54 protein-coding genes, 3 pseudogenes and 1 riboswitch (2 of these 58 cut by a window edge) are annotated in these 55,163 nt (G+C 73.1%); of the genes and pseudogenes, 23 read left to right on the forward strand and 34 right to left on the reverse strand.

Annotated elements, in window-relative coordinates:
• Positions 1 to 381, reverse strand: partial view of a M20 family metallopeptidase gene (locus Q5694_RS11500; RefSeq protein ID WP_333932934.1) — the 5' end (the start) only. Its footprint begins 852 nt before the window's first position; only the first 381 of its 1,233 coding nucleotides appear in the window; the start codon lies at positions 379 to 381; its stop codon lies beyond the left edge, outside the window.
• A 297-nt stretch (positions 382 to 678) separates the two neighbouring features.
• On the opposite strand from Q5694_RS11500, the gene Q5694_RS11505 reads away from it, so the two are divergent.
• Complete coding sequence (locus tag Q5694_RS11505; protein WP_333932553.1) at positions 679 to 1,344, forward strand: class I SAM-dependent DNA methyltransferase; 666 nt, start codon at positions 679 to 681, stop codon at positions 1,342 to 1,344.
• A gap of 277 nt (positions 1,345 to 1,621) precedes the next feature.
• Here Q5694_RS11505 and Q5694_RS11510 read toward each other — a convergent pair.
• The 4 genes and pseudogenes from Q5694_RS11510 to Q5694_RS11525 all read right to left on the reverse strand — a co-directional run.
• Positions 1,622 to 2,668, reverse strand: a pseudogene (locus Q5694_RS11510) (hypothetical protein); the annotation flags it as partial.
• A 44-nt stretch (positions 2,669 to 2,712) separates the two neighbouring features.
• Positions 2,713 to 3,651 carry an N-acetylneuraminate synthase family protein gene (locus Q5694_RS11515; RefSeq protein ID WP_333932554.1) on the reverse strand — a complete coding sequence of 313 codons (939 nt, stop codon included), beginning with the start codon at positions 3,649 to 3,651 and terminating at the stop codon, positions 2,713 to 2,715.
• Positions 3,652 to 3,665: 14 nt separating this feature from the next.
• A complete protein-coding gene (locus tag Q5694_RS11520) occupies positions 3,666 to 4,934 on the reverse strand; it encodes an N-acylneuraminate cytidylyltransferase (protein WP_333932555.1) in 1,269 nt (422 codons plus the stop codon).
• A 35-nt stretch (positions 4,935 to 4,969) separates the two neighbouring features.
• Positions 4,970 to 6,316 carry a DUF6716 putative glycosyltransferase gene (locus Q5694_RS11525; protein WP_333932556.1) on the reverse strand — a complete coding sequence of 449 codons (1,347 nt, stop codon included), beginning with the start codon at positions 6,314 to 6,316 and terminating at the stop codon, positions 4,970 to 4,972.
• Positions 6,317 to 6,514: 198 nt separating this feature from the next.
• Here Q5694_RS11525 and Q5694_RS11530 point away from each other — a divergent pair, with 198 nt between their 5' ends.
• The 4 genes from Q5694_RS11530 to Q5694_RS11545 all read left to right on the forward strand — a co-directional run bounded on the left by Q5694_RS11530 (position 6,515) and on the right by Q5694_RS11545 (position 11,173).
• Positions 6,515 to 7,501, forward strand: coding sequence for a glycosyltransferase family 2 protein (locus tag Q5694_RS11530; RefSeq protein ID WP_333932557.1), 987 nt, complete (start codon positions 6,515 to 6,517; stop codon positions 7,499 to 7,501).
• Entirely contained in the window at positions 7,501 to 8,832 is a 1,332-nt protein-coding gene (locus Q5694_RS11535; protein WP_333932558.1) for an alpha-2,8-polysialyltransferase family protein, read from the forward strand. The genes Q5694_RS11530 and Q5694_RS11535 overlap by 1 nt, the downstream gene beginning before the upstream one ends.
• 178 nt (positions 8,833 to 9,010) lie before the next feature.
• Complete coding sequence (locus tag Q5694_RS11540; RefSeq protein WP_333932559.1) at positions 9,011 to 10,165, forward strand: acyltransferase family protein; 1,155 nt, start codon at positions 9,011 to 9,013, stop codon at positions 10,163 to 10,165.
• A gap of 63 nt (positions 10,166 to 10,228) precedes the next feature.
• Positions 10,229 to 11,173, forward strand: a complete 945-nt coding sequence (locus Q5694_RS11545) for a class I SAM-dependent methyltransferase (RefSeq protein ID WP_333932560.1) — start codon at positions 10,229 to 10,231, stop codon at positions 11,171 to 11,173.
• A gap of 19 nt (positions 11,174 to 11,192) precedes the next feature.
• Here the strand turns inward: Q5694_RS11545 and leuE are convergent, their stop codons facing one another.
• The gene (gene leuE, locus Q5694_RS11550; protein WP_333932561.1) at positions 11,193 to 11,843 is read right to left on the reverse strand and encodes a leucine efflux protein LeuE; all 651 of its coding nucleotides are present in this window, start codon (positions 11,841 to 11,843) and stop codon (positions 11,193 to 11,195) included.
• Positions 11,844 to 11,906: 63 nt separating this feature from the next.
• Positions 11,907 to 13,487: an acyl-CoA mutase large subunit family protein gene (locus Q5694_RS11555; RefSeq protein WP_333932562.1), complete on the reverse strand. Its 1,581-nt coding sequence runs from the start codon at positions 13,485 to 13,487 to the stop codon at positions 11,907 to 11,909.
• Between the two features lie 123 nt (positions 13,488 to 13,610).
• Between Q5694_RS11555 and Q5694_RS11560 the strand changes: the two genes are divergently transcribed.
• On the forward strand, positions 13,611 to 14,453 hold the full coding sequence (locus tag Q5694_RS11560; protein WP_333932563.1) for a L,D-transpeptidase family protein: 843 nt from the start codon (positions 13,611 to 13,613) through the stop codon (positions 14,451 to 14,453).
• Between the two features lie 149 nt (positions 14,454 to 14,602).
• On the opposite strand, the gene Q5694_RS11565 is transcribed toward Q5694_RS11560, so the two are convergent.
• The 4 genes from Q5694_RS11565 to Q5694_RS11580 form a co-directional block, all read right to left on the reverse strand.
• The gene (locus tag Q5694_RS11565) at positions 14,603 to 15,748 is read right to left on the reverse strand and encodes a hypothetical protein (protein ID WP_333932564.1); all 1,146 of its coding nucleotides are present in this window, start codon (positions 15,746 to 15,748) and stop codon (positions 14,603 to 14,605) included.
• Positions 15,748 to 16,422 carry an RNA polymerase sigma factor gene (locus tag Q5694_RS11570; protein ID WP_333932565.1) on the reverse strand — a complete coding sequence of 225 codons (675 nt, stop codon included), beginning with the start codon at positions 16,420 to 16,422 and terminating at the stop codon, positions 15,748 to 15,750. Before Q5694_RS11570 ends, Q5694_RS11565 begins: the two co-directional genes overlap by 1 nt.
• Before the next feature lie 348 nt (positions 16,423 to 16,770).
• Entirely contained in the window at positions 16,771 to 17,607 is an 837-nt protein-coding gene (locus Q5694_RS11575) for a hypothetical protein (protein WP_333932566.1), read from the reverse strand.
• Positions 17,608 to 17,751: 144 nt separating this feature from the next.
• On the reverse strand, positions 17,752 to 18,369 hold the full coding sequence (locus Q5694_RS11580; protein WP_333932567.1) for an RNA polymerase sigma factor: 618 nt from the start codon (positions 18,367 to 18,369) through the stop codon (positions 17,752 to 17,754).
• Between the two features lie 217 nt (positions 18,370 to 18,586).
• Between Q5694_RS11580 and Q5694_RS11585 the strand changes: the two genes are divergently transcribed.
• On the forward strand, positions 18,587 to 19,747 hold the full coding sequence (locus Q5694_RS11585; protein WP_333932568.1) for an N-acetylmuramoyl-L-alanine amidase: 1,161 nt from the start codon (positions 18,587 to 18,589) through the stop codon (positions 19,745 to 19,747).
• A 14-nt stretch (positions 19,748 to 19,761) separates the two neighbouring features.
• On the opposite strand, the gene Q5694_RS11590 is transcribed toward Q5694_RS11585, so the two are convergent.
• From Q5694_RS11590 to Q5694_RS11605, 5 genes are all read right to left on the reverse strand, one after another.
• Entirely contained in the window at positions 19,762 to 20,157 is a 396-nt protein-coding gene (locus Q5694_RS11590; RefSeq protein WP_333932569.1) for a hypothetical protein, read from the reverse strand.
• Between the two features lie 161 nt (positions 20,158 to 20,318).
• A complete protein-coding gene (locus Q5694_RS11595; RefSeq protein ID WP_333932570.1) occupies positions 20,319 to 20,873 on the reverse strand; it encodes a hypothetical protein in 555 nt (184 codons plus the stop codon).
• 107 nt (positions 20,874 to 20,980) lie between these two features.
• On the reverse strand, positions 20,981 to 21,271 hold the full coding sequence (locus Q5694_RS11600; protein WP_443040849.1) for a hypothetical protein: 291 nt from the start codon (positions 21,269 to 21,271) through the stop codon (positions 20,981 to 20,983).
• Positions 21,271 to 21,612: a hypothetical protein gene (locus tag Q5694_RS34815; RefSeq protein ID WP_443040850.1), complete on the reverse strand. Its 342-nt coding sequence runs from the start codon at positions 21,610 to 21,612 to the stop codon at positions 21,271 to 21,273. Before Q5694_RS34815 ends, Q5694_RS11600 begins: the two co-directional genes overlap by 1 nt.
• 95 nt (positions 21,613 to 21,707) lie before the next feature.
• Positions 21,708 to 23,306, reverse strand: coding sequence for a beta-N-acetylhexosaminidase (locus tag Q5694_RS11605; RefSeq protein ID WP_333932936.1), 1,599 nt, complete (start codon positions 23,304 to 23,306; stop codon positions 21,708 to 21,710).
• A gap of 290 nt (positions 23,307 to 23,596) precedes the next feature.
• Between Q5694_RS11605 and Q5694_RS11610 the strand changes: the two genes are divergently transcribed.
• From Q5694_RS11610 to Q5694_RS11635, 6 genes and pseudogenes are all read left to right on the forward strand, one after another.
• Entirely contained in the window at positions 23,597 to 24,091 is a 495-nt protein-coding gene (locus tag Q5694_RS11610) for a 2-oxo-4-hydroxy-4-carboxy-5-ureidoimidazoline decarboxylase (protein ID WP_333932571.1), read from the forward strand.
• Positions 24,092 to 24,289: 198 nt separating this feature from the next.
• The gene (sdhC, locus tag Q5694_RS11615; protein ID WP_037670267.1) at positions 24,290 to 24,670 is read left to right on the forward strand and encodes a succinate dehydrogenase, cytochrome b556 subunit; all 381 of its coding nucleotides are present in this window, start codon (positions 24,290 to 24,292) and stop codon (positions 24,668 to 24,670) included.
• A 5-nt stretch (positions 24,671 to 24,675) separates the two neighbouring features.
• Positions 24,676 to 25,158: a succinate dehydrogenase hydrophobic membrane anchor subunit gene (locus Q5694_RS11620; protein WP_333932572.1), complete on the forward strand. Its 483-nt coding sequence runs from the start codon at positions 24,676 to 24,678 to the stop codon at positions 25,156 to 25,158.
• Between the two features lie 19 nt (positions 25,159 to 25,177).
• Complete coding sequence (sdhA, locus tag Q5694_RS11625) at positions 25,178 to 26,932, forward strand: succinate dehydrogenase flavoprotein subunit (RefSeq protein ID WP_333932573.1); 1,755 nt, start codon at positions 25,178 to 25,180, stop codon at positions 26,930 to 26,932.
• The gene (locus tag Q5694_RS11630) at positions 26,932 to 27,711 is read left to right on the forward strand and encodes a succinate dehydrogenase iron-sulfur subunit (protein ID WP_333932574.1); all 780 of its coding nucleotides are present in this window, start codon (positions 26,932 to 26,934) and stop codon (positions 27,709 to 27,711) included. The genes sdhA and Q5694_RS11630 overlap by 1 nt, the downstream gene beginning before the upstream one ends.
• A gap of 107 nt (positions 27,712 to 27,818) precedes the next feature.
• Positions 27,819 to 28,085: pseudogene (locus Q5694_RS11635) on the forward strand (Uma2 family endonuclease); the annotation flags it as partial.
• A gap of 3 nt (positions 28,086 to 28,088) precedes the next feature.
• On the opposite strand, the pseudogene Q5694_RS11640 reads toward Q5694_RS11635, so the two are convergent.
• A pseudogene (locus Q5694_RS11640) lies at positions 28,089 to 28,495 on the reverse strand (DUF7737 domain-containing protein); the annotation flags it as partial.
• A 117-nt stretch (positions 28,496 to 28,612) separates the two neighbouring features.
• Here Q5694_RS11640 and Q5694_RS11645 point away from each other — a divergent pair.
• The 3 genes from Q5694_RS11645 to Q5694_RS11655 are packed head-to-tail and all read left to right on the forward strand — an operon-like array spanning position 28,613 to position 30,329.
• The gene (locus Q5694_RS11645; RefSeq protein ID WP_333932575.1) at positions 28,613 to 29,020 is read left to right on the forward strand and encodes a hypothetical protein; all 408 of its coding nucleotides are present in this window, start codon (positions 28,613 to 28,615) and stop codon (positions 29,018 to 29,020) included.
• Positions 29,021 to 29,034: 14 nt separating this feature from the next.
• Positions 29,035 to 29,550: a thiol-disulfide oxidoreductase DCC family protein gene (locus Q5694_RS11650; RefSeq protein ID WP_333932576.1), complete on the forward strand. Its 516-nt coding sequence runs from the start codon at positions 29,035 to 29,037 to the stop codon at positions 29,548 to 29,550.
• Between the two features lie 17 nt (positions 29,551 to 29,567).
• Complete coding sequence (locus tag Q5694_RS11655; RefSeq protein WP_333932577.1) at positions 29,568 to 30,329, forward strand: TetR/AcrR family transcriptional regulator; 762 nt, start codon at positions 29,568 to 29,570, stop codon at positions 30,327 to 30,329.
• Between the two features lie 85 nt (positions 30,330 to 30,414).
• Here Q5694_RS11655 and Q5694_RS11660 read toward each other — a convergent pair whose 3' ends face one another.
• Positions 30,415 to 31,746 carry a metallophosphoesterase gene (locus tag Q5694_RS11660; RefSeq protein ID WP_333932578.1) on the reverse strand — a complete coding sequence of 444 codons (1,332 nt, stop codon included), beginning with the start codon at positions 31,744 to 31,746 and terminating at the stop codon, positions 30,415 to 30,417.
• 23 nt (positions 31,747 to 31,769) lie between these two features.
• Positions 31,770 to 32,009: an SCO4848 family membrane protein gene (locus tag Q5694_RS11665; RefSeq protein ID WP_333932579.1), complete on the reverse strand. Its 240-nt coding sequence runs from the start codon at positions 32,007 to 32,009 to the stop codon at positions 31,770 to 31,772.
• Positions 32,010 to 32,100: 91 nt separating this feature from the next.
• Here Q5694_RS11665 and Q5694_RS11670 point away from each other — a divergent pair, with 91 nt between their 5' ends.
• The gene (locus Q5694_RS11670; protein ID WP_333932580.1) at positions 32,101 to 33,408 is read left to right on the forward strand and encodes a D-alanyl-D-alanine carboxypeptidase family protein; all 1,308 of its coding nucleotides are present in this window, start codon (positions 32,101 to 32,103) and stop codon (positions 33,406 to 33,408) included.
• Here Q5694_RS11670 and Q5694_RS11675 read toward each other — a convergent pair.
• The 4 genes from Q5694_RS11675 to Q5694_RS11690 are packed head-to-tail and all read right to left on the reverse strand — an operon-like array spanning position 33,356 to position 36,168.
• Positions 33,356 to 34,273: a YihY/virulence factor BrkB family protein gene (locus Q5694_RS11675; protein ID WP_333932581.1), complete on the reverse strand. Its 918-nt coding sequence runs from the start codon at positions 34,271 to 34,273 to the stop codon at positions 33,356 to 33,358. The two genes, Q5694_RS11670 and Q5694_RS11675, sit on opposite strands and share 53 nt — an antisense overlap.
• A complete protein-coding gene (locus tag Q5694_RS11680; protein WP_333932582.1) occupies positions 34,261 to 34,713 on the reverse strand; it encodes a GtrA family protein in 453 nt (150 codons plus the stop codon). Before Q5694_RS11680 ends, Q5694_RS11675 begins: the two co-directional genes overlap by 13 nt.
• Positions 34,710 to 35,654 (reverse strand): decaprenyl-phosphate phosphoribosyltransferase, encoded by a 945-nt coding sequence (locus tag Q5694_RS11685; RefSeq protein ID WP_333932583.1) that lies wholly within the window; start codon positions 35,652 to 35,654, stop codon positions 34,710 to 34,712. Before Q5694_RS11685 ends, Q5694_RS11680 begins: the two co-directional genes overlap by 4 nt.
• Positions 35,647 to 36,168: a phosphatase PAP2 family protein gene (locus tag Q5694_RS11690; RefSeq protein WP_333932584.1), complete on the reverse strand. Its 522-nt coding sequence runs from the start codon at positions 36,166 to 36,168 to the stop codon at positions 35,647 to 35,649. Before Q5694_RS11690 ends, Q5694_RS11685 begins: the two co-directional genes overlap by 8 nt.
• Positions 36,169 to 36,301: 133 nt before the next feature.
• Between Q5694_RS11690 and Q5694_RS11695 the strand changes: the two genes are divergently transcribed.
• Together Q5694_RS11695 and Q5694_RS11700 are read left to right on the forward strand one after the other, a co-directional pair.
• Positions 36,302 to 37,684 carry an FAD-binding oxidoreductase gene (locus Q5694_RS11695; protein ID WP_333932585.1) on the forward strand — a complete coding sequence of 461 codons (1,383 nt, stop codon included), beginning with the start codon at positions 36,302 to 36,304 and terminating at the stop codon, positions 37,682 to 37,684.
• 19 nt (positions 37,685 to 37,703) lie between these two features.
• Entirely contained in the window at positions 37,704 to 38,459 is a 756-nt protein-coding gene (locus Q5694_RS11700) for a decaprenylphospho-beta-D-erythro-pentofuranosid-2-ulose 2-reductase (RefSeq protein ID WP_333932586.1), read from the forward strand.
• A gap of 22 nt (positions 38,460 to 38,481) precedes the next feature.
• Here Q5694_RS11700 and Q5694_RS11705 read toward each other — a convergent pair whose 3' ends face one another.
• The 5 genes from Q5694_RS11705 to Q5694_RS11725 all read right to left on the reverse strand — a co-directional run bounded on the left by Q5694_RS11705 (position 38,482) and on the right by Q5694_RS11725 (position 43,668).
• Positions 38,482 to 39,060, reverse strand: a complete 579-nt coding sequence (locus Q5694_RS11705; protein WP_333932587.1) for a 2'-5' RNA ligase family protein — start codon at positions 39,058 to 39,060, stop codon at positions 38,482 to 38,484.
• A gap of 139 nt (positions 39,061 to 39,199) precedes the next feature.
• Positions 39,200 to 40,213 (reverse strand): tryptophan--tRNA ligase, encoded by a 1,014-nt coding sequence (trpS, locus tag Q5694_RS11710; protein WP_333932588.1) that lies wholly within the window; start codon positions 40,211 to 40,213, stop codon positions 39,200 to 39,202.
• A 219-nt stretch (positions 40,214 to 40,432) separates the two neighbouring features.
• Entirely contained in the window at positions 40,433 to 41,881 is a 1,449-nt protein-coding gene (locus Q5694_RS11715; RefSeq protein ID WP_333932591.1) for a glycine hydroxymethyltransferase, read from the reverse strand.
• A gap of 34 nt (positions 41,882 to 41,915) precedes the next feature.
• A riboswitch (ZMP/ZTP riboswitch) is annotated at positions 41,916 to 42,002 on the reverse strand.
• A gap of 125 nt (positions 42,003 to 42,127) precedes the next feature.
• Entirely contained in the window at positions 42,128 to 43,309 is a 1,182-nt protein-coding gene (locus Q5694_RS11720; protein WP_333932593.1) for a glutathionylspermidine synthase family protein, read from the reverse strand.
• A gap of 14 nt (positions 43,310 to 43,323) precedes the next feature.
• Positions 43,324 to 43,668, reverse strand: a complete 345-nt coding sequence (locus tag Q5694_RS11725) for a hypothetical protein (RefSeq protein WP_333932595.1) — start codon at positions 43,666 to 43,668, stop codon at positions 43,324 to 43,326.
• Positions 43,669 to 43,794: 126 nt separating this feature from the next.
• On the opposite strand from Q5694_RS11725, the gene Q5694_RS11730 reads away from it, so the two are divergent.
• The gene (locus tag Q5694_RS11730; protein WP_333932937.1) at positions 43,795 to 44,688 is read left to right on the forward strand and encodes a hypothetical protein; all 894 of its coding nucleotides are present in this window, start codon (positions 43,795 to 43,797) and stop codon (positions 44,686 to 44,688) included.
• A gap of 579 nt (positions 44,689 to 45,267) precedes the next feature.
• Here the strand turns inward: Q5694_RS11730 and pdxR are convergent.
• Positions 45,268 to 46,695 carry a MocR-like pyridoxine biosynthesis transcription factor PdxR gene (gene pdxR / locus Q5694_RS11735; RefSeq protein ID WP_333932596.1) on the reverse strand — a complete coding sequence of 476 codons (1,428 nt, stop codon included), beginning with the start codon at positions 46,693 to 46,695 and terminating at the stop codon, positions 45,268 to 45,270.
• A gap of 47 nt (positions 46,696 to 46,742) precedes the next feature.
• On the opposite strand from pdxR, the gene Q5694_RS11740 reads away from it, so the two are divergent.
• Genes Q5694_RS11740 through Q5694_RS11750 form a run of 3 tightly spaced genes read left to right on the forward strand, consistent with a single transcriptional unit; the run spans position 46,743 to position 48,411 of the window.
• Positions 46,743 to 47,252, forward strand: a complete 510-nt coding sequence (locus Q5694_RS11740; RefSeq protein WP_333932598.1) for a carboxymuconolactone decarboxylase family protein — start codon at positions 46,743 to 46,745, stop codon at positions 47,250 to 47,252.
• Positions 47,249 to 47,695, forward strand: coding sequence for a carboxymuconolactone decarboxylase family protein (locus Q5694_RS11745; RefSeq protein ID WP_333932599.1), 447 nt, complete (start codon positions 47,249 to 47,251; stop codon positions 47,693 to 47,695). Before Q5694_RS11740 ends, Q5694_RS11745 begins: the two co-directional genes overlap by 4 nt.
• Positions 47,692 to 48,411 (forward strand): isocitrate lyase/PEP mutase family protein, encoded by a 720-nt coding sequence (locus tag Q5694_RS11750; RefSeq protein WP_333932600.1) that lies wholly within the window; start codon positions 47,692 to 47,694, stop codon positions 48,409 to 48,411. The genes Q5694_RS11745 and Q5694_RS11750 overlap by 4 nt, the downstream gene beginning before the upstream one ends.
• 6 nt (positions 48,412 to 48,417) lie before the next feature.
• Here Q5694_RS11750 and Q5694_RS11755 read toward each other — a convergent pair whose 3' ends face one another.
• The 5 genes from Q5694_RS11755 to Q5694_RS11775 form a co-directional block, all read right to left on the reverse strand.
• Entirely contained in the window at positions 48,418 to 49,374 is a 957-nt protein-coding gene (locus Q5694_RS11755; protein WP_333932601.1) for an ABC transporter substrate-binding protein, read from the reverse strand.
• Position 49,375: 1 nt separating this feature from the next.
• Positions 49,376 to 51,325, reverse strand: a complete 1,950-nt coding sequence (locus Q5694_RS11760; protein ID WP_333932602.1) for an ABC transporter permease — start codon at positions 51,323 to 51,325, stop codon at positions 49,376 to 49,378.
• The gene (locus tag Q5694_RS11765; RefSeq protein WP_443040851.1) at positions 51,325 to 52,434 is read right to left on the reverse strand and encodes a quaternary amine ABC transporter ATP-binding protein; all 1,110 of its coding nucleotides are present in this window, start codon (positions 52,432 to 52,434) and stop codon (positions 51,325 to 51,327) included. Before Q5694_RS11765 ends, Q5694_RS11760 begins: the two co-directional genes overlap by 1 nt.
• Positions 52,431 to 53,963 carry a GMC family oxidoreductase gene (locus tag Q5694_RS11770; RefSeq protein WP_333932603.1) on the reverse strand — a complete coding sequence of 511 codons (1,533 nt, stop codon included), beginning with the start codon at positions 53,961 to 53,963 and terminating at the stop codon, positions 52,431 to 52,433. The genes Q5694_RS11765 and Q5694_RS11770 overlap by 4 nt, the downstream gene beginning before the upstream one ends.
• A 206-nt stretch (positions 53,964 to 54,169) precedes the next feature.
• A protein-coding gene (locus Q5694_RS11775; RefSeq protein WP_333932604.1) for an aldehyde dehydrogenase family protein crosses the window boundary here: on the reverse strand, positions 54,170 to 55,163 show its 3' portion. The gene runs 527 nt beyond the window's last position; 994 of the gene's 1,521 nt are visible here — the last part of the coding sequence; the start codon falls outside the window, past its right edge; it ends in the stop codon at positions 54,170 to 54,172.

Here is a 55,163-nt window from a genome sequence, read left to right on the forward strand (position 1 = left end):
GGTGGTGTGCACGTCGTGGCCGCAGGCGTGGGCGCGGTCGGGCACGGTGGAGCGGTACGGGCAGTCCGCCTTCATGTCCGGGATGGGCAGGCCGTCGATGTCGGCGCGCAGGGCGAGCATGCTGGGCCCGCCCTCCCACTGCTCGCCCTCCAGGCCGATGTCACAGACGAGTCCCGTCCCCACGGGGAGGACGCGTGGCTTGAGGCCGGCCCGCTCCAGCCGCTCCTTGATCGCGGCGGTGGTGCGGAACTCCTGGTTGCCCAGCTCGGGGTGCATGTGCAGGTCGCGCCGGAACGCGATGAGCTCGGCGCGCAGAGCGTCGGGCAACGCGCCGGGGAGCTCGGCTCCCCCGGGAAGATCGACCTCGGACTCCAGTGACATCAATTGCTTCACCCTTTGAAGGGTAGGGCGCCAGGGCGGTCGACTGACCCTCGATCACGAAAACTTCAACCCGTTAGGGGAGGAAGATATGACCGCCGGACGCATAGGTATCAAGTGAGATGGGTAACCTGCCTGCCTTTTGGGCCCCGCGGGTGCACCGCATCCCTCGGAGTGTGACATCCCGCACTCGTGCACCACTCCGGTATCCCTCCATCCTCTTCCACGGATACCACGCCCCGCGCGGCGAACACCGTCGTGTTCGCCGGCCGGACGCGCTCCGCCGCCAGGGTTCCGCCCGTGCCCACCCCCGACTTCCTCCGGACCACCCGGGTCTCCTACGACGCCATCGCCGACGCCTATGCCGCCGAGCAGCCCGACAGCCTGGCCGGCAGACCGCTGGAGAGCGCGCTGCTCGCGGTCTTCGGGGAGCTGGCCCGGGCGCGGGCGCACGGCGCCGCACAGCCGCCGGTCGCGGACATCGGCAGCGGGCCGGGCCATGTGACGGCCCGGCTGCACGGCATGGGCCTGCCGGTCTTCGGGGTGGACGTCTCGCCCCGCATGGTGGCCCTGGCCCGCCGGTCACACCCGGGGCTGCGCTTCCACGTGGGGTCGATGACGGAGCTGGACCTGCCGGACGCGTGCCTGGGCGGGATCGTCGCGCTCTACTCGGTCATCCATGTGCCGGACGATCATCTGCCGTCGGTGTTCGCCGGCTTCCACCGCGTCCTGCTGCCGGGCGCGCCGGTCCTGCTGGGCTTCCAGTCCGGCACCGACAACGGCCGTCTGCACCTGACCGAGCGCTACGAGCGCGAGATCGCGCTGGACTTCCACTGGCGGACCCCGGACACGGTGGCGGACCTGCTCGGGGAGGCGGGGCTGGAGATGTACGCACGGGTCCTGCGTCAGCCGCAGGACGAGGAGAAGATGCCCCGCGCGTTCCTGCTGGCGCGCCGGCCCGGGTAGCGGATCAGGGTGCCGCCAGGCCGACCGGGCCCTGGCCCGCGGTGACGGTGCCGGCGGAGCCCGCGGCTCCGGCCGGGCCTGGACGGCGCTGGGCTGGCGGTGCCGCGGTGGGCGGTGCCGCGGTGGGCGGTGCCGCGGTGGGCGGTGTGGCGGTGGGCGGTGCCGCGGTGGGACGTGGCGCGGCTGCGGGGTCCGGGTCCGGGGAGCCCGCCGCATCTCCGGCGGCCGGACCCCCGGCGGCCGGATCCGAGGGGCCCGCCGGGTCCTGGCCCGCCGGGGACAGGCGGTGGACGTCGCGGGCCGTGCCGGTGACCCCGGAGAGGAAGCCCTGGGCCCGCGGGGACGCCGTGTCGGTGAGCCACGCCGGGTCGATGTCGCAGACCGCGACGCGCACGCCCGTGCCGGACAGGGCCAGGGGCAGGGTGTGGACGACCGTGGAGGGGAAGCTCACGACGGTGCGGCCGATGGGGCCGCGCCGGGCGATGAGTTCGAGCGGGAGTTCCGGGCGGACGATCTCCAGACCCGTCTCCACGGCGAGGCGGTGGAGCTTGTCGGTGCTCTCGCGGCGGTGGGCGAAGTAGCGCGTGGCGCCGTGGGCGGCGGCCAGGGCGCGGACGGCCTCCAGGTAGCGGCCGTCGTCGACCACCCCCGTCTCCACCAGGGACGTGCCCACCATGTCCGCGCCCTTGGTGATGCGGGGCGGGCCGAAGCGGGCGCGGGTCCAGGCGAAGGTGTGGGCGCTGACGGTGACGCCCGCCGGGGTCTGGGATATCGGCATGGAAGAGAAGATCTCCACCCGGCGTTCGCCGCCCGGGGTCAGGCGGCGCCGGGCCGAGGCCGAGACCGGGGCGAAGATCACGTCCCGGGGGCCGGGGCGGCCGCCCTTGCGGTGCCACCGCACCAGCCGCTCGCCCCGGGCCAGCTGGCCGACGAACTCCATGGTGGCCGTGCCGTCGTCCACGACGACCAGGTCGCGGGCGCGGGTGATCGTCAGCAGCAGCTGGACGTAGCGGGAGAAGGGGTCCCCCAGCACGATCCGGCGGGCCCTGCGCAGCAGGGCGGCCAGGCCTCCGATGGTCCGGAAGGGCGCCAGCGGGCCGCCGCGCGCCTCCTCCCAGCGGATCTCGTGCCCCTCGTCGCGGGCCAGTTCGGACATCCGCCGCAGCTGGCCGCGCGTCATCGGGTCGACGGGCGACAGCACCACGAGGGTGAGCCCCACGCCGGGCGCGTGCGCGTGCGCCCACTCCAGCACGTTCAGCAGCTGTACCGGACTCTCGACGAAGGCGAGGGTGTGGGGGCCGGCGTTCCCGGCGCGGGGGCTCATCGACGTACGACCGTCCCGTCGTAAGGGGGTGGTGGGGTGGGTGTTCAGACGCCGACCGGCTCGCCCGCCGCCGTGGCGATCTCCGCCTCGGCGACCACACCGGCGACACGGCGCAGCTTCTTCATCGGGGCCAGCTCGGAGTCGTAGACCTTCTTCACGCCGTCGCCGAGGGAGGCCTCGATGGTGCGGATGTCGCGGACCAGGCGGGTCAGGCCCTGCGGCTCGACGGAGGCGGCCTGGTCCGAGCCCCACATGGCGCGGTCGAGGGTGATGTGGCGCTCGACGAAGGTGGCGCCCAGGGCGACCGCGGCGAGGGTGGTCTGCAGGCCGGTCTCGTGGCCGGAGTAGCCGATCGGGACGTTCGGGTACTCCTGCTGCAGGGTGTTGATCACGCGCAGGTTGAGCTCCTCGGCCTTGGCCGGGTAGGTCGACGTGGCGTGGCACATCAGGATGTTGTCCGAGCCGAGGACCTCGACGGCGTGGCGGATCTGCTTCGGGGTCGACATGCCGGTGGAGAGGATCACGGCGCGGCCGGTGGCGCGCAGGGCGCGCAGCAGCTCGTCGTCGGTGAGGGAGGCGGAGGCGACCTTGTGGGCGGGGACGTCGAACTTCTCCAGGAAGGCGACGGCCTCGGTGTCCCACGGGGAGGCGAACCAGTCGATGTTCTTGGACTTGCAGTAGTCGTCGATGGCGCGGTACTCGTCCTCGCCGAACTCCACGCGGTGGCGGTAGTCGATGTAGGTCATCCGGCCCCAGGGGGTGTCGCGCTCGATGTCCCACTGGTCGCGCGGGGTGCAGATCTCCGGGGTGCGCTTCTGGAACTTCACCGCGTCGCAGCCGGCCTCGGCGGCGGCGTCGATGAGCTTGAAGGCGTTCTCGAGCTCGCCGTTGTGGTTGATGCCGATCTCGCCGCAGACGTAGACGGGGCGGCCCGGGCCGACCTCGCGCGAACCGAAGGTGCGGATGCGGGAGTTGGTGCTCATGGCGTGGGGTGTCCTTACTTGGTGAGGGAATCGAGAGAGGGGCCGAGGATCCAGCTGGCGATCTCTCGGATCGCGCCGTCGCCACCGGGGACGGTGGTGACCGCGCGTGCGGCGCCGCGCACGACGTCGTGGGCGCTCGCGACCGCCACGGGCCAGCCGACGAGGGCGAAGCACGGGAGGTCATTGACGTCGTTGCCGACGTAGAGCACGCGCTCCGGCGCGATGCCCTGCTCCTCGCACCACTGCTTCAGCGCGAGGTCCTTGCGGTCGATGCCGTGCAGCACCGGGAGCTTCAGCTTCCGGGCCCGGGCGGCGACCACGGGGTTCTGTTCCGTGGACAGGATGAGCATCTTCAGGCCGCTCCTGCGGAGCGCCGCGATGCCGAGTCCGTCCCCGCGGTGCACGGAGACGAACTCCCGTCCGTCGGAGTCGACGAGCACCCGGTCGTCGGTCTGGGTGCCGTCGAAGTCGAGGACGACCGCGTCGATGTCGTCGGCGGTCGGGAGCGCGCCGGGCCGGTCCGCGTCGAACAGCGGGGCGAGGGCCCGGGCGCGTGCGAGGTCGTGCGGGTCGTCGATCTCCAGCACGCGGGCGGGGTCGGTGCGGACCAGCTCGGTGCGGCCGAAGAAGCGGTGGCCGTGCTCGCGGAAGCCGGCGGCGTCCATGGCGTAGGCGGCGCCGGTCTCCAGCAGGTCCTGGGGGCGGTCCTGGCGGCGGGGCCGGAAGGACTTGTCGTGGTTGACGCCGTAACCGCCGCCCACGGCCGCGTCGTTCTCCGCGACGGTGCCGGCCGCGAGTTCGTCGGCGGCGTCACGCCAGACGAACCCGTGGAAGGGAGCGACGGTGACGGCGGTGTCGGCGCCGTTCCCGGCGACCGCCCCGGCGACCCCGTCGATGTCCTCGCGGACCAGGAACGGGCTGGTGCACTGCACGAGCAGCACCACGTCCACCGGGGTCCCGTGCAGGGCCTCGTGGGCGTCCATGGCGTGCAGGACGGCCGCCTCGGAGGTGGCCGTGTCCCCGGCGATGGCCGCGGGGCGCAGCACGACCTCGGCGCCGGCCTCGCGGGCGGCGGCGGCGATGGCCTGGTCGTCGGTGGATACCACGACGTCCGTCACGAGCCGTGCGGCGCGGCACTCGCGCACCGCCCGGGCCACCAGCGGGACGCCGCCGACCGGGAGGAGGTTCTTCGCGGGCACCCCCTTGGAACCGCCGCGCGCGGGGATCACCGCGAGCACCCGGCGTACTGCCGGGGCGCCCGGGCCCGCTTCCGAGTGGGACATGGATTCAGCTCCTTGACGTGGGATCGGGCGACGGCTCACAGCTCGCCCATCCGCCGGATGACGGGCGCCACGCGCTGCACGCCGTGCCGGTAGGCGCCGCGCGCCGCCCGGCGCACGATCTGCCGCACCGGACCGGGCTCCCGGTCGGCGGCGGGTGCGCCGGGCAGGGGTGCGCCGTCGGGGCCGAGGTGGTGGCGGGCGAGGATGCCGGGCAGGTAGCCGGGCGCGGTGACGGGGGTGTAGTACGGGGCCAGCGGGGGCAGCCCGCCGGGCCGGTCGAGCAGCTCGGCGATGCGTTCCCGGGCGGTGTCGAAGGCGGAGGCGTACGAACCGTCCGCTCCCACGCCCTGGCGGGCCACCCACTCCTCGTCGGGGACGGGCCGGTGCCCGGCGTCGAGCTGGTCCCAGGAGGCGAGGCAGCCGGAGCCGACGAAGTGGTGGTTGCCGAGCGACTCGCGCACGCCGAGGTCGGTGAGGACGACGGTGGGGATCCGGCGGTGCAGCGACTCCAGGGCGGCCGTGGAGCTGACCGTCACCAGCAGGTCGGTGCGGTCCAGGACCTCGCCCATGTTGCCGTACACCAGGCGGAAGTTGGCCGGTGCGTCGAGCCGCTGCACCAGCTTCTGGTACGGCAGCTCCTCGATGTGGGTGGTGTGTTCGCCCGGCTTGGAGCGCAGCTTCAGCAGCACCTCGCGGTCGGGGTGCAGGCGGGCGTGCTCCACCAGCCGGCGCAGCAGGTACGTACGGTCCCGGCGGCTGTCGGGCACGGAGGGCTGGGCGGCGAAGACGACCCGGTAGGGCTCGTGTTCACCCGCGTAGCGAGCTCCGCCGAGGAAGGGCAGGGCCACTTCGGTGACCGACGAGGCGTCGGCGCCCACCCCCTCGTAGACGGCGCGGAAACGCTCGGCGTCCTGGCGGGAGTTGGCGAGGACCAGGTCCGCTCCGTGACGCAGCAGCAGCCCGTCGGCGAGTTTCTCGTAGACGACGCCGACGTACCCGGTGACGACGACGGGGCGCGCGGTCCGGCCCGACCAGGTGTGCGCGAGGCCGTGCAGCATCGCCTGCACACCACCGCCGACCAGCGCGAGGACCAGGACGTCGTAGGTGTCCTCGCCCATGGCGCGCAGGAACTCGGCCGCGGTGACCTCCCGCAGCGAGTCGGCGCTGACGCCCACTTCACGCAGCTGGCGCGGGGTGGGGGTGGCCCGGCCGCGCAGCAGATATCCGTCGAGGACGGGGCCGGGTTGCGCGGCCTCGCTCCCTGCGGTTTCCATGGACGGTCCCGGGACGATGCGGTGCGCGGTGAGGGCACCCCATTTCCATCGGGTGTCGGAGTCCGCGAGAACCGCGATACGCGGGCGCTTCGGTGTACTTGCTGGCACGTCGACGACGCTAGGAAGCGAATCCGAGGTACGGCGGAACCGGGACTCAACGAGAAGTTAACAACACCCCACCGCGAGCCGAACTGGCCTGCCGGAAGGCGGGACGTACACGGGGTGCACCGTTCTGACACATTGAGTTCACCCGGTGTACGCGCATCGGAAAGTTGCCCTGCCGGGCGGGCTCCTAACGTTTTGCGGGTGCCTAAGCTTTCCGTGATCGTGCCGTTCTACAACGTGCAGCAATATGCCCCGGACACCCTCAGAAGCCTTCGGCTGAACGCCGATCGGGATTTCGAGTTCATCCTGGTCGACGACCATTCGAAGGACGAAACCCCGGTCATTCTCGAACGGGCGGCCGAGGAGCTCTCGGATGTCGCGCAGGTGCGTTACATCCGACACGAGCGCAACGGGGGTCTGGCCACCGCCCGCAACACCGGCCTGGACGCGGCTCAGGGCGAGTACCTGACGTTCCTGGACGGCGACGACTGGCTGGCTCCCGGTTATCTCACCGAACTGGTGTCCGCCATGGACCGGTTGGGTTGCGACTTCGTGCGCACCGACCACGTCCAGGCCACCGCGCGCGCCCGGTCCGTGCACCGGGTGCCGGTCGGGCGCCGCTGGGAGGCGTTCGACCCGCGCGAGGCGATCCTGCCCGCGCACCGCTCCACCTCCGTGGACTACGCCTACGCCTGGGCCGGCGCCTACCACCGGCGCCTGGTGGAGCGGGGACTGCTCCACTTCACCGACGGGCTGCGCACGGCCGAGGACCGGCCGTGGATCTGGAAGCTGCACCGGGAGGCGGAGTCGTTCGCCGTGGTGAGCCTGCTGGGCGTGTTCTACCGGCGCGGGGTCGCCTCGTCCCTCACCCAGATCGGCGACGTCCGCCAGCTCGACTTCATCCGCGCCTTCGACCAGGTGGTCGAGGAGACGGCCCGGGACCGCGAGGCGGACCGGCTGCTGCCCAAGGCGGTGCGGACCTATTGCGCGATCATCGCCCACCACCTGTCCAACGAGGACCGGTTCGAGCCGTCCGTGGCCCGCCGGCTGCGCTCGATGAGCGCCGCGGCCATCAAGCGGATGCCGCAGGACGCGCTCGCCGACGCACTGGAGGCCATGGACATGGACCGCTCGGCCAGACTGCGGCGGCTGCGCCGCCGGGTCACCACGACGGGAGCGGCAGCCTGATGCCCGGGACCACCCAGATCTTCTGCGCCTCGACGCTGTACGGCGTCGCCACCCTGGCCGCCGCGATCGACTCCGACCTCTTCGAGGAGCCGGACCGCCGGGTGCTGCTGGTGTTCAACAACTCCGCGACCCCGGAGATCACCCCGGCCCTCGACGAGATGCCGGGCTTCGAGCCGCTGCGCTCGCACTTCGACGACGTCCTGTCGTGGAACGAGGCCATCCGCCCCTTCCACCCCGGGGCCTGGGCGCCGCGCGCCGACGACATCCCCCTGTTCGAGCGCCATCTGCGGATGCTGTGGGGCCTCGGCGACGACCGGATCAGCCTGGTCCTGGAGTCCATCCAGGTCGCACCGGCGCTGACGGTGGCCCAGCTGTTCACCGACGCCCCCGTCGACGTCTACGCCGACGGCCTGATGAGTTACGGCCCCACGCGCAACAAGCTCGACCCGCTGGTCGGCACCCGCGTGCGGCGGCTGCTGCACCTCGACCTGGTGCCGGGCCTGACGCCGATGCTGCTCACCGAGTTCGGCGTGCCCGCCCGCCTGGTGCCGACGCCCGCCTTCCTCAAGGTGCTCGGCGAGGTCACCGAGACCGTGCCCGGACTGCCGGACCTGCCCGGTGACGCGGCGCTGCTGCTGGGCCAGTACCTGTCGGCGCTGAACATCCTCTCCCCCGAGGAGGAGGAGGACCTGCACGTGCGGATGGTGCGGGGCGCCGTCGCCCGCGGACACCGCACGGTCGTCTTCAAGCCGCACCCGACCGCGCCGGCCCGCTACAGCCGCGCCCTGGAGACCGAGGCCGAGAAGCTCGGCGTCGACCTGACCGTGCTGGACACGCCCGTCCTCGCCGAGGTCCTCTTCGACCGCGCCCGCCCGGCCCTGGTCGTCGGCTGCTTCTCGACGGCCCTGTTCACCGCCTCCTCCTTCTACGACCTGCCGGTCGCCCGCGTCGGCACCGAACTGCTGCTGGAGCGGTTGACGCCCTACCAGAACAGCAACCGCGTCCCCACCACGTTGGCGGACGCACTGCTGCCGGACCTGGACGACGCGGGGGGCGGCGACGTGCTGCCGGCAGAGCGGCTGCCCGACCTGGTCACGGCCGTCGGTTTCACCATGCAGCCGCAGATCTACCCCGACCTGCGACCGAGGGCGGAACAGTTCCTGGCCCGCCATCTCGGGCCGCGCACCCGGCGCTATTTCAAGAAGCGCCGGCTCACCGCGCTCGGTCTGCCCGGCGGGATCCCGCAGCGGCTGGCCTTCCTCCCGCGCAACGCCACGGCACGCCGGGTGGTCAGGAGGGCACGGGCCCTTCGGAAGGCGGTCCGCGGCTGAACGCGCCGGGCCCGGCGACCCGGCCCGGCGACGCCCGGATGAACCCGGGGAAAAGGACAGGCGAAGCCTGTCCTTTTCGAACGTGATGACGTCAATTCACGCCCTAGGGTGACAGGCGCCCTGCCCGCCCCCTGGCGGCCCAGGTAAAGGACGGACGAGCCACACAGAGGTTTCCAGCGTGACCGAGACGGTCGTCAGCACCCGCCAGCCCCGGCCCGCGACCGCAGCGCCGGCCGAACCACCGGGCGTCACGATCGTCCCGCGGCGCCGCGGGAAGCCCGGGGGGCGGCTGCGCGCCCTGGACGGACTGCGGCTGCTGGCCGCCCTGATGGTGGCGGCCTACCACTACGGCGGACGCGACGGGGAGGTCGCGCAGGCCTGGGGCACCTCGCCGAAGGCACAGTTCCCCACCCTGCACGAGTACTTCGCCTACGGCTGCCTCGGCGTCCAGGTGTTCTTCGTGATCAGCGGGTTCGTGATCTGCATGAGCGGCTGGGGCCGGCCGCTGAAGTCGTTCTTCGCCTCCCGCGCCTCCCGCCTGCTGCCCGCCTACTGGGTGGCGGTGCTGATCGTCACGGCGGTGTTCGCCCTGCCGGTGGTGGCCTACCGGGCGGTGTCCCCGAGCGACGCGCTGGTGAACCTGACGATGCTGCAGATGCCGCTGGGCGCGGACCGGGTGCTCGGGGTGTGCTGGACGCTGTGGGCGGAGGTCCGCTTCTACGCCCTGTTCGCCCTGTGCGTCGTGCTGCCCGGGGCCACCCGCCGCCGCGTGATCATGTTCTGCGCGGGCTGGACGCTGGCGGCGGTGATCGCCGACAACGCGCACCTGCCGCTGCTCGACATCGTCGCGATGCCGGAGTACGCCCCGTACTTCATCGGCGGTGTCGGCCTCTACCTGGTCCATCTCGACCGGCGGGACGTGTACGGCTGGGGCATCGTGGCCGTCAGCTGGGCGATCGGGCAGCACTACGCGGTGCAGGAGCTGTGGCACGCGCCGGACGCGGGCGGCTTCTCCCACCGCACCTCGCTCGGGATCGTGCTGGTCGTCACCTTCGGGTTCCTCGCGGTCGCGGCGATAGCCCTGGGGCTGCTGAGCCGGGTGAACTGGCGCTGGCTGACCGTGGCGGGGGCGCTGACGTACCCGTTCTACCTGGTGCACGAGCACCTCGGGTGGGTCGTCATCCACGCCCTGCACCGGGGCCTGCATCTGCCATCAGGGGTGACCTTCGGGCTGACGGTGGCCTCAATGCTGCTGCTGGCGTGGCTGCTGAACAAGTATGTGGAGGAACCGCTGACACCACGGCTGCGGGCCGCTCTGGCCAAGGGCCGCTGAGCTGTTCACAGGACGTTCACCCATCCGTCGGTTCGGGCACCGCCCGGGGAGAAGGCTCGCCTCATGACCAACGCACCAGCGACCACCGACACGTACCCCGGCGAACTGGCCGACGTCCCGGGCTGGTTCCCGCCGCTGGACCAGATGCTGTTCACCTGGTTCCTGGAGCGGCAGCGCGAGCGGGACGTCCGGGGCGATCTGCTGGAACTGGGCGTCTACATGGGCAAGAGCGCGATCCTGCTCGGCCGGCACCTCGGGGACGGGGAGACCTTCACCGTCTGCGACCTTTTCGAGGGCGAGGCCCCGGACGGTGCCAACCAGGCGGAGACGGCCCAGTCCTACTCCGCGCTCACCCGGCAGGCGTTCGAGCGGAACTACCTGTCCTTCCACGACAGCCTGCCGACCGTCATCGCCGGCCCCAGTTCGGTCGTGTCCGAGCGGGTCGCCCCGGGCTCGTGCCGCTTCGTCCACATCGACGCCTCGCACCTGTACGAACACGTGCACGGTGACATCGGGGCGGCGCGCGAGATCCTCCAGCCGGGCGGCATCGTCGTCCTGGACGACTTCCGCTCCGAGCACACCCCGGGCGTCTCCGCCGCCGCCTGGGAGGCCGTCCTCAACCGGGGCCTGAACCCCGTCTGCCTGAGCACCCAGAAGATGTACGGCACCTGGGGCGACCCCGAGCCGCTCCAGGAGGAGCTGCTCGCCATGCTGCGGGAGCGCACCGACTGCTCGGTGAGCGTGCAGCAGGCGGCCGGGCACCGGCTCGTACGGGCCCGGGCGCGGGGCATGAAGCCGCCGGCGTTCCCCACCTCCCGGCACTACGTGGCGCCGGTGCCGGCGCAGGTCCCGGCCCCGGCGGCGTCCGAGCCCCCGGCCGGCCCGCGCCCGGCCCGGCCCGTGCCCTCCCGGGCCCGCCGGCTCGCCAAGGACCTGCTGCCGCCGCTGGTCACCCGGGCCGTGCGGCGGGCCCGCAAGCGCAACGCCCGGGGTGCCGCGCTGTCATGAGTCCCTGGCGGGCTGCGTCTCAGCTGCTCGCCAGCGACAGTTTCACCGCGAAACCCAGGAACAGGGCGCCCGCCGCCGAAGTGGCCCCCGCCGACAGGCGCCTGCGGCGGCGGAAGGCGGCGGCCAGCCGGGTGCCGCCGAAGATCAGCGCGCTCAGGTACAGCACGCTGGCGAGCTGGGCCAGGACCCCCAGGACGACGAACGACAGCGCGGGATAGGCGTATCCCGGGTCCACGAACTGCACGAAGAAGGCGACGAAGAACAGGATCGCCTTGGGATTGATCAGGCTCACGACGAGGGCGCGGCGGAACGGGCGCTCCTCGGCGGGCACGGGCGCCCCGTCCGTGGCGGCGGAGCGCTCGGCACGCGTGCGCCACATGCCCCGGGCGGCCCGCAGCATGCCGACGGCGAGCCAGGTCAGGTACCCGGCGCCCGCGTACTTGACGACGGCGAACAGCACGGCGTTCGCCTGCAGCAGCGAGGCGACGCCGGCCGCGGACAGCGTCATCAGCACCGCGTCGCCGCACCAGACGCCCGAGGCGGCGGTGTACCCGGCCCGCACACCGCGGCGGGCGGCCACGGACAGCACGTACAGCGAGTTGGGGCCGGGGAGCAGGATGATCAGGACGAGGCCCGCCAGGTAGGTGGGCAGATCGACGACACCGAACATGCGAAGGAGTGTCGCACGCGGGACGGGCACCACGACATGCCGTTTCCCCCACCTCCCCGGCGATCAGAAGGCGTCCGACGGGACGTGCGTGCCCCACACCTCGCGCAGGGCGTCGCAGACCTCGCCGACGGTGGCCCGGGCCCGCAGGGCGTCCTTCATCGGGTGCAGGAGGTTGTCCTCGCCCTCGGCGGTCTTCTTCAGGGCGGACAGGGCGGCGTGGACGGCCCGCCGGTCGCGCCCGGCGCGCAGCGCGGCGAGGCGTTCGGCCTGCCGGGCCTCGATGGCGGGGTCGACGCGCAGCGGTTCGTAGGGTTCCTCCTCGTCGAGCCGGAAGCGGTTGACGCCGACCACGACGCGCTCGCCGGAGTCGGTCTCCTGGGCGATGCGGTAGGCGTTGCGCTCGATCTCGTCCTTCTGGAAGCCGTGTTCGATGGCCTCGACGGCACCGCCGAGGTCCTCGACCCGGCGCATCAGGGCGAGGGCGGCCTCCTCGACGTCGTCGGTCATCCGCTCCACGGCGTAGGACCCGGCGAAGGGGTCGACGGTGGCGGTGACGTCGGTCTCGTGGGCGAGGACCTGCTGGGTGCGCAGGGCGAGGCGGGCGCTCCGGTCGGTGGGCAGGGCGATGGCCTCGTCGAAGGAGTTGGTGTGCAGCGACTGCGTGCCGCCCAGCACCGCGGCCAGGCCCTGGACGGAGACGCGGACGAGGTTGACCTCGGGCTGCTGGGCCGTCAGCTGCACCCCGGCCGTCTGGGTGTGGAAGCGCAGCATCAGCGACTTGGGGTTCCTCGCGCCGAACTCCTCGCGCATGACCCGGGCCCAGATCCGGCGCGCGGCACGGAACTTGGCGACCTCCTCCAGGAGGGTGGTGCGGGCCACGAAGAAGAACGACAGGCGGGGGGCGAAGTCGTCGACGTCCATGCCGGCGGCGATCGCGGTGCGCACGTACTCGATGCCGTCGGCGAGGGTGAAGGCGATCTCCTGCGCGGGTGAGGCGCCGGCTTCGGCCATGTGGTAGCCGGAGATGGAGATGGTGTTCCAGCGCGGGAGTTCGCTCCGGCAGTACCGGAAGATGTCGGCGGTCAGCCGCAGGGAGGGCCTGGGCGGGAAGATGTAGGTGCCGCGGGCGATGTACTCCTTGAGGACGTCGTTCTGGACCGTGCCGGTCAGCTGCCCGCCGCTCACCCCCTGCTCCTCGGCGACCAGCTGGTACAGCAGCAGGAGCAGCGCCGCCGGGGCGTTGATCGTCATGGACGTGGAGACCTGGTCCAGGGGGATGCCGCCGAACAGCACCCGCATGTCCTCGATCGAGTCGATCGCCACGCCCACCTTGCCGACCTCGCCGTGCGCGAGCGGGGCGTCGGAGTCGTGGCCCATCTGGGTGGGCAGGTCGAAGGCGACCGACAGGCCCGTCGTGCCGTGTGCGATCAGCTGCCGGTACCGGGCGTTGGACTCGGCCGCCGTCCCGAAACCGGCGTACTGGCGCATGGTCCAGGGCCGGCCCGTGTACATCGTCGGGTAGACCCCCCGTGTGTACGGGTACGCCCCGGGCTCCCCCAGCTTCTGCGCCGGATCCCGGCCCTCCAGGGCCGACGGCCCGTAGACCGGCTCGATCGGCAGACCCGACTCCGACTCGCGCGCCATGGTGCGTCGCCTCCCGCTCGGCTGTGACCTCGCTCACCACCATGCCCCCTGGTTCGCGGCGGGTCACGCCCGGGGAACATCTCAGGTGACATCCGGGCCGGACGGTGGGAGACAGGGGGGCGCGTGCGCACCAAGGGCTTGGGACGAGCCGTCGCGACGGCACTGGCCGTACTGGCCGCACTCACCGGCTGCACCGTGCAGACGCCCGAGGGCGGGGGCGGCAGCCGCCCGCCGGTGCACGTCGAACTGCCCGGCGGCATCCGGCCCCCCACGCGCGCGCCCGGCGGTGGGGACGGGACCCCGTCCGGCGACGACGGCAGGCCGCACACCGCGTCGCGCGTGCTGTGGTCCTACGGCGACACCGGCCGGGACGTCCGGGAACTGCAGGCGCGGCTGCGGCAGGTGGCCTGGCTCTTCGAGGGGCCGACCGGGACGTACGACGAGCGCACGCGTGAGGCGGTGAGCGGCTTCCAGGGCAAGCGCGGGCTGCCGCGCACGGGCCGGACCGACACCGTCACCTGGCAGCGGCTGCTGCGGATGACCCGCGAGCCGGGCCGGTGGGACCTGTACCTGATGGGCGGCCAGCCCGCGGACCGGCCGGACCCGCGCTGCAGGACGGGCCGTGTGCTCTGCATCGACAAGACCAGCCGGACCCTGCGCTGGATGATCGACGGCCGGACGGTGTCGACGATGGCCGTCCGCTTCGGCTCGGAGTACACCCCGACCCGGGAGGGCGTCTTCTCCGTCTACTGGAAGTCCCGCCACCACGTGTCGACGCTCTACGACTCGCCCATGCCCTACGCGATGTTCTTCAGCGGCGGCCAGGCGGTGCACTACTCGGCGGACTTCGCCGCCCGGGGCTACGCGGGCGCCTCGCACGGCTGCGTCAACGTCCGGGACGAGGCGGCGATCGCCGCGCTGTACGCGCAGGTCCGCGACGGCGACAAGGTCGTCGTGTCCTGGTGAGGCGGGAGATGGGGCGCGGGCGGGACCGGGGGAACGTGTCCCGCCCGCGCTCAGGTGCACGAGCCGTAGGTACGGGGGGAACCCCGGCTCCGTGCGACAGCCGATGACCAGTCGGCTCACTCATTACTGCGTCGCACGCCCCGAAAACGTCACACCCTCGGCGAGGAAACGTTCACCTCGTACGAAACCGCAGGTCGCAGGGGGGCCAGCGCGTGCTGGGTCCAGCCGCCGCCCCCGCCGTCGGCCTTGTCGAGGCGGGCTGCCCCTCCGTCGGCCTTCCTGCCGGGCTCGTCCTGCTCGCGGCCCCGGTCGCGGTCCTGCTTCCGGTCTGCCTTGCTCCGGTCCCAGCCCTTGTGGCCGCCGTTGCCCTGGCCCGCGCCCTTGTCACTGCCCGCGCCGCCGCCGCGGGCCGCGCCCCGGCCGTCGTCCGCTCCCCCGCCGTGGCTCCCGCCCGCGCCCCGGCCGTCCCGCCCGGCGGAGCCGCGGTCGGCTCCGGCCAGGAGGCCCTTGCAGTACTTCCGGACCCGGGTGCCGTCCGCCGCGTCCCGCAGGGCGCGGCGGCGGTGCTCGTCCAGAGCCTTGCCCTGGCGCAGGTCGCGGCAGGCCTGGACGAGGGCTTCGCGGTCGTCTCCGGACGGGCCCGGGCGGTCGCCGGGTTCCGGCTTCGCGGACGTGGCACCGCCCGTCTCGTGGCGTCCCGTGCCGCCGGTCGCGCCGGTCGGGCTGCCGCCGGGGGCGAGGCCGCCGGAGCCCGCGCCGCCCTGGACGGCGTCGCTCGGCGAGGGCGACGCCGCCGGGCGGCCGGGCGAGGGAGCCCCGGCCGAGACCGAGGAACCGGGGGCGGGTCCGTCGCCGCCGAACGGCGTCAGCACTCCCGTTCCGGCCGCCGCCGCAACCCCGCCGACCATGCCGACGGCGAGAGCGGCGGCCAGCGCGAGACGGGCCGGCCGCAGGCGACGGGACCGTCGGACGGCCGCGGGGGCGCCTGTGCGCGCCTGCCCGATGTGCACCAGCCCCGCGTCGGCGGTCCCGGGCAGGTCCTGGCCGGCGGCTGCCGCGCCGGCCGCGGGCGCGTCGGCGCGCTCGGCGCGGGCCTTGCGGAACGCGGCCACCGCCGCGGCCTCACCGGGCATCTCCTCACCGGCCGGCGGGGGTGCGGCGGACAGCGCCGCGAGGATCCCGGCGAGTCGTGCGGCCCGCTCCCGGCCAGGGCCGTCGACAGCCTCCGGTGGCTCTCCGCTCAGCAAACGTTCCGCCGTTTCGCGGTCCAGCCACCCGTACTGCTCGTCGGCCATCACACATCCTTCTGCGTCCGCGCGACGCTGTGCGTCACACCTGCGGACGTCACCGCACCGTCGCGCGGTTCTCTCTGGGGCGGCAGGGCGTCGAGGACCCCCGCCGATTCCGGATCGGCCCGCGGGGCGTCACCGAGCAGCTCGGCGAGCCGCTTCAGGCCCCGGTGCGCCGCCGTGCGGACGGCGCCGGGGCGCTTGCCGAGCGTCTCCGCGGCGCTCTTGGCGTCGAGTCCCACCACCACGCGCAGCACCACCGCCTCGGCCTGGTCCTGCGGCAACCGGGATATCAGGGAGAACGTTCCGTCGGTGGCGAGTGCCTCGATGGCCTCGCCGGCCGTGTCGGACTCGGCGGCCCGGCCGGTCAGTTCGGTCTCGTCGCCGCCGATGGCGGGACGCCGTCCGCGCATCCGTATGTGGTCCAGCGCCCGGTTGCGGGCGATCCGGGCGGCCCAGCCGCGGAAGCGGTCCGCGTCGCCGGTGAACCGCTCCAGGTCGCGGGCGATCTGCAGCCACGCCTCGGAGGTGACGTCCTCGGCGTCGGGGTCGCCGACCAGCGTCCGTACGTATCCGAGCAGCCGCGGGTGCACGGTGCGGTACACGGTCCGGAACGCGGTCTCGTCCCCGTCCTGTGCCGCGCGCACCGCGGCGGTCAGCTCCGCGTCGTCCCCCAGCACCGCGCGCCCTTCTGCGCCTGATCCGGCGCCGCTCTCGCGGCCCGGGTTCTCGCCGTCGTGGTCGTCCGATTGATGGTTGCGGGCGCAAGCCCGCAGGTGATTGCGGTGGTCCTGCCGCCTCCGCCCTGGCGCGAATGGCACGTTACGACCTGAAACCACTCCCCGTCCACGTCCGCCGGAGATGCAACTAAGCCGTGACACGGCGGGTGTGACAGAAACCGCACTCAGCGCGCTGTAGGGAGTACGGGCCGCCGCGCGGCCCGTGCCGCGCGACGGCCGGGGCCTCTCCTGTGGGGGGTGGCGGCCCCGGCCGTTGCCATGGCGGCACCGGACGGGTAGCGAAGTCCCTCAGGGGCGACGGCCGTTGGACGGAGAGCGCTTGCCGTCGGACCGGCCCTGGTCCGCTCTCTCGGCCGCCTTCTCGCCCGGCTTCTCGCCCGCGTTGCCGTCCGAGTCCTTGCCCGCGGACGGGGAGCGCTGCGGGGCCGGACGGTCCGTGGCGGGGGTGCCGTTCCCTCCGGGCCCAGGTCCGGCCGGGTGCGCGGCGCAGTACGCCGTGACGTTCCTCTCACCGCCCGCGGCGTCGACCAGACGCTCCCAGGCGGTGGCGTCCATCGCCCGGCTGCGGCCGCCGGCCCGCTCGTAGGCGCGGCAGTGCGCCCCGGTGTCCTGGGCGTTCCGTGCACCGCGGGCGTTCCCCTCCTCGCCGCCGCCCGCTGCGTCCTCCCCCGGGGTCCGGCCGGGGGAGGCCGGGCCACCGCCCGGGTGCGGGGTGCGGGTGGCCCGCGGCCGGTCCGGGGACGGGTCGCGCGGGGCGACGCTGGAGGCGGTCGGCCGTTCGGGGGTGCCGTCCGGGCCGTCCGGCGACCCGCCCGCCACGCCGATCGCCGCCACGGCCACACCGCCCAGGGTGAGGCTGGCGAGCAGCACGGACAGCGTCGTCCTCAGGGGCCGTCCGGGCAGGGGCCGTCGCCGGAGTGCCCAGTCGTCGCGCCGGCGGACGGGCGGGTGCGCCGCGCCGGCGTCCCGGGCGGCCCGGAAGGCGGCCACGGCCCGCTGCTCGGCCTCGCTGTCGACCCCGTCCCGGACGAGGCAGGCGACGATCAGTGCCTCGACGTCGGCCTCGAGGAGGGTGTGACGGGAACCACGGCCGGCAAGCCCGCCGTCGTTTCGCCGCTCACCCATGTCCGCCCTGCCTCTGCTCGATCCACCCGACCCGGCCCACCGGGTCTCCTCCGTACGTCCCGCCGATCGGCCCTGCTCAGGGCCCCACGGGGTGCGCGCGCCCGGGGACGCGGGCCCGCCGGGTGGCGGAGCCCGCGGCTCCGCTCATGTCGACTCACCCAGCGTCCGCCGCCCCTCATCCGTCACACTCTCCGCGCCGAGCTGCCCCGCGAGCCGCTTCAGGCCCCGGTGGGCGGCCGTGCGGACGGCGCCCGGCCGCTTGCCCAGGACGCGGGCGGCGGCCGGCCCGTCGAGCCCGACCACCACGCGCAGCAGCACCGCCTCGGCCTGGTCGCGCGGCAGCCCCCGCACCAGTTCCAGGGCCCGCTCGGTGGACAGGGCCTCCAGCGCCTGATCGTGGGTGCTCTGCGGTCCGGGCAGGTCCAGCACGTCCTGCTCCAGCGCCGACGGCCGGGGCCGCACCCGCAGCCGGCGCAGGTGGTCCAGTGCCCGGTGCCGGGCGATGGTCGCCGTCCAGCCGCGGAAGCCCGCCCCGTCGCCCCGGAACCGCCCGAGGTCCCGGGCGATCTCCAGCCAGGCGTCGGACGCCACGTCCTCGGCGTCGTCCCCGACGAGCCCGCGCAGGTAGCCGAGCAGCCCGGGCTGCACCAGCCGGTAGGCCGCCGCGAAGGCCGCCTCGTCACCCTGCTGGGCCCGCGCGACGGCCGCGCCCAGTTCCCCGTCGTGCGCGTGCACGCGCCGGGGTTCCGCTCCCTGACCCAAGTGACGTCCTCGTCCGTGCCGCGTGCGCGATCCTCACGGTGATCAGCGCCGGTGCGCGCCGAAGTGTCACAGCGCGTCAGCCGCCCGGCCGCCGCCGACCGTTCGGGTCAACCCGACCCGCCGTCCTCGGGAGCGCGCGGCCGGACAGGTTTGGTCCAAGTGACGTACCGGGGAGTGCTGCTCGCGATGCCACCGCCCGACGAAAGGCGAGCGCCGTATGACCTCCCGCCTGCTGCGCACCTCGGTCGCCACCGCCCTGGCCCTCGGCGCCCTCGGTCTGACCCAGCCCGCCCGGGCCGACTCCTCCGACGGGGTGCACACCGTCCGGGTGCCGGACGGGGACCCGCACGACCGGTCCCTCGCCCCGCGCACCACCGAACCGTTCAGTCTGCTCGGCGTCACCTGGGACGATCCGCGGGCGCGGCTGGAGGGCACCGCCCAGGTGCGCACCCGCTCCCGCGAGACCGGCGCGTGGAGCGCCTGGCGGGCCCTGGACGCCGGCGTCCGCCCGCCCGAGACCGGCCCCGACCGTGACCGCGCCGGAGTGCGCGGCGGCACGCAGCCGCTGTGGACCGGACCATCGGACGGGGTGCAGGTGCGGGTCTCGGGCGCGGCGCTGCCCGAGGGGCTGCGCGTCGACCTGGTCGACCCGGCCGGCGGGACGGACGTCGTGCACACCGGAACCGTCGACCCGGACACCGTGCCCCCGGCCGCCGGGGCGCCCTCCGCGGAGCGCCCGGCGGTGACGTCCCGGTCCGCCTGGGGGGCCGACGAGTCGCTGGTGAAAGACCCGCCGACCTACACCTCCGACACACAGGCGATCTTCGTCCACCACACGGCGGGCACCAACGACTACGCCTGTTCGGAGTCGGCGTCGATCGTGCGGGGCGTGTTCCTCTACCACGTGAAGAGCAACGGCTGGAACGACATCGGCTACCACTTCCTCGTCGACAAGTGCGGCACCGTCTTCGAGGGCCGCGCGGGCGGCATCGACAAGCCCGTCCTCGGCGCGCACACCTACGGCTTCAACACCGCGACCAGCAGCATCTCCGTGCTCGGCGACTACTCGACGGCGACCGCCGACGCCGTGGTGCGCGAGTCGGTCGCCAAGGTCGCCGCCTGGAAGCTCGGCCTGTACGGCGTCGACCCGACCGGAACGGTGGTGCTCACGGCCGGGGCGGACAACGGGAAGTACAAGCTGGGCCAGAAGGTCACGATGCACCGCATCTCGGGGCACCGCGACGGCTTTCCGACCGAGTGCCCCGGGCAGCACCTCTACGGCGACCTGCCCGAGATCCGCACCCTGGCCGCGAACGCCTCCAAGCCGGCCGAACCGGCCCCGGCCGGGCTCACCGCGCAGGGCGCGCCCGGCCGCTGAACCCTGCCGCCGGCCTACCGCCGGGACGCGGTGCCCGTCGCGTCCCGGCACAGCAGCCGCAGTGAGCCGTGCCCGGACCAGCAGCGGCGGGCCTCGTCGATCGGGTCCCACAGGCGCCCGTCGGGCGTGCGGATCCAGTGCTCGCCGTCGCCCGCCCACCACTCGGCACCGCAGTGACGGGCCATCACCTCACCGGCGTAGGCGCCGAAACCGCGCAGCACCTCCCGCACCGCCGCGTACGGCGCGCCCTCGCGCCGTATCTCCTCGATCATCCGGTCGATCCTCCACAGGCTCTGCGCCGAGTAGTCGAGGCGCAGCCGTGCTCCCTCGCGCATGGTCGCCACTGTGTCCGCCGCCCAGCGCACCGGCTTGGCCGCGGCGGAAGGCCTGGTCTCCGCTTGAGTCGTCACACTCGGGAAAGCGCTCGGGAGAACCGTTTCGTCACCCCGATCCGGCGGCTTCCCACAAGCGGCGCAGGACCACCCCATCGCGTCCGGTGGACACGCACAGGACCCTCGCAGGAACGGCGTTTGGGCCGGCCGGGACCGCGGGAGCGCGCCCGCGGCCCGCCTCAGCCCTGCTGCCGGCTGCGGCGCGAGACCACCGCACGCAGCACCCGGCGGCCCTCGACGGAGATCTCCAGGGCCCGGCGCAGTCCGGCCGGCCCGTGCCCGGCGAGGACCTCCAGGACGGTCACCTGGCGGCGCAGTTCGGCGGCGACGAGCGGTGACATGCCGTCCGTGCGGCCCTCGCGGCGGGCGTCGACCGAGCCGGCCTCGTCCTCGGCGGTGTCGAGGAGGCGGTGGATCTGCAGGGAGGCCACCGAGCAGGCATCGGCCCACAGCCGGACCGGGCCGCCGCAGAGCTCGGCCGGGGCGTCCCGGAGCATCCGGTGGGCGAGTACGGCGGCCTCGTCGCCGACGCCCGGGGTGTCCAGCTTCGCCCGGGTCTGCTCCAGCCGTTCGCCCCACTCGCCCGCCCCGGCAGCCTCGGTGAGACTCGCCCAGAGCGGCCGCAGCACCTCGTCGTCACCTCCGAGCAGGGGCACGCACCGATCCAAACAAGCCAGACCGCTCGCGGCCAGCCCGCGTTCGTCGGCCTGTGCGATCAACTCCACCAGACTCATCCACGCCTCCCTCCGCGGGCCTCCACCGGGGCCCTGCCAGGCCGTTCCCGGCCACGCCCCTCACGGATCCCGCACTTTGCCTTACTGCGTGCGACGGACCGGGAGTGTCACAGGGGGACCCCGCCCAGCCGGTCGAGGAAGCGGAAGGAGACGTTTTCGGCCAGAGGATCGGGGTCCGAGGTCAGTACGTCGGCCAGGGCGCCGGCGTTCACCTCGTGCCCGGCCCCGGCGGCCCGGCGGACGGCCCCCTCGGCGGCGTCGCGCGGTTCGCGGAAGCAGTCCTCCAGCGTCAGGCCCTGCCCGCCGCCGCCCACGTGCCCGGCCATCGCGGACCGGACGAGGCAGGTCGTCCACGCCCCGCTCCCCGGGGCCGCCACCACCACGCAGGCGCTGTTCATCACCACCCGAACGGCGCGGGCGCCCCCGTCTGGCCGACGGGGGCGTTCATGCTCCCCGGGCCGCCGTCGCGGCCGGCGTACTTCCCGGACCTGCCATCCGCCCGGCGCCGACGCCCGCCGGGGCAGGACGCCGCGGGCGCCCGCCGGCGCGGCGCGGCGCGGTAGGCGCCGGCCTGCGCGGCGATGCGGGCGCGGGCGAAGGCGGCGATCGCCTCGCTGCCGCCCTCGCGGTCGCCGATCCAGCGCGGGGTCAGGGCGCCGCGGGCGCCCTGACCCCGCGCGTCCGTCCCGGCCGGCGGCCGGTCCCCACGGCCCACGACGAAGTGACCCCGGCGGCCCATGTCCGGTCGCCCCCGGCCTGTCCGGCTCGGCTCCCGCCGCGAGGCCACCACGGCCGCACGGGCGTCCGCACCCCGCCGGGGCAATCGTGCGCCGGTCAGCCGAGCCTGTCCGCCAGTGCCCGGAACTGCGTCCAGGTCAGTTCGGGCTTGTCCGGGTCCCACAGCTTCTGCGCGGTCGCCCGCAGCGGCATCCGGATCCCGGCGGCGACCTGCGCCTCGGTCTGCGCGTTCGCCAGATCGCACCAGACGGCGAACGACCCGCCGAGGATCTGCCCGTCGTAACGGGCGGGCACGGCCGCGGTGCCGCGCAGCACCCGGGGCGTCCACTGCTCGTAGATCCGCTGCCCCGTCGGATAGACGAAGGTCTGCGGCTCGCCGAGCACGTAGTACAGGAACTCGTCGTTGTAGTTGATCACCTTGCGGCCGGCCTCCAGGTACTCCAGAGGCGCCCGGGCGCCGATCTCCTTGCCCGTCCAGTAGGCGACCTGGACGTCCTCGTCGGCCTGCACGGACCCGCCGCGGAAGAAGCCGTCGTTCCAGGCCCGCGGGACGCGCTGGTGCTCGCGGACGGTCGCGGCCCGGTCGTTCAGCCAGCCGGTGGTGAGGTCGGCGACGGTGGCGCCGGAGCCGTACTTCTCCCGTGCGGCGGCGGCCAGTTGCGGGAAGGACGCCTCGGGGTCGGAGCGGACCAGCGCCTGGTACTCGTCGGCCCCCAGGTGCCAGGGCCTGCCGGGGAACAGCTCCGCGTACTCGTTCAGCAGGTCGTCGACGATGTCGGCGCTCTCGGCCTTCGAGATGTCGACGGCGCCCTGCACGGGCGACCCCTGGACGGTGCGCAGTTGCAGGTCGGGGTGGGCGTCGAGGACCGCGCCGAGGTGCCCGGGCGAGTCGATCTCGGGCACGATCGTGATGTGCCGGCTCTCCGCCAGGTCGATGATCCTGCGCACCTGCGCCTTGGTCAGGTGCTGCTCGGAGACGACCTCCGGGTGCGTGTCGGACTCGATCCGGAAGCCCTGGTCGTCGGAGAAGTGCAGCCCCAGCTGGTTGTACTTCAGGTCGCCCAGCTCGCGCACCCGGTCCTCGATCCAGCCGGCCGTGAAGTTCTTGCGCGCGATGTCGAGCATGAAGCCGCGCACCGGCTTGGCCGGCTCGTCCTTCACCACGCCCTCGGGCGCGGTGCCGCCGTCGTGCGTCTCCTGCTTGAGGGTGCGGGTGCCGTAGAAGACGCCGGCCTCGGCGGGCGCGCTGATCTCCACCCGCCCGTCGCCCACGGTCATCACGTACGACTCGGGGTTCGCGCCCTTGCCGTCGTTCAGCGTGAGCCGCAGGTCCCCCGCGCGCCGGTCGCCCTTCTCGCCCGCGTACGACAGTCCCAGCTCACCGGCGACCAGGCGGCCCTCGTCGGCCAGGGCGGGGTCGTTCACGACGACGCGGTCACCCTTCTCGGGGCGCCAGCCCGGCCCGCGCGCGGGGGTGTGCTCGCGCACGGCGGGAATCGTCTTCGGGGTCTCGGACAGGGGGTGGGAGCGGCTCGGACTCGGGCTGGCGTCCCCGTCCGGTCCGGTGGTGCTCGGCGCCGCGGCCGCGCCGCGGGTGGATGCCGCCTCCGGCCCCGTGGACCCGCCGTCGCCGCCGGCGGCCGCCCAGAGCCCGAGGCTCACGCCGGCCGCGACCACCACCAGGGCTACCGCCATGGCCACGACCAGCACCTGCCGCTGCTTTCCCTGCTTCGCCGGAGCCCGGCGCCTGTGCTGACTCACACCGCCAACCTAAAACCCGATCCGGTACCGCGCGCGTCCACCACGCGTTCCGAAACTCTCTCTCCCGAGTGAAATTCGGGCATCCGTCGGACACGCCCCGGTCGCACTCGATAGCGTGACGTCACAACTCTCACAGAGTGCCCTGCTGACACACGTGACGCCCACGAGGACCCACGCTGCCCGCGTACCGTCTCCCCGATCTCCCCGGCCGGCTCGACATACCGGTGGAGTCCTTCAACGCGGCCTCCACCGAGGACCTGCGCCGCTGCCTGCTCTCCTGCCTGCACAGCGCCCGGTGGTCCCGGCGCGTCGCCGACCACCGCCCCTACCCCGATCTGGACTCCCTGCTGGCCGCCGCGGACGAGGCGGCCTACGACCTGACCTGGGCCGATCTGAGCGAGGCCCTGGCCGCCGAGTCCCTGCCCGCGCTCCCGCCGGACACCTACTCCGCGGCCCACACGGCCCTGGACGCGGCCCACGCCGCCTACGAGGCCCGATTCGGCCACGTGTTCGTCATCTGTCTCGACGGGGTGTCCCCCTCCGAGGTGCTGGACCGCCTCCTGGAGGCCATCCGGTCACGATTGGCGAACGATCCGGAGGAGGAGCGAGGGGTGGTCGCCGACGAACTTCGGCGCCTCGCGAGGGAACGGCTGATCAGCGCCTTGAGGCGCGCGGGGGACCGCGCGAGCGACCACGACGCACCCGCACCCGGCCGATAACCGGTCGTCCCACTCCCCTGGCCGCACTAGCCCACCCGTACCTCTTTGCGTGCCAGTTTGATCACACCCGGGGACCCCCGCTCAGCCCCGCGCCGGCGCCTCGCTACGATGCTGGGGGCCGGTGGACCGTACCCGGCCGGGCCCGACCGACAAGGAAAGCCGGCGCGGCCCCAATCACCGCTCCCGGAGGAAACTTCCGTGCCGGCTGGAACGCTGTACCGCGGCCGGGAAGGAATGTGGTCCTGGGTGGCTCACCGAGTCACCGGCGTCCTCATTTTCTTCTTCCTGTTCGTTCACGTGCTGGACACCGCGCTCGTCCGTGTGTCCCCGGAGGCCTACGACAAGGTCGTGGCCACGTACAAGACGCCGATCGTCGCGCTGCTGGAGTACGGCCTCGTCGCCGCCATCCTCTTCCACGCGCTCAACGGCCTGCGTGTCATCGCCGTCGACTTCTGGATCAAGGGCGCCCGCTACCAGAAGCAGATGCTCTGGACCGTCGTCGCCCTGTGGGTCGTGCTGATGCTCGGGGCGATCTACCCCGTGCTCGGCCACGCCGCTCGTGAACTGTTCGGGAGCTGACGCAGATGTCCACGACTGACAAGACCGCAGCCGGCGTGGGCCCCGTCGAGGGCGGCGCCGTCTACACCGTCGACAACCCGGCGCCCCTCATCGAGGCCCCGCGCAAGCGCACCAAGAAGTCCCCCAAGTCCGCCCGGGGCAACTTCGAGCTGGCCGCATGGCTCTTCATGCGCCTGTCGGGCATCGTGCTGGTCGTGCTGGTCCTCGGCCACCTGCTGATCCAGCTCGTGCTGGACGGCGGCGTCTCCAAGATCGGCTTCGCCTTCGTGGCCGGCCGCTGGGCGTCCCCGTTCTGGCAGGTCTGGGACCTGCTGATGCTGTGGCTGGCGATGCTGCACGGCGCCAACGGCCTGCGCGTGGTCATCAACGACTACGCCGAGCGCGCGCAGACCCGGCTGTGGCTGAAGGCTCTGCTCTACACCGCCACGGTGTTCACCATCCTGCTGGGCACGCTGGTGATCTTCACCTTCGACCCGAACATCCGCTAGGCACGGGGCTGCGAGAATCATGAAGATCCACAAGTACGACACCGTCATCGTCGGCGCCGGTGGCGCCGGTATGCGCGCCGCCATCGAGTCGACCAAGCGCAGCCGCACCGCCGTGCTCACCAAGCTCTACCCCACCCGCTCCCACACGGGCGCCGCACAGGGCGGCATGGCCGCCGCGCTGGCCAACGTGGAGGAGGACAACTGGGAGTGGCACACCTTCGACACGGTCAAGGGCGGTGACTACCTGGTCGACCAGGACGCCGCCGAGATCCTGGCGAAGGAGGCCATCGACTCCGTCCTCGACCTGGAGAAGATGGGCCTGCCGTTCAACCGCACCCCGAACGGCACCATCGACCAGCGCCGCTTCGGCGGTCACAGCCGCAACCACGGCGAGGCCCCGGTCCGCCGTTCCTGCTACGCGGCCGACCGCACCGGCCACATGATCCTCCAGACGCTGTACCAGAACTGCGTCAAGGAGGGCGTGGAGTTCTACAACGAGTTCTACGTCCTCGACCAGCTGATCACCGAGGTCGACGGCGTCAAGAAGTCGGCCGGTGTGGTGGCCTACGAGCTGGCCACCGGTGAGATCCACGTCTTCCACGCCAAGTCCGTGATCTACGCCTCCGGCGGCTGCGGCAAGTTCTTCAAGGTGACCTCCAACGCGCACACGCTGACCGGTGACGGCCAGGCGGCCGTGTACCGGCGGGGCATCCCGCTGGAGGACATGGAGTTCTTCCAGTTCCACCCGACCGGCATCTGGCGCATGGGCATCCTGCTGACGGAGGGCGCCCGCGGTGAGGGCGGCATCCTGCGCAACAAGGACGGCGAGCGCTTCATGGAGAAGTACGCGCCGGTCATGAAGGACCTCGCGTCCCGTGACGTCGTCTCCCGCTCCATCTACACGGAGATCCGTGAGGGCCGCGGCTGCGGTCCCGAGGGCGACCACGTCTACCTCGACCTCACGCACCTGCCGCCGGAGCAGCTGGACGCCAAGCTCCCGGACATCACCGAGTTCGCCCGCACGTACCTCGGCATCGAGCCCTACACGGACCCGATCCCGATCCAGCCCACCGCGCACTACGCCATGGGCGGCATCCCGACCAACGTCGAGGGTGAGGTCCTGGCGGACAACACCACGGTCGTCCCGGGTCTGTACGCGGCCGGCGAGGTCGCCTGCGTGTCCGTGCACGGCGCCAACCGCCTGGGCACCAACTCGCTGCTGGACATCAACGTCTTCGGCAAGCGGGCCGGCATCGCCGCGGCGGAGTACTCGCAGAAGGCGGACTTCGTCGAGCTGCCCGAGAACCCGGCCGAGCTCGTGCTGGAGCAGGTGGAGCGGCTGCGCAACTCCACCGGCGCCGAGCGCGTGTCCGAGCTGCGGCGCGAGCTGCAGGAGACCATGGACGCCAACGTCATGGTGTTCCGCACCGAGCAGACCATCAAGACGGCGGTCGAGAAGATCGCGGAGCTGCGCGAGCGCTACAAGAACGTGGCGATCCAGGACAAGGGCAAGCGGTTCAACACGGACCTGCTGGAGGCCGTCGAGCTGGGCAACCTGCTCGACCTCGCCGAGGTCATGGCCGTCTCCGCGCTCGCCCGCAAGGAGTCCCGCGGCGGTCACTACCGCGAGGACTACCCGAACCGCGACGACGTCAACTTCATGCGGCACACCATGGCGTACCGCGAGGTCGGCGCCGACGGCTCCGAAACCGTCCGTCTCGACTACAAGCCGGTCGTCCAGACCCGCTACCAGCCGATGGAGCGTAAGTACTGATGGCTACCCCTGTTCTGGACAAGGAAGACGCGGCCGGCAAGCCCGAGCCCGGTTTCGCCGACTCCCCCTACATCACGGTCACCTTCCGGGTCCGCCGCTTCAACCCGGAGGTCGCGGCGGACGCGACCTGGGAGGACTTCCAGGTCGAGATCGACCCGAAGGAGCGCGTCCTGGACGCCCTCCACAAGATCAAGTGGGACCTGGACGGCTCGCTGACGTTCCGCCGCTCCTGCGCGCACGGCATCTGCGGCTCGGACGCCATGCGGATCAACGGCAAGAACCGTCTGGCCTGCAAGACGCTGATCAAGGACATCAACCCCGAGAAGCCGATCACGGTCGAGCCCATCAAGGGCCTGACGGTCCTGAAGGACCTCGTGGTCGACATGGAGCCGTTCTTCCAGGCGTACCGGGACGTCATGCCCTTCCTCATCACGAAGGACACGAACGAGCCCACGCGTGAGCGGCTGCAGTCCGCCGAGGACCGCGAGCGCTTCGACGACACCACGAAGTGCATCCTGTGCGCGGCCTGCACCACGTCGTGCCCGGTCTTCTGGAACGACGGCCAGTACTTCGGCCCGGCCGCCATCGTCAACGCGCACCGCTTCATCTTCGACTCGCGCGACGAGGCCGGCGAGCAGCGCCTGGAGATCCTCAACGACCGCGAGGGCGTGTGGCGCTGCCGCACGACCTTCAACTGCACGGACGCCTGCCCGCGCGGTATCGAGGTCACGAAGGCGATCGCCGAGGTGAAGAGGGCGCTGATCACGCGCCGCTACTGAGCCGACCGCTCGACCGAGAAGGCCCCGACACCGCTGGTGACGGGGCCTTCTGGCATATGCCGCACCATCGGGTGAACGCAGCGGAACGGGCCGCACGGGCGGCGGCCGTCCTCGAGGTCACCTCCGGCAACTGGAAGGACGACCTCAAGATCAAGGTCGCCGCCTATGCCGAGGCGAAGGTGCCCGTCTACGTCGTCGTGGACCGCAGGCACCAGCGCCTCCACGTCCTGACCGACCCGGTGGGAAGCGGTTACGAGAACCACCGCCCGCATGCCCCCGGCGAGCTCGTCTCCCTCCCCGACTCCATCGGCGCGAAGGTGACTCTCGACGTGGCGGCGATTCCCACGGCGGGGCAGGCGAGGACGAGCGACTGAGGCTCACAGCCGGCTCAGGATCGACAAATCCGTGATCTTCGTGTCCGCCGCCAGCAGCATCGCCTTGCTGAGGATGACCGACAGCATGCGGTCGCCCTCGAAGGGCAGGTAGCCCGTCCCCTGGGCCTTCGGGTCGGACTTCGGGACGATGCAGAGGTACTGGTCGTTCGGGGTTCGGCCAGGCGCGGGACCAGGCGTTCCAGCAGGACCCTGCGGGTCTCGGCGCTCTGGTCGAGCTCGCCGTAGCCGTACGACGTCCAGTACTCCCGGAAGCGGCCGCCGGGACCGCCGTCCTGCCAGGTCGGGTCGTTGCCGATGCCGGCGACGCCGACGAACAGGTCGACGTCGCGCAGGACTTCGGAGAGGACGAGGGGCGGGATGTCCTCCAGCGGGACGGGCTCGGCGGGATCCCGGACAGTACCAGCCGCCACTGACGATCACCCCGGCCCTTGTGTTGAACACGTTCAAAAAGAGGTCTACAGTCGTCCCCGACAGCGATTTGAACGTGTTCAAGAAGGGTGGGGGCAATGGACCGCACGGTCGTCGCCTACGTCATCTACCTGCTGGTCAGCATCGGCCTGACCATCTGGGTGGCCCGTACGCTCAGCCGGAACGGCAGGATCTTCCTCGCAGACGTGCTGCACGGCAACGAGAAGCTCGCCGACGCCGTCAACCACCTCCTGGTGGTGGGCTTCTACCTCGTCAACCTCGGGTTCGTCGCGCTGTACCTGAGCGACGACGAGACCATCACCGACACACGCGGGATCTTCGAGGCCCTGTCGACCAAGCTCGGTGTGGTGCTGCTGGTGCTCGGCGTGATGCACCTGGCCAACGTCTACGTGCTCAACCGGATCCGGCGCCGGGGCGCCATGGAGCGGGAGCAGGTGCCGCCGGTACCGCCGCAGGGCTGGGTCGCCCCGCAGGCCCGGGCCTGAACGGAGCCCGGCACATGAACGCCACCGCCCCCGCCCCGGTCCGCCGGCTCACCGTCCTCTACGACGCCGAGTGCTCCCTGTGCGCGTTCCTGCGCGACTGGCTCCTGCGCCAGCCGCAGCTGGTGCCGCTGGCGCTGGTCCCGGCCGGCTCCGAGGAGGCCCGGCGGCGCTTGCCCGGGCTGGACCACGCGGCGACCCTCGACGAGATCACCGTCGTCGGGGACGCCGGGCAGGTCTACCGGGGCCCGGCCGCCTGGGTCGTCGTGCTCTGGGCGCTGCGCGGGCGGCGGCCCCTCGCCCACCGGCTGAGCACCCCGTCCGGGGCCCTGCTGGCCAGGGGCGCGGTCCTCGCCGCCGCCAAGTGGCGCGGCGCGCGGTGGAACCGGCCGCAGGGCGGAGCCGGGCAGTGGGGCGGCCGGGTGTACCGGCGGACGGACGGCTGGTCCTACGACCCGGACGCCGGCTGGACCCACACCGCCCCGGGCTGCGCCGACGGCACCTGCGCCCCCCGGCGTGCACCGGGGGGCTGACGTTAGGCTCTCTTCCCGTGCCCGCGAAGAACGACGGCCCCGACGACGGCGCCACCCCGACCAAGTCCGAGCAGACCCGCGCCCTGATCCTGGAGACGGCCATGCGGCTGTTCCAGGAGCGCGGCTACGACAAGACGACGATGCGGGCCATCGCCACGGAGGCCGGGGTCTCCGTCGGGAACGCGTACTACTACTTCGCGGGCAAGGAGCACCTGATCCAGGGCTTCTACGACCGGATCGCCGCCGAGCACCAGGTGGCCGTCCGGGAGATCCTGGACCGGGAGACCGATCTGGAGGCCCGGCTCGCGGGGGTGCTGCGGGCCTGGCTGGACATCGCCGCGCCGTACCACGAGTTCGCGGTGCAGTTCTTCAAGAACGCCGCCGACCCGGACAGCCCGCTCAGCCCCTTCTCCCCCGAGTCGGAGCACGCGCGCGAGGAGGCCATCAGCGTCCACCGGGACGTGCTGGCCGGGGCGACGAAGACCAAGGTCCCCGAGGAACTGCGGGACATCCTGCCCGAGTTGATGTGGCTGTCCCAGATGGGGCTGTGCCTGTACTGGATCTTCGACCGGACCGAGGGCCGCGAGCGCAGCTACCGCCTCGCCGAGCGGGGTGCGCGGCTCACCGCGCGCGGTGTCTCCCTGGCCCGCTTCCGGGTGCTGCGCCCGCTCGTGCGTGAGGTGCACGAGCTGTTCACGGACTTCCTGCCGGGGATGACGCGGGCGATCCCGGACCCGGCGGCCCGCCGCGAAGGCACTGCGGACCGCGGCGGCTCCTGAGGCCGGGCGCCCGGAGGACGGCTCGCGGGGCCGGTCACCGGCCGCCGGAGCCGCCCTGGGCCGCGCGACCCACCGAAAGGGGCGCCTACGCCTGCTTGGAGGCCAGTTCGATCACCGTGATGTCCGAGGGCGCCCCCACGCGTGTGGGCGGGCCCCAGGCCCCGGCGCCGCGTGAGACGTACAGCTGGGTGTCGCCGTAGCGCTCCAGGCCCGCGAGGGTGGGGTTGGCGCCGGAGGCGATGAGGTTGCCGGGCCAGAGCTGGCCGCCGTGGGTGTGGCCGGAGAGCTGCAGGTCGACTCCGTGCTCGACGGCGTCGTGGATCTGCACCGGCTGGTGGGCGAGCAGCACGCAGGCGCGCGTGGTGTCCCGGTCGCCGAGCGCCTTCACGAAGTCGGGGCCCTGGCCGTCGTCCTCGCCGGCCACGTCGTTGACCCCGGCCAGGTCGAAGTGGGGCATCTCCCTGCGGGCGTTCTCCAGGGGGGTCAGGCCGAGCCGCCGGACCTCATCCAGCCACTGCTCGGCGCCGGAGAAGTACTCGTGGTTGCCGGTGACGAAGTACGACCCGTGACGGGCCTTCAGCTGCGCGAGCGGGGCGGCGGCCGGGCCGAGGTCCTTCACGCTGCCGTCGACCAGGTCGCCGACGACCGCGATGAGGTCGGGCTGGGTGGCGTTGACGGTGTCGACGACCTTCTGGGCGAAGCCGCGCCCCAGGACGGGCCCGAGGTGCACGTCGCTGACGACGGCGATCCGGTAGCCGTGCGCGGCGCGCGGCAGCTTGGCCAGCGGCACGGTGACCCGCTTCACCTTCGGGCCGCGCAGGACGCCGTAGGTCCCGTACCCGACGGTGCCGACGGCCGCTGCGGCGGCCGTCCCGGCGACGACCCGGGAGACGAAGAGGCGGCGGGAGGGGCCGGCGGGCGCGGCGGGGGCCGGTTCGGTGGCAGTGGGCGGCTCGGTGGGGCCGCCGGCCGCGGGCGCGGCATCCGGCTGCCGCCTTCCGGCCGCCGCGGTGACGGCCGCTCCTCCGGGCACGGCGACCGGCTCGGTCTGCGCGGGGGCCGCCGTCTCCGGCTCCGCCTGCCCCCCGGTCCCGGCCCGCCGTCGCAGGAACCGGCCGAGCAGCGGCCGGAGGAGCTCCCCGGCCAGCACCGCCAGCAGGAGGTATATCGACAGGGCCAGCCAGAGGAAGCCCGGCCAGGCGAGGGTCCGCTGGAGCCAGAAGGGGGCGCCCGAGCGCTCGGCGACCAGGGCGGCGATCGCCAGGACCCAGCCGCCGGCGATCAGGGCCGCGCCGGCGCGGCGGGTGAGGCCCGGGCCGCGGGTGGTGTCGCGGAACAGGCGGCGCCACACGTACCAGTTGGCCGTCACGACGACGGCCAGGACCAGCAGGGCGACGAGCACGAAGACGATGGCCACGGTGTCGTGTCTCCCGATTGCCGTTATGACGTCCGGCGCAGTGCGCGCAGACCACGCAACCCGATGGCCCCGACAGCCGTCCCCCATACGAAGGAGACGACGGCGAGCAGCAGGTGCACCCAGAAGTAGGCCGTGGGACGGCCGTCGTCGAAGGCGAGCCCGCTGCCGTCCTCGGCCAGGTTCTTGACGAAAGTGATCCAGATGACCCAGCTCCACACCCCGAAGGCGAGCAGGAACCAGGAGACGGGGCGGCTGAGCTTCATGCACCCAGTATCGCCAGGGCCTGTCCGGTTCCGTTCGCGGGGTGGGGCCGGGGACGGGACTTACCCCCGCACGGCATGTACGTTTCCGATCGTGCCCGCACCGAAGAAGACCGCCGGGCGATCCCTGCTGGTCGCCTCCGCCGTTGTGTCGTCCCTCGTCCTGGCCGTGCCCGCCGCCGTCGCGGCCCCGAAGCCCTCGGGCAGTCCTTCGGCGAGCCCGTCGGCCACACCCCCGGCGTCGATGTCGACCGTGGGCGGCGCCCGGCTCGGCAGGCCGGGGACGCAGGTCAACCTGGCGAGCGGTGTGCCGGTGCTGCCGAAGGACGTGAGCGCCCGCTCCTGGATCGTCGCCGACGCCGAGAGCGGTGACGTGCTGGCCGCGCACAACGCCCACTGGCGCCTCGCCCCGGCGAGCACGCTGAAGATGCTGTTCGCGGACACGCTGCTGCCCAAGTTCCCGAGGACCGAGAAGCACAAGGTCGCGCCCTCCGACCTGGCCGGGATCGGCGCCGGCTCCAGCATGGTCGGCATAAAGGAGGAGGAGACCTACACCGTCCACGACCTGTGGCTCGGTGTCTTCCTGCGCTCGGGCAACGACGCCGTGCACGTGCTGTCCGCCATGAACAAGGGCGTCGAGAACACCGTCCGGGAGATGAACGAGCACGCCGAGGAACTGCAGGCCCTCGACACGCACGTGGTCAGTCCCGACGGTTACGACGCCGAGGGTCAGGTCTCCTCGGCCTACGACCTGACGCTGATCGCCCGCTCCGGGATGCAGAAGAAGGACTTCCGCGAGTACGCCGCCACGGTCTCCGCGAAGTTCCCCGGCGAGACGAAGAAGGGCAAGAAGGGCAAGTCGGTCCGCGAGTCCTTCGAGATCCAGAACACCAACCGGCTGCTGGCGGGCGACTCGGACGTGCCCGTCTACCAGGGCATCGCGGGCGTGAAGAACGGCAACACCACCAATGCGGGCGCCACCTTCACCGGGGTCGCCGAGCGGAACGGCAAGGTGCTGCTGGTGACCGTGATGAACCCGGCGAAGGACGGGCACAACGAGGTCTACAAGGAGACCGCCCGGCTGTTCGACTGGGGCTTCAAGGCGGCCGGGAAGGTGCAGCCGGTGGGCGAACTGGTGCCGCCGAGGAGCGCTGCGCGGACCGGTGCCCAGCCCGGCGCGAACCCCTCCGGGGAGGCCGGCGGTGCGGTCAGCGGCTCCGGCACCTCGACCGGGACCGGCGGCAAGCCGGTGGCCGGCGCCCCGGCCGCGGGCGGCTCCAGCGGGATGGGCACCGCGCTCGGCATCGCCGGCGGGGTGCTCGTGCTGCTCGCGGGCGGCGCGTTCCTGGTCAACCGCCGCTGGCCGCTGCCGGATCTGGTGCGCCGCCGGACCCGCCCGTGAACGCGGGGACCTCGTCCTTCTTGCTCTGCGTCGCCGTCCAGGAGGCGCAGAACAGCACCAGCTTCGAGGTGAAGTTGATCCACAGCAGCAGGGCCACGGGCACGCCGAACGCGCCGTACATGCTCTTCGCGGCCACGCCCTGCAGGTAGCCGCTGAGCAGCAGCTTGAGCAGTTCGAAGCCGACCGCTCCGGTCAGCGCCGCCACGAACAGCCGGTGGCGTGTGGGCTCCACGCCGGGCAGCAGCGTCAGGACGTACAGCAGCAGCAGGAAGTCGGCGAGGACGGCGACCAGGAACGCGGCGACGTGGAGCAGCACGCCGCTGAAGCCGCCCTCGTCGATGCCGAGCTGCCGGGTGATCCAGCCGACCATCGCGGAGGCCACGGCGGAGGCGGCGATGGTCAGCAGCAGCGCGCCGCCGAGGCCGATCAGGACCCCGGCGTCCTTGCCGTAGCGCACGAGGGGGTTCTCCTCCTCGTCGGGCAGCTCCCACACCGCGCGCAGCGACTCGCGCATCGAGCCGGCCCAGCTGACGCCGGTGAAGAACAGCACGGCGCCCGCGATGAGACCGACCGTGCCCGCGTTGTCGACCAGGCCGGCGATGTCCAACTGGTCGGAGATGCCGGGCACCTGCTCGGCGATCTTGTCCTGGAGCTGGTCCTGCTGCTCGGTGCTGAGCGTGGCGGCGGCGATGGTGGCCGACACCGTCAGCAGTGGGAACAGCGCGACGAAACTCGTGAAGGTCATCGCGGCGGCCAGCCGCGTCCACTTCACGCGGTCCAGCCGCTCGTACGACCGCCACGCATGGGTGATCATCAGCCGTTGCGCCCACGGCCCGATCACCGGGAGTCTTTTCAGCCAGTCCATGATCCGACTCTGCCCTCCGCCCGGAACACCCATGTACGGGTACCCCAGAACCGCAGGACCGTGGCCAGGGCCATGCCGACGACCGCCCCGGAGACGGTGTCGGCGCGTTGCGAGGTGAGGCCGAGGCCGTAGTGGCTCACGGCGAGGCACAGCAGCTGCACGGCGGCGCCGGCCAGGTTCACCGCGGCGAACACCGCGCACGGCAGCAGGCCCTTGGGCCGGCGGTCCCGGTACGGGCCGAGGGCGTTGCCCGCGTAGGCGAGGGAGCAGGCGGCCAGGAAGGACAGCGCCTTGGCGGTGAGCGGGCCGAGACCGGCCGGGCCGCGCAGGCAGGTGAACAGGGCGAGGTCGACGGTGTAGGCGAGGAGCCCGACGCCGGCGAAGCCCAGGAGCTCCCGCCGCAGCGGGGTCCCCGGGCCGCACCGGGCGCGAGCGGTCACCAATTGGCCACCGCCAGGCCGTACATGGCCATCCAGGCCACGCCGATGAGGGCGAGGGCCCGGTCGCGCAGGACGACGTCCTCGGGCTCCCCGGCCGTGCCGCGGTCGGCGAACACGGCGTACCGGAGGACGGCCAGGATGAAAGCGACCATGGACAGCTGGCGCCAGGGCAGCACGCTGGTGTGCGGGACGCCGCCCTCCTCCATCGCCCACAGGCAGTAGCCGAGGACGGCGGCACCGGCCGCGAGCTGCCACACGAAGCGCAGGTAGCCCGTGGTGTACTCGGTGAGCAGCGCGCGGGTGGCGCCCGCCTTCCCCGCCATCTGCACGGCCTCCGAGTAGCGCTTGGCCGACACCATGAACAGCGCGCCGAACCCGGTGGTGATCAGGAACCAGCGCGAGAGCGGGATGCCGAGTGCCAGCCCGCCGACCATGGCCCGCATCAGGAACCCGGTGGTGACGACGGCGAGATCGACGACCAGGACGTGCTTGAGGCTGATGCAGTACGCCAGTTGCATGGCCAGGTAGGCGGTCAGCAGGGCCGCGACGGCCGGGCCGCACAGCCGGGCGGCGGCGACGGGCGCGAGGACGCCGAGGGCTCCGCCGACGGCGTAGGCGACGGGCACGGGGACCTGCCCGGCGGCGACGGGGCGGTGCCGCTTGACGGGGTGGGCGCGGTCGGCTTCGGCGTCGCGGGCGTCGTTGACGAGGTAGACGGCGGCGGCGCAGGCGGTGAACAGCACGAAGACCAGGCTCAGTTGCGTCAGGGCGTGCCGGGAGAACAGCTCGCCCGCCGCCGCCGGGGCGGCGACCACGAGGACGTTCTTGACCCACTGCCTGGGCCGGGCGGTCCTGACCAGACCGGCCAGGAGGCCGCCCTTGCGGGGCGGCGCGGGCCGCTCCTCGGGGGCGCGCTGCCGCAGGACGGCCGTCTCAGTCACGGAGGGCGCCCCCCGTCATCCAGCGGGCGCCGAGCCGGGCCGTGAGCGCGCCGAGGGCCGCCCCGGCGGCCACGTCCGAGGGGTAGTGGACGCCGGCCACCAGGCGTGAGACGCACACGGCGGCGGCGAGCGGCGGGACGGCACGGGCCCCGAGGGCGCCGAAGGCGACGGCGGCGGCCGCCGCGGACGTGGCGTGGGAGCTGGGGAAGGAGTGCCGGCCGGCGGTGCGCACCAGAGGCTCGACGTGCGCGGGGCGCGGACGGCGCACGATCCTCTTCACCCCCATGCTGGCGAGGTGCGCGCCGGCGGTCAGGGCCGTGCCGCGCAGCCAGGCGCCGCGTCTCCTGCGGTCCACGGCGGCTCCGGCGAGCCCCGCCGCGAGCCACAGCGCCGCGTGCTCCCCCGCCCAGGACAGGGCACGGGCGGTGCCCGCCACACGCGGGTCGCTGCCGCAGGCCCTGAGCGCCGAAACGATGCGGTGGTCCATGTCGTGCAGGTCGTCGAGGTCGTCCATGTGGACTCACTGTTCACGCCAACCCGCCATGAACTACGGCAATATTGAGCGACATCCCATTAATCACCCATTTCGGGGAGGGGTGCCATGTTCTCGAACTGATCGCTCACAGTGGGGCGATACGGTCACGAACATGTCTGCCGACACCGATTACGTCTCTGACGTCATGGGCTTGGACCACACCACCGTCACCGGCTGGGGCCGCACCGCCCCGACCGCCGCCCGGCTGATCCGTCCCCGGACGTACGAGGAGGCCGCGGCAGCCGTCCGCGCGTGCGGGGCCCGCGGCGGGATCCCGCGGGGACTGGGCCGGGCGTACGGGGACGCGGCACAGAACGCGGGCGGCTCCGTGCTGGACATGACGGCCCTGGACCGCGTCCACGCGATCGACGCCGACGGCGGCACGGTCCTGTGCGACGCGGGGGTCTCCCTGCACCGGCTGATGGAGGTGCTGCTGCCGCTCGGCTGGTTCGTGCCCGTCACCCCCGGCACCCGCTACGTCACCGTCGGCGGGGCGATCGGCGCCGACATCCACGGCAAGAACCACCACGTCTCGGGCTCCTTCGCCCGGCACGTCCTCGCCCTCGAACTGCTCACCGCCGACGGGGAGATCCGTACGGTGATCCCCGGCACGCCCCTCTTCGACGCGACCGCCGGCGGCATGGGCCTGACCGGGGTGATCCTCACCGCGACGATCCGCCTCCAGCCCGTCGAGACCTCGCTGGTGTCGGTCGACACCGAACGCGCGGCGGACCTCGACGACCTGATGGCCCGGCTGGCCGCGACCGACCACCGCTACCGCTACTCCGTGGCCTGGATCGACCTGCTGGCCCGGGGTGCCTCGACCGGGCGCGCGGTCCTCACCCGCGGCGACCACGCGCCCCTGGACGCGCTCCCGGCCCGGCTGCGCCGCGACCCGCTGGCCTTCCGCACCTCGCGCCTGCCCGCAGCGCCCGCCGTCCTGCCCGAGGGCCTGCTCAGCCGCACGACCGTGGGCCTGTTCAACGAGCTCTGGTACCGCAAGGCCCCCCGGGCCCGCACCGGGCAGCTGCAGCGGATCTCCGCGTTCTTCCACCCGCTGGACGGCGTGCCGCACTGGAACCGCGTCTACGGCCGCGGCGGCTTCGTCCAGTACCAGTTCGCCGTCGGCTACGGGCAGGAGGACGCCCTGCGGCGCATCGTGCACCGCATCTCCGCGCGCCGCTGCCCGTCCTTCCTGGCCGTCCTCAAGCGCTTCGGCGAGTCGGACCCGGGCTGGCTGTCGTTCCCCGTGCCCGGCTGGACGCTGGCGCTGGACATCCCGGCGGGCCTGCCCGGGCTCGGCGGGTTCCTCGACGAGCTCGACGAGGAGGTCGCCGCGGCGGGCGGCCGCGTCTACCTCGCCAAGGACGCCCGGCTGCGCCCGGAGCTGCTCACGGCGATGTACCCGCGCCTCGAGGAGTTCCGCACCCTGCGCGCCGAGCTGGACCCGCACGGCGTGTTCGTGTCCGACCTGGCCCGCCGCCTCCATCTCTAGGCAATCACTAGGAGCTGTCATGAAGGACGCCTTCGGCCTCCCCCAGTCCCTGCTCGTCCTCGGCGGTACCTCCGAGATCGCGCTGGCCACCGCCCGCCGGCTGATCGCCCGCCGCACCCGTACGGTCTGGCTGGCCGGCCGGCCCTCGCCCGCCCTGGAGGAGGCCGCCGGGCAGCTGCGCGGTCTCGGGGCGGACGTGCGCACCGTCGGCTTCGACGCCCTCGACCCGTCCTCGCACGAGGCCGTGCTGGAGAAGGTCTTCGCCGAGGGCGACATCGACATGGTGCTGCTCGCCTTCGGGCTCCTGGGCGACCAGGCGCGCGACGAGCGCGAGCCCGAGGCGGCGGTCCGGGTCGCCCAGACCAACTACACCGGCGCGGTCTCGGCGGGCCTGGTGTGCGCCCGGTCCCTGCAGTCCCAGGGGCACGGCTCGCTGGTGGTGATGTCGTCCGTAGCGGGCGAGCGGGCCCGCCGCGCCAACTTCATCTACGGCTCCAGCAAGGCCGGCCTGGACGCCTTCGCGCAGGGGCTCGGGGACGCGCTGCACGGCACGGGCGTGCACGTCATGGTCGTACGCCCCGGGTTCGTGCGCACGCGGATGACCGCAGGGCTGCCCGAGGCGCCGCTGGCCACCACGCCGGAGGCGGTGGCGACAGCGGTGGAACTGGGACTGCGGCGCCGCTCGGAGACGGTGTGGGTGCCCGGCACGCTGCGCGTGGTGATGGCGGCCGTCCGGCACCTGCCGCGCGCGGTGTTCCGGCGGCTGCCGCTGTGAGCCGCCGGGTGCGGGGGCCGGGTCAGCGCGTGGGGACCGAGCCGCGCTCCGCGCGGCCGGTCTGCGGCGGGACCACGGGGCCGCCGAAGGGGAACTCGCGCAGCTTGCGCCACACCCCGTCGGCCCCCTGCTCGTAGAGGGCGAAGCCGGTGCAGGGCCACTCGGCCTCGTAGCCGGCGAGTTCCTCGAAGGCGCGGTCCATCGCCGCCTCGTCGATGCCGTGCGCCACGGTGACGTGCGGGTGGTAGGGGAACGCCAGTTCGCGGTCGATCGGCCCGGCGGGGTCGCGGACCTGCTCCTGGAGGGCCGAACAGGCCTCGGCCCCGGCGACGACCCGGACGAACACGACCGGCGACAGGGGCCGGAAGGTGCCCGTGCCGGACAGCCGCATCGGGAACGGCCGGCCGGCCGCGGCGACCTCCGTGAGGTGCGCCTCGACGGCCGGCAGGGCCGTCTCGTCGATCTCCGTCGGCGGCAGCAGGGTGACGTGCGTGGGGATGCCGTGAGCAGCGGCGTCGCCGAAGCCCGCGCGCAGCTGCTGAAGCCGGCTGCCGTGAGGCTCCGGGACCGCGATCGACACGCCGATCGTTACGGTCCCCACGTCGTCTCCTGTCATGTCAGTGTGGCCGCTGATACGACCACCCGGTTATCGACTGTACGGCCACGAGGGGGTCACGGGCAGGCGCAACGGAAGTGATGTACAGCGCTGTTCGGTGGTACGGCCGTACGCCGGGGCGGGTTCAGTGCTTGGCGGGCAGGAAGCCGACCCTGTCGTAGGCCTGGGCGAGGGTCTCGGCGGCGACCGCGCGGGCCTTCTCGGCGCCCTTGGCCAGGATCGAGTCCAGCGTCTCGGGGTCGTCCAGGTACTGCTGGGTGCGCTCCCGGAACGGCGTCACGAAGTCGACCATGATCTCGGCGAGGTCGGTCTTGAGCGCTCCGTACATCTTGCCGGTGTACTTCGCCTCCAGCTCGCCGATGCTCTCGCCGGTGAGGGTCGAGTAGATCGTGAGCAGGTTGCTGACGCCCGGCTTGTTCTCGGCGTCGTAGCGGATCACGATGTCCGTGTCGGTGACGGCGCTCTTGACCTTCTTGGCCGTGGCCTTCGGCTCGTCGAGGAGGTTGATGAGGCCCTTCGGCGTGGAGGCCGACTTGCTCATCTTGATCGACGGGTCCTGGAGGTCGTAGATCTTCGCCGTCTCCCTGAGGATGTACGGCTTCGGGAGCGTGAAGGTGTCGCCGAAGCGGCCGTTGAACCGCGTGGCCAGGTCGCGGGTGAGCTCGATGTGCTGGCGCTGGTCCTCGCCGACCGGGACCTCGTGGGCCTGGTAGAGCAGGATGTCGGCGACCTGGAGGATCGGGTACGTGAACAGGCCGACCGACGCGCGGTCGGTGCCCTGCTTGGCGGCCTTGTCCTTGAACTGGGTCATCCGGCCCGCCTCGCCGAAGCCGGTGAGGCAGTTCATGACCCAGGCGAGCTGGGCGTGCTCGGGGACGTGGCTCTGCACGAAGAGGGTGCAGCGGTCCGGGTCCAGGCCGGCGGCCAGGAGCTGGGCGGCGGCCAGGCGCGTGTTCGCGCGCAGGTCCTTCGGGTCCTGCGGGATGGTGATGGCGTGCAGGTCCACGACCATGTAGAACGCGTCGTGGGTCTCCTGGAGGGCCACCCACTGGCGGACGGCGCCGAGGTAGTTGCCGAGGTGGAACGAGCCGGCGGTGGGCTGGATACCGGAGAGCACGCGGGGTCGGTCAGTGGCCATGCTCACCATTCTCTCAGGTCCCGCGGCCCGATCCGGAACCGGCCGGGGCCCGGTTTCCTCCCCCCGGAACGACAGGGGCGGGACCACCGGCGGCGGCCCGGCCCGGGCGGACGCACCCGGGGCGGCGCGCCGCGCGGCGGCCCGGCGGGAAGCCGGACCGCCGCGTCCGGAGCCTCGCCGGGTGCCGCCCGGCCGGACGGGCGAGCCCGCAGCCGGGCGTCAGCCCAGGTCGATCTCCGGGTACAGCGGGAAACCGGCCACGAGGTCCGTGGCACGGCGGGAGATCTCGTCGGCGATCTTCGCGTCGAGGACGTGGGCCGCCTTCGAGGGGGCGCCCGACTTGGTGGTGCCCTGCTCGGTGGCGGTGAGCACCCGGTCGATCAGGCCGGCCACCTCGTCCATCTCCCCCGTCCCCAGTCCGCGGGTGGTCAGCGCGGGCGTGCCGATGCGGATGCCCGAGGTGTACCAGGCGCCGTTCGGGTCGGCGGGGATCGCGTTGCGGTTGGTGACGATGCCCGACTCCAGCAGCGCGGCCTCGGCCTGGCGGCCGGTGAGGCCGTAGGAGGAGGCGACGTCGATCAGGTTCAGGTGGTTGTCCGTGCCGCCCGTGACCAGGGTCGCGCCGCGGCGCATCAGCCCCTCGGCGAGGGCGCGGGAGTTGTCGACGATGCGCTCGGCGTAGTCGCGGAAGGACTCCTGGCGGGCCTCCGCGAGGGCCACGGCCTTGGCGGCCATGACGTGCGGGAGCGGGCCGCCGAGGACCATCGGGCAGCCGCGGTCGACCTGGTCCTTGAGCGAGTCGTCGCACAGCACCATGCCGCCGCGGGGGCCGCGCAGCGACTTGTGGGTGGTGGTCGTCACGATCTGGGCGTGCGGGACCGGGTCGAAGTCGCCGGTGAGGACCTTGCCCGCGACCAGGCCGGCGAAGTGCGCCATGTCGACCATGAGGGTCGCGCCGACCTCGTCGGCGATCTCGCGCATGATCCGGAAGTTCACCAGACGCGGGTAGGCCGAGTACCCGGCGACGATGATCAGCGGCTTGAACTCGCGGGCCTGGGAGCGCAGCGCCTCGTAGTCGATCAGGCCGGTGGCCGGGTCGGTGCCGTAGGAGCGCTGGTCGAACATCTTGCCGGAGATGTTGGGGCGGAAGCCGTGGGTGAGGTGGCCGCCGGCGTCGAGGGACATGCCGAGCATCCGCTGGTTGCCGAAGGCCTGGCGCAGCTCGGCCCAGTCGGCGTCGGTGAGGTCGTTGATCTGCCGGGCGCCGGTCTTCTCCAGGAAGGGCACCTCGACGCGGGCGCCGAGCACGGCCCAGAAGGCGACGAGGTTGGCGTCGATGCCGGAGTGCGGCTGGACGTAGGCGTGGCGGGCGCCGAAGAGCTCCTTGGCGTGTTCTGCGGCGAGGGACTCGACGGTGTCGACGTTGCGGCAGCCCGCGTAGAAGCGGCGGCCGATGGTGCCCTCGGCGTACTTGTCGCTGAACCAGTTGCCCATCGCCAGGAGCGTGGCCGGGGAGGCGTAGTTCTCGGAGGCGATCAGCTTGAGCATCTCGCGCTGGTCGGCGACCTCCTGGCCGATGGCGTCGGCGACGCGGGGTTCCACGGCGCGGATCACGTCGAGGGCGGCGCGGTAGGCGGTGGAAGCGGTGGAGAGGGGCTCGGCGGGCATGTGTGGACCTCCGGGACGTTGCGTTCGGCGTTCACGGTACGGCCCAGGCGCACGGCTCTGTCCTGCTCGGGCCGCTCCCCGATGGTTCGTCCATCCCAGCGCGCCAGTCACGGCCCGGCGATCAGCCTACCGGACCCCGTGTGGGCGGGTCCGGCCGTGGCCGTTCGCGCCCACGCGGCGGCCGCACATCGGTACGGCCCCGCGCCCCTGAGAGGCGTGCCCCGAGCCCCGAGCCCCGAGCCCCGTCTAAAGGATCACGTGCGGCAGGAACCGGGCGTACTCGTCGGTGACCAGGCCGGAGGACTCGCGGATGCCGAGGCCCGCCGACTCGTCCTCCACCACCCAGGCGCCCAGCACGACGCGGTTGCCGTCGAAGTCGGGCAGGGGGGCGAGCTGCTGGTAGCAGCAGGGATCGTCGCGCAGGACGGGCTCGGTGCCGGGCTCGTGGACGGTGACCCCCGCGCCCTCGCGGCCCAGCAGCGGCTTGGCGACCCAGCCGGTGGCGGTCAGCTCCCGGGGGCCGTCCAGGTGGGCGGGCAGGAGGTTCGGGTGGTCCGGGTACAGCTCCCAGAGGATCGCCAGGAGGGCCTTGTTGCTGAGGAGCATCTTCCAGGCGGGCTCGATCCAGAGGGTGGTGCCGGTGCCGCCGCCGTTGTCCAGCGTGTCCAGGACGTGGTCGGCGAAGCGGTCGGTGGTGAGCCACTCCCAGGGGTAGAGCTTGAAGACGCTGCGGATGAAACGCAGACGCAGGTCGACGAAACGGCGGGAGAGGCGGTCCCAGCCGATCTCCTCCATGGAGATCCAGTCGGTCTCCAGGCCCGCCTGCTCGGCGGTCTCCTTCAGGTAGGCGACCGTCATCAGGTCCTCGCCGAGTTCGTCGGCGGAGGAGTGGGCGAAGTACAGGGGGCTGCCCGGCGGGAGGAGGGCCGCCTGCTTCCGCCACGCGTCGACGAGGCGTTCGTGCAGGGAGTTCCACTGGTCGGCGCCGGGGAAGCGCTCCTCCATCCAGAACCACTGCGGGGACGCGGCCTCGACCAGCGAGGTGGGGGTGTCGGCGTTGTACTCCAGCAGCTTGGCCGGGCCGGTGCCGTCGTAGCGCAGGTCGAACCGGCCGTAGAGGGACGGCAGTTCGGCTCGGCGGTGCCAGGCCTCGGCCACCAGGCGGGCCACCCGGGGGTCGGTGATGCCGAGGTCGGCGAAGCGGTTCTCGGCCACGATGTGCCCGGCCGCGGCCAGGCACATGCGGTGCAGTTCCTCGACGACCTCTTCCAGCGCCTCGACCTCCGGCAGCCCGAAGACGTAGTAGGCGCTCTCGTCCCAGTAGGGGCGCAGGGAGCCGTCGGGGTAGCGCGTCAGGGGGTAGATCAGTCCCTGGTCCTCGACGGTCCGCTGCCAGTCCGGGCGCGGGGCGATGGTGCGGCGTTCCATCCTCGGACCGCCCGTCAGCCGCCGCCGCTGCCGCCTGAGCAGCCGAAGCCGCCCCGGTCGACGGCCTCGTTGCGGCTGAAGGTGCCGTCGTCGGCCCAGCCGTTGCTCACGTCGGCGTCGTAGTACCAGTCGGCGTTCTTGCCCTTGCCGAGCGTTTTGCGGCCCTTGCCGGACGAGGAGCCGCCCGGCTTGCAGTTCTTGTCGGCGACGACCTTGTAGCCGTTGAGGTAGTCGTAGCTGTCGCGGTCCACGCACCGGCGGTCGGGGTCGGAGCCGCATGCGGACAGGGCCGCCGCGAGGACCCCCATGCCGCCCAGGACCACCGTGCTGGAGCGCAGCCGTCGTCGTGTTTCGGCCATCTGCGTTCCCCCTGTGCCTCTCCCCGGTATGCACTGCCGAGCGGTCAGCCTAGAGAACCCCGGGGACGGGCGCGCATGCCCCCCTCCTTCCGGCGGCTGTCCTACTGTCGTTTCGTGATCTTTGGAATGCTTTGCGCCCTTGGTGCTGCGGTGTGCTTCGGTACGGCGACGGTGCTGCAGGCGATCGCCGCGCGGGCCGCGGCGGCGAGCGGTCCCGCCGGGGACGTGGCGCTGCTGTGGCGGGCGTTGCGGCAGTGGCGCTACCTGGCCGGGCTGGCGCTCGACGGGCTCGGGTTCGTGCTGCAGATCCTGGCGCTGCGGTCGGTGCCGATCTACGCCGTCGGGGCGGCGCTGGCGGCGAGCCTGGCGGTGACGGCGGTGGTCGCCGCGCGGCTGCTGAAGGTGCGGCTGAGCCGGACGGAGTGGGCGGCGGTGGGCGTGGTGTGCGCCGGGCTGGCGCTGCTGGGACTGGCGTCGGGGGCGGAGGGTGACGAGTCCGGGCCGGGCTGGCTGAGGTGGGCGCTGCTCGGGGCTGTGGCCGGGGTGCTGCTGCTGGGCGCGGCGGGCGGGCGGCTCCCGGAGCGGGGACGCGCCCTGGCGCTCGGTCTCGGCTCGGGGCTGGGGTTCGGGGTGGTGGAGGTGGCGGTACGGCTCATCGACGGCCTGACGCCCGCGGCGCTGTTCACCAACCCGGCGTCCTACGCGCTGCTGCTGGGCGGCGGTGCCGCGTTTCTGCTGCTGACCTCGGCCCTGCAGCGCGGCTCGGTGACGACGGCGACCGCGGGGCTGGTGCTCGGCGAGACGGTGGCGCCCGCGCTGATCGGCGTGGTCTGGCTCGGCGACCGCACCCGCCCGGGGCTGGGCTGGCTGGCGGTCGTCGGTTTCGCGGTGGCGGTGGCGGGCGCACTGGCCCTGTCCCGCTTCGGGGAGGCACCGGTGGAGGCGGCGGCGGGAGCGGCGGAGGCACCGGCCGCGCGGGAGACGGACGGCGGCGGGGGCGGCGCGGCGGGACGACCGTGACGCGTGCGGGGAGGGGACGGTGGTCGGTACGGGCGGGCGAGGTGTTCCCACCGCGCCGCGTGCCGCCGCCCCTGACGCGTACGGGGAAACGCCGACGGATGGTACGCGCCACGAGGGGCCTACCCCGCGTCGCCGCGTGCCGTCGACGCTGACGCGTGCAGATAGGGGGACGGTGGTCGGTACGGGCGGGCGAGGTGGTCCCACCGCGCCGCGTGCCGCCGCCCCTGACGCGTACGGGGAAACGCCGACGGGTGGTACGCGCCAGGAGGGGCGTTCCCCGCCGTCGCCGCCCGCCGTCGACCCCGACGCGTGCGGGGAGGGGACGGTGGTCGGTACGGGCGGGCGAGGTGGTCCCACCGCGCCGCGTGCCGTCGACGCTGACACGTGGGGGGAAACGCCGACGGATGGTACGCGCCAGGAGGGGCGTTCCCCGCCGTCGCCGCCCGCCGTCGACCCCGACGCGTGCGGGGAGGGAACGGTGGTCGGTACGGGCGGGCAAGGTGCCCCCGCCGCGACCCCCTGCCGTCGACCGTGACGCGTGCGGTGCAGGGGTGGTCGGTGGTGCGGCGCGGCGGGGGGTCAGCCCGGGAGGGCCGCGCACAGGGCGTCCAGGGCGCCCGTCCAGGCGTGGTCGGGTGGGGTGCCGTAGCCGACGACCAGGGCGTCGAGCGGCTCCACGCGGGCGGCCGGGTTGCGGTAGCGGGCGAGGCCGTGCAGAGCCAGGCCGCGCCAGTTGGCCGCCTGGACCACCGACTGCTCACTGCCCGGCGGCAGCCGCAGCAGGACGTGCAGACCGGCCGCGATGCCGGTGATCCGGGCCTGCGGGGCCCGGGCCGCGACGGCTGCGACCAGGGCGTCCCGGCGGCGGCGGTAGCGCAGCCGGGCGGCGCGCACGTGCCGGTCGTAGGCCCCGGAGGTGAGGAACTCCGCCAGGGTCAGCTGGTCCAACGCCCCGCAGGTGTCGATGCCGCCCTTGGCCGCGGCCACCTCCCCGGCCAGGTCCCGCGGCAGCACGGCCCAGGCCAGCCGCAGCCCGGGGGCGAGGGACTTGCTCGCCGTGCCGAGGTAGGCCACCCGGTCGGGGTCCAGCCCCTGCAGCGCGCCGACGGGCTGCCGGTCGTAGCGGAACTCGCCGTCGTAGTCGTCCTCGAGTACCAGCGCGCCGGTCCGCCGGGCCCGGTCCAGGACGGCCGTCCGGCGGTCGCGGTGCAGCGGCACGCCCATGGGGAACTGGTGGGCCGGGGTGAGGAGGACCGCGTCGGCGCCGGAGAGCCCGGCCGGGTCGGTGCCCAGGGCGTCGAACGGCAGCGGGGTGGTGGCGAGCCCCGCGTCGGTCAGTAGGTCCCGGTGCACGTCCAGGCCGTAGGACTCCACCGCCACCGTGCGGGCCCCGCGGGCGCGCAGCACCGTGCCGAGCAGCCGCAGCGCGTGCGCGAACCCGGCGCACACCACGATCCGTTCGGGGTCGGCGCGCACGCCCCGGGCCCGGGACAGGTAACCGGCGAGCGCGGCCCGCAGTTCGGGGCGTCCGCGCGGGTCCCCGTAGTCGAGGGCGTGGTACGGGGCGGCCGCGAGGGCGCGGCGGGCGGCCCTGAGCCATTCCGCCCGGGGGAAGGACGCGAGGTCGGGGGTGCCCGGACGCAGGTCGTAGGCGGGACGGCCGCGCGCACGGGCGTGGGTGCGGACTGCCGTCCCGGCCGGCGGGACGGTCCCGGGCTCCCGCTGCCGTGCGGGCGTGGCCGGTGCCCCCGTGGCGACGCGGGTGCCCGACCCCTGCCGGGCCGTGAGCCAGCCCTCGGCGACCAGGTCGGCGTAGGCGTCGGCGACCGTGTTGCGCGCGATGCCCAGGTCGGCGGCGAGCGCGCGGGAGGAGGGCAGCCGGGTGCCGGGGGCCAGCCGCCCGGAGCGCACCGCCTCCCGCAGGGCGTCGGTCAGCCCCCGCCGCAGGCCCGGACCGGTCGGCTCCAGGTGCAGGTCGATGCCCAAAGTGGCCCAACGTTCCGCCATGGAAATGGACCATACTCCTGGGCTGCTTGCTGCCTAGGGTCGACGGCATGACGACGCACACCGACGACACCGCCACCGTGGAGTACGTCCCCGAGCGGCCCGCCCGGCTGGAGTGGGCCAAGCACGCGCCCGAGGTCTACAAGGCGATGGTCCGGCTGGAGACCGCCGCCCGTAAGGGGCTCGACCACAAGCTGTACGAGCTGGTGAAGATCCGCGCCTCCCAGATCAACCACTGCGCGTTCTGCATCGACATGCACACCAAGGACGCCCTCGCCTCGGGTGAGAGCGTCGAGCGGATCGTGCAGCTCAGCGCGTGGGACGAGTCGCGGCACTTCTACACCGCGAAGGAGATCGCGGCGCTGGAGCTGACGGAGGCCGTGACGGTGCTGACCGACGGCTTCGTGCCCGACGAGGTCTACGAGCGGGCGGCCGAGCACTTCGACGAGGCCGAGCTGGCGCAGGTCATCGCCGCGATCACGGTGATCAACGCCTGGAACCGGTTCGGGGTGACCTGCCGCATGGCTCCCGGCCACTACCAGCCGGGCCAGTACAAGTGACGCCCCGGACCCGGCTGCTGGACCCCGGGGTCGCCCGTGCCCTGTCCGCGGTGAGCGCCGCCGCGAAGCAGGGCCTCGGCGACCCGGCCCTCGCCGAACTCGTGGTGATCCGCGCCTCGCAGATCAACCGCTGCGCGTTCTGCCTCGACATGCACCTGGCGCTCGCACGCGAGCACGGGGTGAGCGAGCGGCAGCTCGGTCTGCTGGCCTCGTGGGACGAGGCCGAGGACGTCTTCGACGAGCGGGAGCGGGCGGCGCTCGCGCTGACCGAGGCCGTGACCGTGCTCACCGAGGGCTTCGTGCCGGACGAGGTCTACGAGCGGGCCGCCAAGCACTTCGACGAGGCCGGGCTGGCCCACCTCGTCGCCCTGGTCGTCGCCATCAACAACTGGAACCGGGTGATGGTCGCCCGTCGCATCCCGCCGGGGAGTCGTACGTCATGAGCAAGGCCGAGGTGTTCCGCGCTCTGCACCTGCACCGGCAGCCCGGAGATCCGCTGGTGCTGCCCGGCCCGTGGGACGCGGCCAGTGCCCGGGTGTTCGAGGAGGCCGGGTTCCCGGCGCTCGCCACGCCCAGTGCCGGGGTCGCGGCCGGCCTCGGGTACGAGGACGGGCAGGTCCCGGCCGGCGAGATGTTCGCGGCGGTCTCCCGGATCGTCCGCGCGGTCGACGTGCCCGTGTCCGCCGACGTGGAGGGCGGATACGGGCTCGCCCCGAAGGAGCTGGTGGAGCGGCTGCTGGAGACGGGCGCGGTGGGGTGCAACCTGGAGGACTCCGCGTGCGGGGTGCTGAAGGACCCGCGGGCGCACGCCGACTGGCTGGCCGAGGTGCGCGAGGCGGCCGGGGACCGGTTGTTCCTCAACGCGCGCGTGGACACGTTCGTCCGCGGGGTGACCGACCCCGGTCGCGCCATCGAGCGCGCCGCGCTGTACGTCGCCGCCGGGGCCGACTGCGTGTACCCGATCGACGCGCCGCCCGGAGTGCTGCCGCTGCTGCGGGCCGGCATCCAGGGACCGATCAACGTCGGCGCGGCGGTGGACGAGGGCCCCTCGCCCGCCGAACTCGGCGCACGAGGGGCCACCCGGATCACCTTCGGGCCGGGGCTCCAGCGGCGGGCCGCCCGCGCGCTGCGGGAGATCGCCGCCGGGCTCCTGGCGTAGGGACGCTCAGGACAGCCACTTCTTCCAGGTGGACTCGTGGCTGTCCACCCACTTCTTCGCCGCGTCCTCGGGGGACATCTTCTTGTCGGCGATCATCAGGGAGACCTCGTTCTGGTCCTCGGTCGTCCACCTGAACTTCTTCAGGAACGCCGCCGCCTCGCCGCCCTTCGTCGCGAAGTCCGCGTTGAGGTACTTCTGCAGCGGGGTGTGCGGGTAGGCGCAGGCGACCTTCTCCGGGTCGGCGTCGCAGCCCTCCTCGTACGGCGGCAGCTTCACCTCGGTCATCGGGACCTTCTCGAACAGCCACTGCGGCGAGTACCAGTAGGTCAGGAAGGGCTTCTTCTCCTTGGCGAACTGCTTGATCTGGGTGATCTGCGCGGCCTCGGACCCGGCGAACACCACCTGGTAGTCCAGCTTCAGGTTCTTCACCAGCGCCTTGTCGTTGGTGACGTAGGACGGCGAACCGTCCATCAGCTGACCCTTGTCGCCGCTCTCGGGGGTGCGGAAGAGGTCGGCGTACTTGTTGAGGTTCTTCCAGTGCGTGATGTCGGGGTGCTTCTCGGCGAGGTACGTCGGGACGTACCAGCCGATGTGGCCGGTGACGCCGAGTTCGCCGCCGGGCGCGATCGTCTTCTTGTCCTCCACGTACCGCTGTTCCTGCTCGGGATGGCCCCAGTCCTCCAGGAGCGCGTCGACGCGGCCCTGGCTGAGGGCGTCCCAGGCGGGCACCTCGTCGACCTGGACGGTGTCGACGCGGTAGCCCAGTTCGTGCTCCAGGATGTACTGGGCGACGGCCACGTTGGACTGCGCGCCCACCCAGGACTGCACGGACAGGGTCACGGTCTTGGCGCCCCGCGCATTGGCGAACGGCGAGGCCTGCTTGGTCATGTCGGCCGCGCCGCAGCCGGTGAGCAGGGCCAGGGAGCACACCGCGGCGATCGCGGCGGTGGTACGGACGCGCATGTCAGGCTCCCTTCCTCGCGCGGCGTTCGGTGGGCTGGGTCACCCGGTCGAGCATCAGGCCGAGGCAGACGATCGCGCCGCCGGCCACCAGACCGGTGGCCAGGTCGCCCTGGGCGAGGCCGAAGACGACGTCGTAGCCGAGGGCACCGCCGCCGACCAGGCCGCCGATGACGACGACGGCGAGGACCAGGACGAGGCCCTGGTTGACGGCGAGCAGCAGCGCCGGGCGGGCCAGCGGCAGCTGCACCTGCCGCAGTTGCTGCCAGCTGGTCGCCCCCAGCGAGCCGGACGCCTCCAGCGCGGCCGGGTCGACCTGGCGCAGGCCCTGGGTGGTGATGCGGACGACGGCCGGCAGGGCGTAGACGATCGCGGCGGCGACGGCCGGGGCACGGCCGACGCCGAACAGGGCGACGACGGGGATGAGGTACACGAACTGCGGCATCGTCTGGAACACGTCCAGCACGGGCCGCAGGGCCCGCTCCAGGCGGTCGCTGCGGGCCGCGGCGATGCCCACGGCGAAGCCGGCGACGAGCGTGACGGCGACGGCCGCGAGGACCTGGGAGAGGGTGTCGAGCGAGGGCTTCCAGACGCCGAGGACGCCGATGGCGGCCATGGCGAGGACGGCGGTCAGGGCGGTGCGCCAGGTGCCGATGACCCAGGCCAACGCGGCGACGATCAGCAGGACCGCCCACCAGGGCAGCCACTGCAGGCCGTCGCGCATCGGGTCCAGCACCCAGGTGGTGAAGTGGCCCGCCCAGTCGGCGGTGCCGCCGATGACGGGGACGCCGGAGTACAGGTGGGCGGTCATCCAGTCGACCGCCCTGTTGACCGGCTCGGCGATGCCGACGACCCACGGGTCGGGCCACTCCAGGCGGCCCGCGAGCCGCCCGGCGACCGCCACGGCGACGGCGACGGCGAGGGCGTGGAGCCAGCCGCGTCCGCTGCGCGGGTCGGGTTCGGCACCGAGCCTCTCCCCCGCCGCGCCGGTGACGCGGTCCAGGACGACGGCCAGCAGCACGATGGGGATGCCGGCGGCGAGCGCGGCACCGACGTCGACCGAGGCCAGGGCCTGGTAGACGCGGTCACCGAGACCGCCCGCGCCGATGACGGCCGCGATGACGGCCATGGACAGCGCCATCATGATCGTCTGGTTGACGCCGAGGAGGAGTTCCCTGCGGGCCAGGGGGATGCGCGCGGTCAGCAGGCGCTGGCGGGCGGTGGCGCCGAGCGACTCGACGGCCTCCAGCACCTCCTTGTCGGCACCGCGCAGACCCAGCGAGGTCAGCCGGGCCATGGGCGGGGCGGCGTAGACGACGGTGGCCAGGACCGCGGCGGGGACGCCGATGCCGAACACGAGGACGACGGGCAGCAGGTAGGCGAAGGCGGGCAGCACCTGCATGGTGTCCAGCACCGGGCGCAGGACGCGGTCCATCCGGTCCGACAGCCCGGCGGCGAGCCCGAGCAGCGCACCCACCACGATCGACGCGAGGACCGCGACGACCATCAGGGCGAGCGTCTGCATGGTCGGCACCCACATGCCGAGCAGGCCGCAGACGAGGAAGGCGACGGCCGTGCCCAGCGCCAGCCGGACACCGGCGACCCGCCAGGCGACCAGGGCGCCCACGGCCGTGACCCCCGCCCAGCCGACGGCGAGGAGGGCGAGGTAGACCGCGCGGACGGCGATGACGACGACGTTGCTGACGTGGCCGAAGAAGTAGAGGAACAGCGGGTGGCTGTCCCGGTTGTCGATGATCCAGTCGCTGGCCCTGGCGAGCGGCTCGGAGAGGTCGACGGTCAGGGCGCCCGGCCAGCTGCCGCTCGCCCAGCGGGCGTCGGCGAGCGGGACGAGGACGGCCGCGGCGACCGCCAGCAGGACGAGCTTGTGCACGGTCCGGTTCTTCAGCGGCCCGGGCAGGCCCGCGCGCGGCGGATGGGCGGTGAGAGTGGCCATCACACCGCCTCCTCGGGCTGCTCCGTCCCCGGTGGAGCGGGCCGCTCCGTGCCGGCGACGACACCGAGGAGCGTGTCGGAGTCGACCACGCCGACGCAGCGGCCCTTGTCCACGACACGGGCCGGTGCACCGGCGCGGGCGACCGCCTCGATCGCCTCGGAGACCGTCGCCTCGGGCCGCAGCGCCGGACCGCTGCCGTCCTGGCCGGCCGAGGGGCGGCGCATGGCGGTGCGGACGGTCATGACCTGCTCGCGCGGGACGTCGCGGACGAACTCGCGGACGTAGTCGTCGGCGGGCGCCCCCACGATCTCCTCGGGGGTGCCGAGCTGCACGACCTCGCCGTCGCGCATCAGCGCGATGCGGTCGCCGAGCTTCAAAGCCTCCTGCAGGTCGTGGGTGATGAAGACCATCGTGCGGCCCTCCTCGTGGTGCAGCCGCACCACCTCCTCCTGCATCTCGCGCCGGATCAGCGGGTCGAGGGCGCTGAACGGCTCGTCGAAGAGCAGGACTTCGGGGTCGACGGCGAGGGCGCGGGCCAGGCCCACGCGCTGCCGCTGGCCGCCGGAGAGCTGGCCGGGGCGGCGGTGCTCCATGCCTTCCAGGCCGACCTTGGCGACGACCTGGGCGGCCCGCTCGCGCCGCTCGGCCTTGCCGACGCCCTGGATCTCCAGGCCGTAGGCGACGTTGTCGAGGACCGTGCGGTGCGGCAGCAGGCCGAAGTGCTGGAAGACCATCGCGGCCCGGTGGCGGCGCAGCTCGCGCAGCCGGGAGCGGTCCATGGCGCGCACGTCCTCGCCGTCGATGGCGATGGTGCCGGCCGTGGGCTCGATCAGCCGGGTCAGGCAGCGCACCAGGGTGGACTTGCCGGAGCCGGACAGGCCCATGACGACGAAGACCTCGCCCTTGCGCACGTCGAAGCTGACGTCCCGGACGGCGGCCGTGCAGCCGGTGCGCGAGCGCAGTTCGGCCGGGTCGAGGGCGGTCAGCTCGGGGTCGCCGGGGACGCGCTCGGCCTTGGGGCCGAACACCTTCCACAGGCCCTCCACCGAGAAGACGGGGGCGGTGGTGTCCATGGTCTGCTCCGTCGGGGGTTCGAGGGTCGCGGTCACTCGGCACCACCACCGATCAGTTCGGCGGCCTTCTCCCCGACCATGAGCACGCCGATCATCGGGTTGACGGTGGTCATGGTGGGGAACACGGAGGCGTCGGCGATGCGCAGGCCCTCCACGCCGCGCACCCGCAGCTCGGGGTCGACCACGGCGAGCCGGTCGTCGGGGGCGCCCATCCTGCAGGTGCCGGCCGGGTGGTAGACGGTGTGGGCGACCTTGCGGGCGTACTCGCTGAGCTCCTCGTCGCCGGTGACGTCCGGGCCGGGGGCCACCTCGCGCTTGAGCCAGCCGGCCAGCGGCTCGGTCTTCGCTATCTCCCGGGCGATCCGGATGCCGTCGACGAGGGTGCGGCCGTCGTAGTCGTCCTCGTCGGTGAAGTAGCGGAAGTCCAGGGCGGGCTTGACCTCCGGGTCGGCGCTGGTCAGGTACAGCCGGCCGCGGCTCTTGGGCTTGGGGATGTTCGGGGTCATCGAGACGCCGAACTCCGGCCGCCGGTAGCCCAGTCGCTCCGGGTTGTCGGTGAACGGGATCTGGTAGAAGTGGAACATCAGGTCCGGGTGCGGCAGTTCGGGGTCGCGCCGGACGAACAGTCCCGCGTCGGAGTCCATCGCGGAGTTCTCCGGGATGGGACCGTGGGTCTCCCAGACGATGACCGACTCGGGGTGGTCGAGCAGGTTCTCGCCGACGCCCGGCAGGTCGTGCGTGACGGGGATGCCGAGCTTCTCCAGGTCGGCCTTCGGGCCGATGCCGGAGTGCATCAGCAGGCGGGGCGAGTCGACGGCCCCGGCGCACAGCAGCACCTCGTTGCGGGCCCTCACCAGGATCTCCTCGCCGTCCTTGGTGCGCACGTGGACGCCCTCGGCGCGGTCGCCGTCGAGCTGCAGCTTGTACGCCCAGGTCTCCAGCAGGATCGTGAGGTTGGGGCGCTCGTCCATCACCGGGTGCAGGTACGCCACCGACGCCGAGGAGCGCTTGTTGTTCTCGGGGTGGTAGGCGAGGTCGAAGAAGCCGACGCCCTCCGTGAAGGGCTTCGCGTTGAAGCCCTCGACGCGCGGCACGCCGAGCGCTTCCTGTGCGGCGTCGACGAAGTCGCGGGCGATGGCGTTCCGGTCCTTCTCGTCGACCGGCACGATGTTGTTGAGCAGCCGGGCGAAGTACGCCTCCATCTGCACCGCGCCCCAGCCCTCGGCACCGGCGGCCTCCCACTCGTCCCAGTCGGCGGGCAGCGGCTTGAAGGCGATCAGGGTGTTGTGGGAGGAGCAGCCGCCGAGGACCCGGGCCCGGCTGTGCCGGATGTGCGAGTTGCCGCGGGGCTGTTCGGTGGTCGGGTAGTCGTAGTCGAGTTCGCCGCCCAGCAGGCCCATCCAGCGGCGCAGGGTCAGGACGTCCTCGCGGCCCACGTCGCTGGGGCCGCCCTCGATGACGGCGACGGTCACGTCGGGGTTCTCGGTGAGACGGGAGGCGATCACGGAACCTGCTGTTCCGCCGCCTATGACGACATAGTCGAATTCATGGGTGTGGTCGGACATGAGGGTGGTACTCCAGGAGAGCCGGGACGAGTGGGTTCGTCGGGGGACAGGGGGACGAGCCGTGGAGCCGTCTTTCGTGGCGCTGTCCGTCGGGGACGGCTGCTCGGGGGGCCGCCGTTCGTCGTGCTGCCGGTCGCGGGGGCACCGGCGGCGCGGGCGTGGGCCGTTCGGGCCGGCCGGCCCGGCGCGGGCGGGCGCCGGGCCGCTCAGCCCGCGAACCAGCGCACCGGCTCGGGTGCGAGGTTCTGGTAGACGTGCTTGGTCTCGCGGTACTCGGCGAGCCCGGCCGGGCCCAGTTCGCGGCCGACGCCGCTCTTGCCGAAGCCGCCCCACTCCGCCTGCGGCAGATAGGGGTGGAAGTCGTTGATCCAGACGGTGCCGTGGCGCAGCCGGCCGGCGACGCGGCGGGCGCGGCCCGGGTCGGTGGTCCACACGCCGCCCGCGAGGCCGTACTCGGTGTCGTTGGCCAGCGCGACGGCCTCGTCCTCGGTGCGGAAGGTCTCGACGGTGAGGACCGGTCCGAAGACCTCCTCGCGCACGACGCGCATCTCGCGGTGGCAGTGGTCGAGGACGGTCGGCTCGTAGAAGTAGCCGTTCTCGGGGCGCTCGGGGGACGGCTCGGGGCGCTTGCCGCCGCAGCGCAGCACCGCGCCCTCCTCGAGGGCGGAGGCGACGTACGCCTCGACCTTGGCGCGCTGCTGCTCGGAGACGAGCGGGCCGCACTCGACGCCGTCCTCGGTGCCGCGGCCGAGGCGGATCTTCCCGGCTCGCCGGGCGAGTTCGGCCACGAACCGCTCCCGCACGGACTCCTCGACGATGAGGCGGGCACCGGCCGAGCAGACCTGGCCACTGTGGATGAAGGCGGCGTTGAGGGCCTGGTCGACGGCGGTGTCGAAGCCCTCCTCGGTGGCGCAGGCGTCGGCGAAGACGACGTTGGGGTTCTTGCCGCCCAGTTCGAGGGCGACCTTCTTGACGGTGGGCGCGGCGGCCTGGGCGACCTTGGTGCCGCTGACCAGCCCGCCGGTGAAGGAGACCAGGTCGACGTCGGGGTGCTCGGCCAGGCGCGCGCCGACCGAGTGGCCGGGCCCGGTCACGATGTTGGCGACACCGGCGGGCAGCCCGGCCTCGACGAGCAGGTCGATCAGCGCGACGGTGGTCATCGGCGTGATCTCGCTGGGCTTGACGACGAAGGTGTTGCCG

The organism is Streptomyces sp. AHA2 (assembly GCF_036857595.1).
Lineage (GTDB): Bacteria > Actinomycetota > Actinomycetes > Streptomycetales > Streptomycetaceae > Streptomyces.

Coding starts and splice junctions, on each gene's coding strand:
- Q5694_RS11760 (WP_333932602.1), bottom strand. CDS start 51,325: ATGGCCACTCTCACCGCCCATCCGCCGCGCGCGGGCCTGCCCGGGCCG.
- Q5694_RS11645 (WP_333932575.1), top strand. CDS start 28,613: ATGGACCGCACGGTCGTCGCCTACGTCATCTACCTGCTGGTCAGCATC.
- Q5694_RS11740 (WP_333932598.1), top strand. CDS start 46,743: ATGACGACGCACACCGACGACACCGCCACCGTGGAGTACGTCCCCGAG.
- Q5694_RS11595 (WP_333932570.1), bottom strand. CDS start 20,873: ATGAGTCTGGTGGAGTTGATCGCACAGGCCGACGAACGCGGGCTGGCC.
- Q5694_RS11770 (WP_333932603.1), bottom strand. CDS start 53,963: ATGTCCGACCACACCCATGAATTCGACTATGTCGTCATAGGCGGCGGA.
- Q5694_RS11545 (WP_333932560.1), top strand. CDS start 10,229: ATGACCAACGCACCAGCGACCACCGACACGTACCCCGGCGAACTGGCC.
- Q5694_RS11675 (WP_333932581.1), bottom strand. CDS start 34,273: ATGGACTGGCTGAAAAGACTCCCGGTGATCGGGCCGTGGGCGCAACGG.
- Q5694_RS11755 (WP_333932601.1), bottom strand. CDS start 49,374: ATGCGCGTCCGTACCACCGCCGCGATCGCCGCGGTGTGCTCCCTGGCC.
- Q5694_RS11665 (WP_333932579.1), bottom strand. CDS start 32,009: ATGAAGCTCAGCCGCCCCGTCTCCTGGTTCCTGCTCGCCTTCGGGGTG.
- Q5694_RS11715 (WP_333932591.1), bottom strand. CDS start 41,881: ATGCCCGCCGAGCCCCTCTCCACCGCTTCCACCGCCTACCGCGCCGCC.
- Q5694_RS11725 (WP_333932595.1), bottom strand. CDS start 43,668: ATGGCCGAAACACGACGACGGCTGCGCTCCAGCACGGTGGTCCTGGGC.
- Q5694_RS11605 (WP_333932936.1), bottom strand. CDS start 23,306: ATGGCGGTAGCCCTGGTGGTGGTCGCGGCCGGCGTGAGCCTCGGGCTC.
- Q5694_RS11650 (WP_333932576.1), top strand. CDS start 29,035: ATGAACGCCACCGCCCCCGCCCCGGTCCGCCGGCTCACCGTCCTCTAC.
- Q5694_RS11700 (WP_333932586.1), top strand. CDS start 37,704: ATGAAGGACGCCTTCGGCCTCCCCCAGTCCCTGCTCGTCCTCGGCGGT.
- Q5694_RS11630 (WP_333932574.1), top strand. CDS start 26,932: ATGGCTACCCCTGTTCTGGACAAGGAAGACGCGGCCGGCAAGCCCGAG.
- Q5694_RS11555 (WP_333932562.1), bottom strand. CDS start 13,487: ATGGCGCGCGAGTCGGAGTCGGGTCTGCCGATCGAGCCGGTCTACGGG.
- Q5694_RS11535 (WP_333932558.1), top strand. CDS start 7,501: ATGCCCGGGACCACCCAGATCTTCTGCGCCTCGACGCTGTACGGCGTC.
- Q5694_RS11620 (WP_333932572.1), top strand. CDS start 24,676: ATGTCCACGACTGACAAGACCGCAGCCGGCGTGGGCCCCGTCGAGGGC.
- leuE (WP_333932561.1), bottom strand. CDS start 11,843: ATGTTCGGTGTCGTCGATCTGCCCACCTACCTGGCGGGCCTCGTCCTG.
- Q5694_RS11520 (WP_333932555.1), bottom strand. CDS start 4,934: ATGTCCCACTCGGAAGCGGGCCCGGGCGCCCCGGCAGTACGCCGGGTG.
- trpS (WP_333932588.1), bottom strand. CDS start 40,213: ATGGCCACTGACCGACCCCGCGTGCTCTCCGGTATCCAGCCCACCGCC.
- Q5694_RS11720 (WP_333932593.1), bottom strand. CDS start 43,309: ATGGAACGCCGCACCATCGCCCCGCGCCCGGACTGGCAGCGGACCGTC.
- Q5694_RS11695 (WP_333932585.1), top strand. CDS start 36,302: ATGTCTGCCGACACCGATTACGTCTCTGACGTCATGGGCTTGGACCAC.
- Q5694_RS11565 (WP_333932564.1), bottom strand. CDS start 15,748: ATGGCCGACGAGCAGTACGGGTGGCTGGACCGCGAAACGGCGGAACGT.
- Q5694_RS11515 (WP_333932554.1), bottom strand. CDS start 3,651: ATGAGCACCAACTCCCGCATCCGCACCTTCGGTTCGCGCGAGGTCGGC.
- pdxR (WP_333932596.1), bottom strand. CDS start 46,695: ATGGCGGAACGTTGGGCCACTTTGGGCATCGACCTGCACCTGGAGCCG.
- Q5694_RS11575 (WP_333932566.1), bottom strand. CDS start 17,607: ATGGGTGAGCGGCGAAACGACGGCGGGCTTGCCGGCCGTGGTTCCCGT.
- sdhA (WP_333932573.1), top strand. CDS start 25,178: ATGAAGATCCACAAGTACGACACCGTCATCGTCGGCGCCGGTGGCGCC.
- Q5694_RS11585 (WP_333932568.1), top strand. CDS start 18,587: ATGACCTCCCGCCTGCTGCGCACCTCGGTCGCCACCGCCCTGGCCCTC.
- Q5694_RS34815 (WP_443040850.1), bottom strand. CDS start 21,612: ATGGGCCGCCGGGGTCACTTCGTCGTGGGCCGTGGGGACCGGCCGCCG.
- Q5694_RS11690 (WP_333932584.1), bottom strand. CDS start 36,168: ATGGACGACCTCGACGACCTGCACGACATGGACCACCGCATCGTTTCG.
- Q5694_RS11600 (WP_443040849.1), bottom strand. CDS start 21,271: ATGAACAGCGCCTGCGTGGTGGTGGCGGCCCCGGGGAGCGGGGCGTGG.
- Q5694_RS11750 (WP_333932600.1), top strand. CDS start 47,692: ATGAGCAAGGCCGAGGTGTTCCGCGCTCTGCACCTGCACCGGCAGCCC.
- Q5694_RS11730 (WP_333932937.1), top strand. CDS start 43,795: ATGCTTTGCGCCCTTGGTGCTGCGGTGTGCTTCGGTACGGCGACGGTG.